The sequence below is a fragment of the Streptomyces sp. Y20 genome (assembly GCF_043195475.1).
Taxonomy (GTDB): domain Bacteria; phylum Actinomycetota; class Actinomycetes; order Streptomycetales; family Streptomycetaceae; genus Streptomyces.
The window spans coordinates 1-57,671 of the sequence record NZ_JBIDDP010000019.1; the positions used below are offsets into that span (position 1 = coordinate 1).

The 57,671-nt window shown below is 71.5% G+C and carries 44 protein-coding genes, 3 pseudogenes and 1 riboswitch (1 of these 48 running past the window's edge); of the genes and pseudogenes, 30 read left to right on the top strand and 17 right to left on the bottom strand.

Annotation, left to right across the window (positions count from 1 at the left end):
- Positions 1-30: 30 nt before the first annotated feature.
- Positions 31-618 carry a peptidoglycan DD-metalloendopeptidase family protein gene (locus tag ACGFT1_RS32955; RefSeq protein ID WP_373912654.1) on the bottom strand — a complete coding sequence of 196 codons (588 nt, stop codon included), beginning with the start codon at positions 616-618 and terminating at the stop codon, positions 31-33.
- Between the two features lie 273 nt (positions 619-891).
- On the opposite strand from ACGFT1_RS32955, the gene rpsB reads away from it, so the two are divergent.
- The 6 genes from rpsB to ACGFT1_RS32985 all read left to right on the top strand — a co-directional run bounded on the left by rpsB (position 892) and on the right by ACGFT1_RS32985 (position 7,351).
- Positions 892-1,815, top strand: a complete 924-nt coding sequence (gene rpsB / locus ACGFT1_RS32960; RefSeq protein ID WP_373912655.1) for a 30S ribosomal protein S2 — start codon at positions 892-894, stop codon at positions 1,813-1,815.
- Between the two features lie 204 nt (positions 1,816-2,019).
- Positions 2,020-2,856: a translation elongation factor Ts gene (gene tsf / locus ACGFT1_RS32965; protein WP_361993975.1), complete on the top strand. Its 837-nt coding sequence runs from the start codon at positions 2,020-2,022 to the stop codon at positions 2,854-2,856.
- A gap of 229 nt (positions 2,857-3,085) precedes the next feature.
- Complete coding sequence (pyrH, locus tag ACGFT1_RS32970; protein ID WP_373912656.1) at positions 3,086-3,844, top strand: UMP kinase; 759 nt, start codon at positions 3,086-3,088, stop codon at positions 3,842-3,844.
- Between the two features lie 184 nt (positions 3,845-4,028).
- Positions 4,029-4,586 carry a ribosome recycling factor gene (gene frr, locus ACGFT1_RS32975; RefSeq protein WP_361993979.1) on the top strand — a complete coding sequence of 186 codons (558 nt, stop codon included), beginning with the start codon at positions 4,029-4,031 and terminating at the stop codon, positions 4,584-4,586.
- Positions 4,586-5,836 carry a phosphatidate cytidylyltransferase gene (locus ACGFT1_RS32980; protein ID WP_373912658.1) on the top strand — a complete coding sequence of 417 codons (1,251 nt, stop codon included), beginning with the start codon at positions 4,586-4,588 and terminating at the stop codon, positions 5,834-5,836. The genes frr and ACGFT1_RS32980 overlap by 1 nt, the downstream gene beginning before the upstream one ends.
- A 276-nt stretch (positions 5,837-6,112) precedes the next feature.
- A complete protein-coding gene (locus tag ACGFT1_RS32985) occupies positions 6,113-7,351 on the top strand; it encodes a cytochrome P450 (RefSeq protein ID WP_373912659.1) in 1,239 nt (412 codons plus the stop codon).
- Positions 7,352-7,807: 456 nt separating this feature from the next.
- Here the strand turns inward: ACGFT1_RS32985 and ACGFT1_RS32990 are convergent, their stop codons facing one another.
- Both ACGFT1_RS32990 and ACGFT1_RS32995 read right to left on the bottom strand, forming a co-directional pair.
- A complete protein-coding gene (locus ACGFT1_RS32990; RefSeq protein ID WP_373912660.1) occupies positions 7,808-8,128 on the bottom strand; it encodes a hypothetical protein in 321 nt (106 codons plus the stop codon).
- A gap of 3 nt (positions 8,129-8,131) precedes the next feature.
- Positions 8,132-8,434, bottom strand: a complete 303-nt coding sequence (locus ACGFT1_RS32995; RefSeq protein ID WP_373912661.1) for a hypothetical protein — start codon at positions 8,432-8,434, stop codon at positions 8,132-8,134.
- A 1,788-nt stretch (positions 8,435-10,222) separates the two neighbouring features.
- On the opposite strand from ACGFT1_RS32995, the gene rlmN reads away from it, so the two are divergent.
- From rlmN to ACGFT1_RS33015, 4 genes are all read left to right on the top strand, one after another.
- Positions 10,223-11,329: a 23S rRNA (adenine(2503)-C(2))-methyltransferase RlmN gene (rlmN, locus tag ACGFT1_RS33000; protein WP_373912662.1), complete on the top strand. Its 1,107-nt coding sequence runs from the start codon at positions 10,223-10,225 to the stop codon at positions 11,327-11,329.
- Between the two features lie 23 nt (positions 11,330-11,352).
- Positions 11,353-11,460: riboswitch (TPP riboswitch) on the top strand.
- Between the two features lie 80 nt (positions 11,461-11,540).
- Positions 11,541-12,623 carry a thiamine ABC transporter substrate binding subunit gene (locus ACGFT1_RS33005; protein WP_373912663.1) on the top strand — a complete coding sequence of 361 codons (1,083 nt, stop codon included), beginning with the start codon at positions 11,541-11,543 and terminating at the stop codon, positions 12,621-12,623.
- 38 nt (positions 12,624-12,661) lie between these two features.
- Complete coding sequence (locus ACGFT1_RS33010; protein ID WP_373912664.1) at positions 12,662-14,263, top strand: ABC transporter permease; 1,602 nt, start codon at positions 12,662-12,664, stop codon at positions 14,261-14,263.
- The gene (locus ACGFT1_RS33015) at positions 14,263-15,282 is read left to right on the top strand and encodes an ABC transporter ATP-binding protein (RefSeq protein WP_373912665.1); all 1,020 of its coding nucleotides are present in this window, start codon (positions 14,263-14,265) and stop codon (positions 15,280-15,282) included. The genes ACGFT1_RS33010 and ACGFT1_RS33015 overlap by 1 nt, the downstream gene beginning before the upstream one ends.
- Before the next feature lie 243 nt (positions 15,283-15,525).
- On the opposite strand, the gene ACGFT1_RS33020 is transcribed toward ACGFT1_RS33015, so the two are convergent.
- The 7 genes from ACGFT1_RS33020 to ACGFT1_RS33050 all read right to left on the bottom strand — a co-directional run bounded on the left by ACGFT1_RS33020 (position 15,526) and on the right by ACGFT1_RS33050 (position 22,285).
- A complete protein-coding gene (locus ACGFT1_RS33020; protein WP_373912666.1) occupies positions 15,526-16,251 on the bottom strand; it encodes an LAETG motif-containing sortase-dependent surface protein in 726 nt (241 codons plus the stop codon).
- Positions 16,252-16,416: 165 nt separating this feature from the next.
- Entirely contained in the window at positions 16,417-17,541 is a 1,125-nt protein-coding gene (locus ACGFT1_RS33025; protein ID WP_373912667.1) for an LOG family protein, read from the bottom strand.
- A 37-nt stretch (positions 17,542-17,578) separates the two neighbouring features.
- The gene (locus tag ACGFT1_RS33030; RefSeq protein ID WP_373912668.1) at positions 17,579-17,986 is read right to left on the bottom strand and encodes a VOC family protein; all 408 of its coding nucleotides are present in this window, start codon (positions 17,984-17,986) and stop codon (positions 17,579-17,581) included.
- Positions 17,987-18,093: 107 nt separating this feature from the next.
- On the bottom strand, positions 18,094-19,482 hold the full coding sequence (locus ACGFT1_RS33035) for a hypothetical protein (RefSeq protein ID WP_373912669.1): 1,389 nt from the start codon (positions 19,480-19,482) through the stop codon (positions 18,094-18,096).
- Complete coding sequence (locus ACGFT1_RS33040; protein ID WP_373912670.1) at positions 19,464-20,204, bottom strand: ABC transporter ATP-binding protein; 741 nt, start codon at positions 20,202-20,204, stop codon at positions 19,464-19,466. The genes ACGFT1_RS33035 and ACGFT1_RS33040 overlap by 19 nt, the downstream gene beginning before the upstream one ends.
- A 195-nt stretch (positions 20,205-20,399) precedes the next feature.
- Positions 20,400-21,764, bottom strand: a complete 1,365-nt coding sequence (locus ACGFT1_RS33045) for an aspartate aminotransferase family protein (protein ID WP_373912671.1) — start codon at positions 21,762-21,764, stop codon at positions 20,400-20,402.
- A gap of 2 nt (positions 21,765-21,766) precedes the next feature.
- On the bottom strand, positions 21,767-22,285 hold the full coding sequence (locus ACGFT1_RS33050) for an Lrp/AsnC family transcriptional regulator (RefSeq protein ID WP_356822417.1): 519 nt from the start codon (positions 22,283-22,285) through the stop codon (positions 21,767-21,769).
- A gap of 170 nt (positions 22,286-22,455) precedes the next feature.
- Here ACGFT1_RS33050 and ACGFT1_RS33055 point away from each other — a divergent pair, with 170 nt between their 5' ends.
- From ACGFT1_RS33055 to ACGFT1_RS33065, 3 genes are all read left to right on the top strand, one after another.
- Positions 22,456-23,892, top strand: coding sequence for a gamma-aminobutyraldehyde dehydrogenase (locus tag ACGFT1_RS33055; protein ID WP_373912672.1), 1,437 nt, complete (start codon positions 22,456-22,458; stop codon positions 23,890-23,892).
- Between the two features lie 190 nt (positions 23,893-24,082).
- Positions 24,083-25,276, top strand: coding sequence for a spermidine/putrescine ABC transporter substrate-binding protein (locus ACGFT1_RS33060; RefSeq protein WP_373912673.1), 1,194 nt, complete (start codon positions 24,083-24,085; stop codon positions 25,274-25,276).
- Positions 25,277-25,362: 86 nt separating this feature from the next.
- Positions 25,363-25,893, top strand: coding sequence for a hypothetical protein (locus ACGFT1_RS33065; RefSeq protein ID WP_373912674.1), 531 nt, complete (start codon positions 25,363-25,365; stop codon positions 25,891-25,893).
- 15 nt (positions 25,894-25,908) lie between these two features.
- Here the strand turns inward: ACGFT1_RS33065 and ACGFT1_RS33070 are convergent, their stop codons facing one another.
- The 3 genes and pseudogenes from ACGFT1_RS33070 to ACGFT1_RS33080 all read right to left on the bottom strand — a co-directional run bounded on the left by ACGFT1_RS33070 (position 25,909) and on the right by ACGFT1_RS33080 (position 29,138).
- Positions 25,909-27,045 (bottom strand): serine hydrolase domain-containing protein, encoded by a 1,137-nt coding sequence (locus ACGFT1_RS33070; protein WP_373912675.1) that lies wholly within the window; start codon positions 27,043-27,045, stop codon positions 25,909-25,911.
- A 150-nt stretch (positions 27,046-27,195) separates the two neighbouring features.
- The gene (locus ACGFT1_RS33075) at positions 27,196-27,915 is read right to left on the bottom strand and encodes a glycerophosphodiester phosphodiesterase (protein WP_373912676.1); all 720 of its coding nucleotides are present in this window, start codon (positions 27,913-27,915) and stop codon (positions 27,196-27,198) included.
- Between the two features lie 19 nt (positions 27,916-27,934).
- Positions 27,935-29,138 (bottom strand): annotated as a pseudogene (locus tag ACGFT1_RS33080) (adenosine deaminase).
- Between the two features lie 18 nt (positions 29,139-29,156).
- Between ACGFT1_RS33080 and ACGFT1_RS33085 the strand changes: the two are divergent.
- The gene (locus tag ACGFT1_RS33085; protein WP_373912677.1) at positions 29,157-30,071 is read left to right on the top strand and encodes a DUF4190 domain-containing protein; all 915 of its coding nucleotides are present in this window, start codon (positions 29,157-29,159) and stop codon (positions 30,069-30,071) included.
- Between the two features lie 601 nt (positions 30,072-30,672).
- Here ACGFT1_RS33085 and ACGFT1_RS33090 read toward each other — a convergent pair.
- Positions 30,673-31,236 carry an NADAR family protein gene (locus ACGFT1_RS33090; RefSeq protein ID WP_373912678.1) on the bottom strand — a complete coding sequence of 188 codons (564 nt, stop codon included), beginning with the start codon at positions 31,234-31,236 and terminating at the stop codon, positions 30,673-30,675.
- Between the two features lie 209 nt (positions 31,237-31,445).
- Here ACGFT1_RS33090 and ACGFT1_RS33095 point away from each other — a divergent pair, with 209 nt between their 5' ends.
- From ACGFT1_RS33095 to ACGFT1_RS33130, 8 genes are all read left to right on the top strand, one after another.
- Entirely contained in the window at positions 31,446-32,999 is a 1,554-nt protein-coding gene (locus ACGFT1_RS33095; RefSeq protein WP_373912679.1) for a gamma-aminobutyraldehyde dehydrogenase, read from the top strand.
- Between the two features lie 51 nt (positions 33,000-33,050).
- Complete coding sequence (locus tag ACGFT1_RS33100) at positions 33,051-34,298, top strand: spermidine/putrescine ABC transporter substrate-binding protein (protein ID WP_373912680.1); 1,248 nt, start codon at positions 33,051-33,053, stop codon at positions 34,296-34,298.
- Between the two features lie 8 nt (positions 34,299-34,306).
- Positions 34,307-35,458: an ABC transporter ATP-binding protein gene (locus ACGFT1_RS33105; RefSeq protein ID WP_362224108.1), complete on the top strand. Its 1,152-nt coding sequence runs from the start codon at positions 34,307-34,309 to the stop codon at positions 35,456-35,458.
- Positions 35,458-36,387, top strand: coding sequence for an ABC transporter permease (locus ACGFT1_RS33110; protein WP_373912681.1), 930 nt, complete (start codon positions 35,458-35,460; stop codon positions 36,385-36,387). Before ACGFT1_RS33105 ends, ACGFT1_RS33110 begins: the two co-directional genes overlap by 1 nt.
- Positions 36,388-37,188 carry an ABC transporter permease gene (locus ACGFT1_RS33115; protein WP_373912682.1) on the top strand — a complete coding sequence of 267 codons (801 nt, stop codon included), beginning with the start codon at positions 36,388-36,390 and terminating at the stop codon, positions 37,186-37,188.
- Positions 37,189-37,210: 22 nt separating this feature from the next.
- Positions 37,211-38,641, top strand: a complete 1,431-nt coding sequence (locus tag ACGFT1_RS33120; protein ID WP_373912683.1) for an NAD(P)/FAD-dependent oxidoreductase — start codon at positions 37,211-37,213, stop codon at positions 38,639-38,641.
- Between the two features lie 143 nt (positions 38,642-38,784).
- A complete protein-coding gene (locus tag ACGFT1_RS33125; RefSeq protein WP_373912684.1) occupies positions 38,785-39,243 on the top strand; it encodes a hypothetical protein in 459 nt (152 codons plus the stop codon).
- Between the two features lie 85 nt (positions 39,244-39,328).
- Positions 39,329-41,155: a chitinase gene (locus ACGFT1_RS33130; RefSeq protein ID WP_373912685.1), complete on the top strand. Its 1,827-nt coding sequence runs from the start codon at positions 39,329-39,331 to the stop codon at positions 41,153-41,155.
- A gap of 61 nt (positions 41,156-41,216) precedes the next feature.
- On the opposite strand, the pseudogene ACGFT1_RS33135 reads toward ACGFT1_RS33130, so the two are convergent.
- A pseudogene (locus ACGFT1_RS33135) lies at positions 41,217-42,074 on the bottom strand (phosphatase PAP2 family protein); the annotation flags it as partial.
- Positions 42,075-42,151: 77 nt separating this feature from the next.
- Positions 42,152-43,486, bottom strand: a complete 1,335-nt coding sequence (gene gabT / locus ACGFT1_RS33140; protein ID WP_373912686.1) for a 4-aminobutyrate--2-oxoglutarate transaminase — start codon at positions 43,484-43,486, stop codon at positions 42,152-42,154.
- A gap of 278 nt (positions 43,487-43,764) precedes the next feature.
- Here gabT and ACGFT1_RS33145 point away from each other — a divergent pair, with 278 nt between their 5' ends.
- From ACGFT1_RS33145 to ACGFT1_RS33155, 3 genes are all read left to right on the top strand, one after another.
- Positions 43,765-45,921 carry an ATP-binding protein gene (locus tag ACGFT1_RS33145; protein WP_373912687.1) on the top strand — a complete coding sequence of 719 codons (2,157 nt, stop codon included), beginning with the start codon at positions 43,765-43,767 and terminating at the stop codon, positions 45,919-45,921.
- Positions 45,922-46,015: 94 nt separating this feature from the next.
- Entirely contained in the window at positions 46,016-47,593 is a 1,578-nt protein-coding gene (locus tag ACGFT1_RS33150; protein WP_373912688.1) for a PucR family transcriptional regulator, read from the top strand.
- 184 nt (positions 47,594-47,777) lie between these two features.
- Positions 47,778-49,223, top strand: a complete 1,446-nt coding sequence (locus tag ACGFT1_RS33155) for an aldehyde dehydrogenase family protein (RefSeq protein WP_373912689.1) — start codon at positions 47,778-47,780, stop codon at positions 49,221-49,223.
- Positions 49,224-49,311: 88 nt separating this feature from the next.
- Here the strand turns inward: ACGFT1_RS33155 and ACGFT1_RS33160 are convergent, their stop codons facing one another.
- Positions 49,312-52,242 carry a glycoside hydrolase family 3 C-terminal domain-containing protein gene (locus tag ACGFT1_RS33160; RefSeq protein ID WP_373912690.1) on the bottom strand — a complete coding sequence of 977 codons (2,931 nt, stop codon included), beginning with the start codon at positions 52,240-52,242 and terminating at the stop codon, positions 49,312-49,314.
- A gap of 239 nt (positions 52,243-52,481) precedes the next feature.
- Here ACGFT1_RS33160 and ACGFT1_RS33165 point away from each other — a divergent pair, with 239 nt between their 5' ends.
- The 5 genes and pseudogenes from ACGFT1_RS33165 to ACGFT1_RS33185 form a co-directional block, all read left to right on the top strand.
- Positions 52,482-54,170: an extracellular solute-binding protein gene (locus ACGFT1_RS33165; protein WP_373912691.1), complete on the top strand. Its 1,689-nt coding sequence runs from the start codon at positions 52,482-52,484 to the stop codon at positions 54,168-54,170.
- A 27-nt stretch (positions 54,171-54,197) separates the two neighbouring features.
- Positions 54,198-55,232, top strand: a complete 1,035-nt coding sequence (locus ACGFT1_RS33170) for an ABC transporter permease (protein WP_373912692.1) — start codon at positions 54,198-54,200, stop codon at positions 55,230-55,232.
- A 44-nt stretch (positions 55,233-55,276) separates the two neighbouring features.
- Positions 55,277-56,188: a carbohydrate ABC transporter permease gene (locus ACGFT1_RS33175; RefSeq protein WP_373912740.1), complete on the top strand. Its 912-nt coding sequence runs from the start codon at positions 55,277-55,279 to the stop codon at positions 56,186-56,188.
- 303 nt (positions 56,189-56,491) lie between these two features.
- Positions 56,492-56,947: pseudogene (locus ACGFT1_RS33180) on the top strand (1,4-beta-glucanase); the annotation flags it as partial.
- A gap of 89 nt (positions 56,948-57,036) precedes the next feature.
- Positions 57,037-57,671, top strand: partial view of a glycoside hydrolase N-terminal domain-containing protein gene (locus ACGFT1_RS33185; RefSeq protein WP_373912693.1) — the beginning only. 1,645 nt of this gene lie beyond the right edge of the window; only the first 635 of its 2,280 coding nucleotides appear in the window; its start codon is at positions 57,037-57,039; its stop codon lies beyond the right edge, outside the window.

Consider the following 57,671-nt stretch of genomic DNA (forward strand, 5'->3'; position numbering starts at 1 on the left):
CCCCGCCCCTGGACGATGACCTGTCACCGGTCACGGCATGGGCACGCCCAGTACCGGCAGGAGCCTCGACGGGCCTCCGCGCAGCAGCCACGGGGGCAGCAGGGCCAGGGGGTCCACGTAGGTCCCGCCTCGCAGCGCGCCCCAGTGCACGCACGTCGTCCTGGCGCAGTGCGAGCCCGTCGGCTCCACCCCCCCCACCACCCCGCCCGCCTCCACCTCGTCCCCCTTCCTCACCGAAGGGCTCACCGGCTCGTACGTGGTCCGCAGATCCGTTCCCGTCAGCTCCACCGACACCACCCCCCGCCCGGCCACCCTGCCCGCGAAGGACACCCGCCCCGGGGCCACCGCGCGTACCGGGGTGCCGGCCGCCGCGGCGAGGTCCACTCCCCGGTGCCCGGGGCCGTACACCGTGGCCGGCGGTTTCCAGCCGCGTACCACCGTCGGCCGGACACCCACCGGCCAGGCGCGGCCCACGGCCGGGACCGGAGACCCGGGCGGCAAAGGCGCGGGCGGTGGCCCCGGGGGGTCGTCCGCCCAGGCCGGCGCGGACAGTGCGGCCGTCACCGATCCGCACAGCAGAACCACCCACAACGCCACGTACCGCATCACTCGTCGCATGCGAGAACCGTCCCGCATCCGCCGCGGTCCCCGCCGGACCCTGTGGACCACTCCCCGGTTGTGGACAGCGGCGTCACCCGGTACCCCGCCGGTCCCGTACACTTCTCATGGCGATCCGGGTCACCGGGTCGACTTCGCACGCCCCGGTACGGCACCCGTCAAGGGTTCGTACCAAGCGCCCCTCGGTCCTTCGCGGCACGGCGCATCGCGGGCGTCAGGCGCGACCGCCATCCGGCGGACGCGGCACAACCGAGAAAACCAAGGAGAACGGCCATGGCCGTCGTCACGATGCGGGAGCTGCTGGAAAGCGGCGTCCACTTCGGTCACCAGACCCGTCGCTGGAACCCGAAGATGAAGCGCTTCATCTTCACCGAGCGCAACGGCATCTACATCATCGACCTGCTCCAGTCGCTGTCGTACATCGACCGCGCCTACGAGTTCGTCAAGGAGACCGTCGCCCACGGCGGCACGGTCATGTTCGTCGGCACGAAGAAGCAGGCGCAGGAGGCCATCGCCGAGCAGGCGACCCGCGTCGGCATGCCCTACGTGAACCAGCGCTGGCTGGGCGGCATGCTCACCAACTTCTCGACCGTCTACAAGCGTCTTCAGCGCCTGAAGGAACTCGAGCAGATCGACTTCGAGGACGTCGCGGCCTCCGGTCTGACCAAGAAGGAACTGCTGGTCCTCTCGCGCGAGAAGGCCAAGCTGGAGAAGACCCTCGGCGGTATCCGCGAGATGTCCAAGGTGCCCAGCGCCGTCTGGATCGTGGACACCAAGAAGGAGCACATCGCCGTCGGTGAGGCCCGGAAGCTGAACATTCCGGTCGTCGCGATCCTCGACACCAACTGCGACCCCGACGAGGTCGACTACAAGATCCCGGGCAACGACGACGCGATCCGCTCCGTCACCCTGCTCACCCGCGTGATCGCCGACGCCGTCGCCGAGGGCCTCATCTCCCGTTCCGGCGTCGCCACCGGTGACAAGGGCGAGAAGGCCGCGGGCGAGCCGCTCGCCGAGTGGGAGCGCGACCTGCTCGAGGGTGAGAAGAAGGACGAGGCTCCGGCCGCGGAGGCCGCCCCGGCCGCCGAGGACGAGGCTCCGGCCGCCGAGGCCGCCGAGTCCGCCGAAGCGGCTCCGGCCGCCGAGGTCGAGGCTCCGGCCGAGGCCGCCCCGGCCGCCGAGGGCGAGCAGGCCTGACGCCGGTCCGTCAGTGTTCGACAGCGGGGCGGTACCGCATCCCATGCGCCCCAGGCGCGATGAAGTCCGCCCCCGCTGTTCACCCGTAGGTCGGCAGGCACGACGTACGCGGTCCGCGTCCACCTGTGGACGCGGACCACGGACCGGACCGCGGACCGTGCGGATCTGAAGATCTTCCAGACTTCGAGAAAGACTCACAGACTCATGGCGAACTACACCGCCGCCGACGTCAAGAAGCTCCGTGAGCTCACCGGCGCCGGCATGATGGACTGCAAGAAGGCGCTGGACGAGGCCGAGGGCAGTGTCGACAAGGCCGTCGAGGCGCTGCGCATCAAGGGCCAGAAGGGCGTCGCCAAGCGCGAGGGCCGCTCCGCCGAGAACGGCGCCGTGGTCTCCATCATCGCCGGCGACAACTCCTCCGGCGTCCTGGTCGAGCTGAAGTGCGAGACGGACTTCGTCGCCAAGAGCGAGAAGTTCCAGGCCGTGGCCAACACCATCGCCGAGCACGTCGTCAAGACGAACCCGGCCGACCTCGAGGCCCTGCTCGCCTCCGAGATCGAGGCCGGCAAGACCGTACAGGCGTACGTCGACGAGGCCAACGCCAACCTCGGCGAGAAGATCGTCCTGGACCGCTTCGCGCAGTTCACCGACGGCTACGTCAGCGCCTACATGCACCGCACCATGCCCGACCTGCCCCCGCAGATCGGTGTCCTGGTCGAGTTCGACAAGCCGAACGCCGAGGTCGCCAAGGGCGTCGCCCAGCACATCGCCGCGTTCGCGCCGAAGTACCTCTCCAAGGACGAGATCCCGGCCGAGGTCGTCGAGTCCGAGCGCCGCATCGCCGAGGAGACCACCCGCGCCGAGGGCAAGCCCGAGGCCGCGATCGCGAAGATCGTCGAGGGTCGTCTGAACGGCTTCTTCAAGGACGCGACGCTGCTCGGTCAGCCGTACGCGCTCGACAACAAGAAGTCGGTCCAGAAGGTGCTGGACGAGGCCGGTGTCACCCTGAAGCGCTTCTCGCGCATCAAGGTCGGCATCTGAGTCCGGACCGCGATCGACACCCGGCCCGCGGGGTGAACCCCGGGGAGATTCCCGGAGAAATCCCGATAGGGTCGACCGCAGCCGTCCGCGCACACCGCCACACCCCGGCGTGAGGGCGGACGGCAGCAGATCTGACGAGGAGGCCATTGCCGCGCATGGGAGCGAAAAGCACCCCCATCGGCAATGGCCTTCTTCGTATGTGCACCACGTGAAAGAGGCGGGATCCCCCATGACCACCAAGGCCCAGAAGAGCGACGACGGCAAAGTACACGGCCGGTTTCTGCTGAAGCTGTCCGGAGAGGCCTTCTCCGGTGGCGGGGGCCTGGGCGTCGACCCCGACGTGGTGCACAAGATCGCCCGCGAGATCGCCGCCGTCGTACGCGACGGCGCGCAGGTCGCGGTCGTCATCGGTGGCGGCAACTTCTTCCGCGGCGCCGAACTCCAGCAGCGCGGCATGGACCGTGCCCGCTCCGACTACATGGGCATGCTCGGCACCGTGATGAACTGCCTCGCCCTCCAGGACTTCCTGGAGAAGGAGGGGATCCAGTCCCGCGTGCAGACCGCCATCACCATGGGCCAGGTCGCCGAGCCGTACATCCCGCTGCGCGCCGTGCGCCACCTGGAGAAGGGCCGCGTGGTCATCTTCGGGGCCGGCATGGGGATGCCGTACTTCTCCACCGACACCACCGCCGCCCAGCGCGCCCTGGAGATCGACGCCGAGGCGCTGCTCATGGGCAAGAACGGCGTGGACGGGGTCTACGACTCCGACCCCAAGACCAACCCCGACGCCGTCAAGTTCGACGCGCTCGGCTACGGCGAGGTCATCACCCGGGACCTCAAGGTCGCCGACGCCACCGCCATCACCCTGTGCCGCGACAACAAGCTGCCGATCCTCGTCTTCGAGCTTCTCGCCGAGGGCAATATCGCCCGCGCCGTCAAGGGTGAGAAGATCGGCACGCTGGTGGGCGAGCAGGGCAACCGGGGCTGACCGGCACACCCCCGCCGCCCGGGGCGTGCCACCTGTCCGGGGGACGGACGGGACGCACCCCGGCCGGGGGATGGACAATGTCCTGACGGTCGGGAACCGTGCAGGAAGAAGACGCGACGCAGCCGGCCGCCGCCTCGACGAGGAACCGCAGCCGGGCCTTACTCAAGACACGCAGGAGCAAGTGGTGATCGAAGAGACCCTCCTCGAGGCCGAGGAGAAGATGGAGAAGGCCGTCGTGGTCGCCAAGGAGGACTTCGCCGCGATCCGTACCGGCCGAGCGCACCCGGCGATGTTCAACAAGATCGTGGCCGACTACTACGGGGCCCCGACGCCGATCAACCAGCTGGCCTCGTTCTCCGTGCCGGAGCCGCGCATGGCGGTCGTGACGCCGTTCGACAAGACCGCGCTGCGCAACATCGAGCAGGCCATCCGCGACTCGGACCTGGGCGTCAACCCCAGCAACGACGGCAACATCATCCGGGTGGTGTTCCCCGAGCTGACCGAGGAACGGCGCCGCGAGTACATCAAGGTCGCCAAGAGCAAGGGCGAGGACGCGAAGGTGTCCATCCGCTCCGTGCGCCGCAAGTCCAAGGACGCCATCGACAAGTTCGTCAAGGACGGCGAGATCGGTGAGGACGAGGGCCGCCGTGCGGAGAAGGAACTCGACGACCTGACGGCCAAGTACGTCGCCCAGGTGGACGAGCTCCTCAAGCACAAGGAAGCGGAGCTGCTCGAAGTCTGATGAACGACTCTTCCTGGGGGGCGCCGCCGTCGGCGGGGCAGGCCGGGTACTGGGGGCCCGTCGAGTGCGGACCCGTCCAGCCTGCCCCGGGGGCCGTCCCGGCGGGTCCCGCGTACGATGCGCCTGAGGCGCAGCAGACCCGCCCCATGCCCATCGTGCCCGACGTGCCCGCGTACGGCGGGGACCAGGACGACGACCGGGGGGCCGCTCGGCTGAGCGGCCCCTTGTTCCCGAGTGAGTCGTTCCCGAACGAGGCCCTCCAGAGCGGCACGTTCCGGAATGACACCTTCCGGAACGAGTCGTTCCCGAACGAGCCTTCCCAGAACGAGCCGTATCCGAACAAGGCGTTCCAGACCGGGGGACTCCCGGCCGAGACCCAGAACCCGGAGCCCATGCCCGACGCCCCGCAGCCCCCGCCGCCGGCGCCGCAGAAGAAGAACGCGGGCCGTGACCTGAGCGCGGCCATAGGGGTCGGTGTCGGGCTCGGTGTGGTGATCATTGCCTCGCTGTTCATCGTCAAGGCCGTCTTCATCGGCGTCATAGCGGTCGCCGTCGTCGTCGGTCTGTGGGAACTGACGAGCAGGCTCCAGGAACGCAAGAGCATCAAGGCGCCGCTCGTGCCGCTGGCGGTCGGCGGCGCGGCGATGGTCGTCGCGGGGTATGTGCGCGGCGCCGAGGGCGCTTGGGTCGCCATGGCCCTGACCGCCCTGGCCGTGCTGGTCTGGCGCATGACGGAACCACCGGAGGGCTATCTGAAGGACGTCACGGCCGGCGTCTTCGCGGCGTTCTACGTGCCCTTCCTGGCCACCTTCGTCGCGATGATGCTCACCGCCGACGACGGGCCCTGGCGTGTCCTGACCTTCCTGCTGCTGACGGTCGTCAGCGACACCGGCGCGTACGCGGTCGGCTGGCGCTTCGGCAAGAACCGGCTCGCCCCGCGCATCAGCCCCGGCAAGACCCGCGAGGGCCTGCTGGGCGCGGTGCTGTTCGCGATGGTCGCGGGCGCGCTGTGCATGCATTTCCTGATCGACGACGGCGCCTGGTGGCAGGGCCTGCTGCTGGGCCTCGCGGTCGCGGCCAGCGCCACGCTGGGCGACCTGGGCGAGTCGATGATCAAGCGCGACCTGGGCATCAAGGACATGGGCACCCTGCTCCCCGGTCACGGCGGCATCATGGACCGGCTGGACTCCCTGCTGCCCACGGCTCCGGTGGTGTGGCTGCTGATGGTCGTCTTCGTCGGCGGCGGCTGAGACCGCCCAGCCGGGCACCGTACGACTTCCGGGCCCCCGTCCGCACACAGGACGGGGGCCCGTCGTCATGTCCAGGACGTGACCGTGTCCCGGCATCAGCCCCGCTGGACAGCCGTCGTGCGTCCCGAAGCCCCTCTGCTCCGCAGGTGGCCGGTCCGGGGGAAGGCGGCACCCGGATGCCGCAGCACGAGTCGGCGGGTCAGCTCCGCGCGCGGCAGACTCCTTCGCAGGGCGGCGTTCCCCCGCCGCCCGGCCACGCAGCAGGGAGTGTGTCCGATGCCCCTCGACCCAGCCCCCGTACCGCCCTCCGCCCCGTCTCCGCCGCACGTGAGGTTCTGGCCCGTCGACGACCTGCCCGCACTCGACCCCGACCCGTTCCTGGACGAGGTGCTGCGCGAGGAGCCGGTCACCCGGATCAGGCTGCCGTACGGGGAGGGCCACGCCTGGCTGGTCACCCGGTACGAGGACATCCGCTTCGTCACCTCCGACCCGCGCTTCTCCCGGGAACAGGTCGTCGGCCGCGACGTCACCAGCATGCGCCCGGCGCCGGTGGCCTCGCAGACGGCGGGCCTGCAGTACATCGACCCGCCCCGGCACACCCGGCTGCGCCGGGTCGTCGCCCGCGCGTTCACCGGCCGGAGCATGCAGCGGCTGCGCCCGCTGGCCGAGCGCCGCGCCGCCGAGCTGCTCGACGGGATGGAACGTGCCGGCGCGCCGGCCGACCTCATGGAACACCTGCACGGCCCCTTCCCGATCGCCGTGATCCGCGACTTCCTCGGCGTGGAGGAGAAGGACTGGCACCGCTGGGCGGAGACGGGCGAGGCCCTGCTGTCCGCGGGCGCCGAGTCCAAGGAACGCGCGGCACAGGTGGCCCGCGCCAACCGCGCCCGCATCGCCGAACTGCTCCGGCACCGCCGTGCGGAACCCCGCGAGGACCTGGCCGGGGTGCTGGCCCAGGCCGTCACCGCGGGCGAGATCACCGACGACGAGGCGATCTCCCTGGCCACCGCCGTCCAGGTCAGCGGCGGCCACGCCGTCCGCAACAACACCGGCTCGATGATGTACGCGCTGCTCACCCACCCCGGGCACCTGGACCGGCTGCGCCGCGAGCCCGAACTGCTGGCCCGGGCCGTGGACGAGCTGTTCCGCTACGTCCCGCACCGCAACGGCGTCGGCATCCCCCGGGTCGCCGTCGAGGACGTCACCGTAGGCGGCCAGCTGATCCGTGCCGGTGACGTCGTCTACAACGCGTACGTCGCCGCCAACCGCGACCCCGAGGTGTTTCCCGACCCGGACGCTTTGGACTTCGACCGCGAAAACCGGGCCCACCTGGCGTTCGGGCACGGTCCGCACCACTGCCTGGCCGCCGTCATGGCCCGTATGGAGGCCGAGGTGGTGATCGGCGCGGTCCTCACCCGCTTCCCCGGCATTCGGCTGGCGGTGCCCCCGCAGGAGGTCGAATTCCAGCGCCAGGGCCTGATCCGCGGCCCGAGGACCCTGCCCGTGACCTGGTAGATCCGCGAGATCCGCGAGATCCGCGAGATCTCGGTCTTTCCCGGGCATGTCCGTGAGGCGACCACGAACACGCCCCGCCCCGTTCTCGGCCGGCTCGCCACCGGGTGTCGACGGAGCAGTCGGGCCCGGGGGACACCAGGATGTCGTGACCGTCGTCGAGCCGCACCAGCACCGGCAGGGCGGCCCACCGTCCGCCCCCACCGGCATGCCGACCCGCCCGCCGGCGCCCCCGGGACACGGCCGGCACTCACCCGGGCGGGCGGCGGCGCCCGCCCGCCCGCCGTTGACGTTGCCCCCGCCGCACGGACGGGAACACTTGGCCGGCATCCGCGAGCGACGGCCCCGGGCCACCCGGTGGGATCAGCGGCACGGGGCCGGAAGGGCTCGTACACCGGACGGCACGGCTGGGGTCTTTCGTTCGGAACATGCCGGCTCGCCTGATCCGAACGAAAGACCCTAGAGGTGCGGACCGATCAGCAGCACGGTGATGACGGACATCTCGTTGCCCTGCTCGTCCTTCTCGTTCGGGCCGTACATCCAGTAGACGCGCCAGGCTGACGCCGTCTGGTTCTCCACATAGGAGTCCCAGACCTTCTCGCTCGGCAGGTTCGGGAAGTGCTCGTACTGATGGGAACGCAAGCCCGGATATCGCGGGTCGATCTGGAGGCGTCCGAGGGTGCGGTGAACCTTCTTCAGCTTCGAGGCAGTGGCGTTGCCGCCCGCCGCCAACCGGTCGAGCGTGGCTTCAGCGTCGTCGGAAAAGCGAAGGGTGAACAAAGGTCAGTCCTCGGTTTCGTCCTCCGCGAGGTACTGGCTGAAGTCGCCGAGGTCCTTGGTCTTCCCTTCCCTCGCCTGCTGCACTCCGCGCCGAACGCGATCGGCCACCTCGTGGTCTGTCCAGACCAGTAGTTCGCGCTCGGGGATGGAGACGACAGGGGTCAGCAAGAGCACACCGTCGGGGTCGGCCTCCACCCGGTAGCGCCGGCCAGGCTTGGCTCCGGCGCGTCCGAGCGAGACGCGTCCTCGGGCGTCGACTTCGGTCTCTGCTATGGCTTCGAACTCCTCGCGCGCATTGGTCCTCATGGCTGCACTCCTCGGTGGTCCGACGTCTCGGCGTTGGTCGGTCAACACCGCGGGAGGACGCCGAGTCCAGGCGGGATCGCGGTACCTCCAGCCTAGCCGAGGCGGGGCAAGTGGGCAATGCCCACTTGCCCCACCGACAGGCACTCCGACCGCTGACCACCGCCCGCGCTGTCCGTGCCGCCCGCGGGCCGTCCGGCCGCTGAGTGACGACCGGCGACCGGTACGAAGGGCAGTCGTGGCGAGCGACGGCCCCTGGGCCACCCGATTGGACCTGCGACATTGGTGGAGCCATGCCTAGGCCGGAGCACTGGCAGCAGTTGGGCAGCAACAAGCCCCCTACCGGCGCTTTCGACGTGGATAGGGGGCCGGTGTGGGTCACTGGGCCGTCTCTGGGTCGTCAGACTCCCACAGCAGTAGTGAGAGGTCATTCCTCGCGCGTGCCCGGCTGTACGGGCAAGAACACGCGGTCGACAGCCTTCCGCGTACGCTCCTGACTCGACGGCATCAGGTGCGCGTACACCCGCAGGGTCAGCCCAGGGTCTGAGTGGCTCATAAGCTCTCTTCGCTAGTTATCTTCAAGCTTTGAGTTTGACTCGATTTCAGGCGTCGATTTAGATTGGATTTTCACCCTATTCTCCAGAATCCACTCGAATTGCCCTGGTCGACCCGCTGCGGACCAACCTGATCGACCGTGAAACTGGATGACAAGTAGGGCTGAAGGCACTTCTGGTACGAACGGACTTAGACGGTCGATCCAGTCTCCCGAACTCTGTGTCGAATTGACGATCCAAGTATCTTTGAATTCATGCCACCAACCGGCAGAGTGCTTTTTAATTGCCGCATGGATTAGTTTCCGTTGCGTGTCATCAATGTTCTCACAAATGACGATGTGGGTACGCAGCTGATCTCCAGTCATAGAGCGTCCCCTTCTTGGGGCGTTGCCTGAGTGGGCGTCGCGGCTATAGCTCGGGCGCCTACCTGTTCGGTACCGCCCTCGACAACGATAACTGACCTCTCGCCGCTGGAACTGTCGCCCAGTGTGACCCTGTGGATCTCTGCATATTCAGACCCAGTGACCTGGCCGAGCATGAGTCTTGAGGGATCCTTCAATGTAATAAAAAAAACGGCCGCCAAGAGGGAAATGAAAACCAAACCGCAAAACCCGAGAATCCAAGGGACGTATTGCAGGCCGCGACCCTGCGCGACAATGAAAGCAACTACGGCTACGGCGCTGGTTAGGAGAATGCCAAGCATGGTTGCGTAGAATCCCAGAACCGTTTTTGGGTTATGTGTCTTTTGGCTCTTTACCGCACGTGTCACTTGCTCGATCAACCTGCCCCCACCCCGGCGAGTGACCCACACCACCCGAGGGTGGCGACTCTGCGCCAGATGGTACTGGTTGCGGCACAGGCTGTGTTGTGAATGCATGAGTGATTGCTCTTGCGGCATGCGGCAGGCGTGCCTCGGCCTCTGCTGAAGGATGCGCTGGTCGACAAGCGGGAGAGCGTGCTTCGTGTCACTGAGGATGTGCTTACAGGGCGTTGCCGCGGGAGGCAGTGACGGCAACGCTTTCGGAAACGACGGCGGACGGCAGCAGCGCTCGGTGTCCCGGCACGGGGCGACCGGACCGTCCCACCATGGCCTGCCCGCATCATCCAAGCGCCGGGTGTGGGCCGCCCCTGGGCCGTCCGAGGTCGACCCAACGCTGACAGCCGACGCCCACGGGTGACCACCCCCACCCCGCTCTGGCCTGGGCTACCCGAGTCGATCTGCGACACTGGATGTGTTATGCCTGCACCCGGAGAACTCACCTTTGTCGCGCCGCGCGGAGCCAAGAAGCCGCCGCGGCATCTCGCCGACCTCACGCCCGCCGAGCGCAAGGACGCGGTGGCCGAGATCGGTGAGAAGCCGTTCCGTGCCAAGCAGCTCGCGCAGCACTACTTCGCGCGGTACGCGCACGACCCCGAGCAGTGGACCGACATCCCCGCCGGGTCGCGCGGCAAGCTGCAGGAAGCGCTGCTGCCGGAGCTGATGACGGTCGTCCGGCATCTGTCGACCGACCAGGGGACCACGCGCAAGACGCTGTGGCGGCTGTTCGACGGCACGCTGGTCGAGTCCGTGCTGATGCGGTACCCGGACCGGGTCACCATGTGCATCAGCTCGCAGGCCGGATGCGGGATGAACTGCCCGTTCTGCGCCACCGGGCAGGCCGGCCTGGACCGGAACCTGTCCACCGCCGAGATCGTGCACCAGATCGTGGACGGGATGCGGGCGCTGCGGGACGGGGAGGTGCCGGGCGGGCCGGCGCGGTTGTCCAACATCGTCTTCATGGGCATGGGCGAGCCCCTCGCCAATTACAAGCGCGTCGTCGGCGCCATCCGGGCGCTCACCGACCCGGCCCCGGACGGGCTGGGCCTGTCCCAGCGCGGGATCACCGTCTCGACCGTCGGGCTGGTGCCGGCCATCCACCGGTTCTCCGACGAGGGCTTCAAATGCCGGCTCGCGATCTCGCTGCACGCCCCCGACGACGAGCTGCGCGACACCCTCGTCCCCGTGAACACGCGGTGGAAGGTACGCGAGGTGCTGGACGCGGGTTTCGAGTACACCGAGAGGTCGGGGCGCCGGCTGTCGATCGAGTACGCGCTGATCCGGGACATCAACGACCAGGCCTGGCGCGGTGACCGGCTCGGCCGGCTGCTCAGGGGCAAGCCCGTCCACGTCAACCTCATCCCGCTCAACCCGACCCCGGGCTCGAAGTGGACGGCCTCCCGGCCGGAGGACGAGAAGGCGTTCGTGGAGGCCATCGCCGCGCACGGCGTGCCGGTGACCGTCCGGGACACCCGTGGACAGGAGATCGACGGGGCCTGCGGTCAGCTCGCGGCCACCGAGCGGTAATCTGACCACGTCCACATATCTTCATATTCCGACAGGGGAGCGCCACAGCGCTGAGAGTGCGGCAACCGGGCCGCAGACCCTCTGAACCTCGCCCAGGTCATTCTGGGTAGGAAGTTCGGTCACCACTCAAGCTGTTGCGCCCTGCCCGGCCTCCTCGCGGAAGCCCGGGCAGGGCCGCGTCTCTTCCTGGCCCACCCCAGGAGGACATCCAGTGCACAACAAGACCCTCGTGGCCGTGGCGGCGGGGCTAGGCCTCCTCGCCCTGCCCGCCCTGACCGGGTGCGGGTCGTCGGACACCGGGAAGTCCACGGACCCCAGGACCGTCACCCTTGTCAGCCACGACTCGTGGAGCGTCTCGAAGAACGTCCTGAAGGACTTCGAGAAGCGGTCCGGGTACCAGGTCAAGGTCCTCGAGGACGGCGACGCCGGCCAGGCCGTCAACAAGGCGATCCTCACCAAGGACAACCCACAGGGCGACGTCCTCTTCGGCGCCGACAACACCCTGCTGTCCCGCGCCCTGGACAACGGGCTGTTCCAGCCGTACCAGGCCAAGGGATCCGACACGGTCGCGCCGCAGTACCGGGTCGACCGGACGAGGCACCGCGTCACGCCCGTCGACACCGGCGACATCTGCGTCAACTACGACAAGGCCTACTTCAGCGCGCACCGGCTGACCCCGCCGCGGTCCTTCGCCGATCTCGCCGAACCCCGGTACAAGAACCTGCTCGTCACCGAGAACGCGGCCACCTCCTCACCGGGCCTCGGCTTCCTCCTCGGCAGCGCCGCACAGTTCGGTGACGCGGGCTGGCAGGACTACTGGAAGAAGCTCAAGGCCAACGGCGTCAAGGTCGTCGACGGCTGGGAGCAGGCCTACGACCAGGAGTTCTCCGGCTCCACCCGGGGCCGCAAGGCCGGCGGCGACCGCCCGCTCGTGGTGTCGTACGCCTCCTCCCCGCCCGCCGAGGTGATCTACGCCAAGAAGCGGCCCGCCACCGCCCCGACCGGGGTGGCGAGCGGCACCTGCTTCCGGCAGACCGAGTACGCGGGGCTCCTGAGCAACGCCCGCAACCCCAAGGGCGGCAAGGCGTTCCTCGACTTCCTGCTCAGCAAGCAGTTCCAGGAGGACATGCCGCTGAACATGTTCGTCTACCCGGTGCGCGAAGGTGCCCAGGTGCCGCCGGACTTCCTGAAGTACGGCCCCCAGGCCAAGGACCCGCAGACCATGGCCCCGGACCGGATCGCCGCCAACCGCGACCAGTGGGTCAAGACGTGGACGTCACTCGTACTGAGGTAGCCCGGACCCGGCGGGGGAACGCGGCGCGGTTCGGGCTGATGGCCCTGCCCGTCGCGTTCTTCGCGCTGTTCTTCGCCTGGCCCGTGGCCGCGATCGTCGCGCGCGGCCTGAAGGCGGACGGCGGCTGGCGCCTCGGACGGATCGCGGACGTCGTCACGCAGCCCGACATCCGGCACGTACTGTGGTTCACCACCTGGCAGGCGCTGGCCTCCACCGTGCTCACCCTGCTGTTCGCGCTGCCCGCCGCCTACGTCTTCGCCCGCCTGCGCTTCCCGGGCAAGCAGCTGCTGCGGGCCGTGGTCACCGTCCCGTTCGTGCTCCCGACCGTCGTCGCCGGCAGCGCCTTCCTGGCCCTGCTCGGGCACAACGGGCTGCTCGACCAGGTGTGGGGAGTACGGCTGGACACCACCGTGTGGGCGATCCTGCTGGCCCACGTCTTCTTCAACTACGCGGTCGTCGTCCGCACCGTCGGCGGCCTGTGGGCCCAGCTCGACCCACGCCAGGAAGAGGCCGCCCGGATGCTGGGCGCCTCCCCGGGGAAGGCCTGGCGGCAGGTCACCCTGCCCGCGCTCGCGCCCGCCGTGGCCGCCGCCGCGCTGATGGTGTTCCTGTTCACCTTCACCTCCTTCGGCGTGGTGCAGATCCTCGGCGGCCCCACCTTCTCCACCCTGGAGGTGGAGATCTACCGGCAGACCTCCGAGGTCTTCGACCTTTCCACGGCCGCTGTCCTCACCCTCGTGCAGTTCGTCGCCGTCGGCGCGATCCTCGCCGTGCACGCCCGGACCGTACGGCGGCGGGAGACCGCCCTGCGCCTGGTCGACCCGAAGGTGACCGCCCGCCGGCCGCGCGGCGGCGGCCAGTGGGCGCTGCTCACCGGGGTCCTCCTGACGATCGCCCTGCTCCTGGTGCTGCCGCTCGCCGTCCTCGTCCGGCGCTCCCTCGACGCCCCCGGTCTCGGCTACTACCGGGCCCTGACCGACTCCGACGGCGGCACGTTCCTGGTGGCGCCCGTGCACGCCGTGTGGACCTCGCTGGAGTACGCCGCCACCGCCACCGCCATCGCCATCCTGGTCGGCGGCCTCGCCGCCGCCGCGCTGGCCAGGCGGGACGCGGGACGGCTGGTGCGGGGCTTCGACGCGCTGCTGATGCTGCCGCTCGGCGTCTCCGCCGTGACCGTCGGCTTCGGTTTCCTGATCGCGCTGGACAGGCCGCCGCTGGATCTGCGCCAGTCGTGGATCCTGGTGCCGCTCGCCCAGGCCCTGGTGGGCGCCCCCTTCGTCGTACGGACCATGCTGCCCGTGCTGCGCGCGGTGGACGGACGACTGCGGGAGGCGGCGGCCGTGCTCGGGGCCTCGCCGTGGCGGGTGTGGCGGGAGGTGGACCTGCCGTTGGTGCGGCGGGCGCTGCTGGTCTCGGCCGGGTTCGCGTTCGCCGTGTCGCTCGGGGAGTTCGGGGCGACCGTGTTCATCGCCCGCCCCGACAACCCCACGCTCCCGGTCGCCGTGGCCCGCCTGCTGAGCCGCCCCGGAGACCTCAACTACGGTCAGGCGATGGCCCTTTCGACCATTCTCATGGTGGTGTGCGCCGCCGCGCTGCTGATTTTGGAGCGGCTGCGCACCGACCGGACGGGGGAGTTCTGATGCTGCTGAGCCTCGACGCCGCGACCGTGCGCCTCGGCGGGCGGCCCGTGCTCGACGCCGTCGGCCTCGACGTCGCCGAGCACGAGGTGGTGTGCGTGCTCGGGCCCAGCGGCAGCGGCAAGTCGACCCTGCTCAGGGCGGTGGCGGGACTGCAACCCCTGGACTCGGGCCGGGTGCTGCTGGACGGCCGCGAGCAGACCCATGTCCCCGCGCACAAGCGGGGGATGGGGCTCATGTTCCAGGACCACCAGCTCTTCCCCCAGCGGGACGTCGGCGCGAACGTGGCGTTCGGGCTGCGTATGCACGGCATCGGCAAGGAGGAACGGGACGCTCGGGTCGGACAGTTGCTGGAGCTGGTCGGGCTGCCCGGTGCCGCCCGGCGGGCCGTGGCCTCCCTGTCCGGCGGCGAGCAGCAGCGCGTCGCGCTGGCCCGCGCCCTCGCGCCCCGGCCCCGGCTGCTGATGCTGGACGAGCCGCTCGGTCAGCTCGACCGCTCGCTGCGGGAGCGGCTGGTGGTGGAACTGCGGGAGCTGTTCGGGCGGTTGGGCACCACCGTGCTCGCGGTGACCCACGACCAGGGGGAGGCCTTCGTGCTGGCCGACCGGGTGGTGGTGATGCGCGACGGGCGGATCGCGCAATCGGGCACGCCGCTGGAGGTGTGGCAGCGGCCCGCCGACGCGTTCGTGGCCCGGTTCCTCGGTTTCGACAACGTGGTGGGGGCGACCGTCGCCGGAGCGGTCGCCGACAGCCCGTGGGGCAAGGTGCCGGTGCCCGACGGCTCGGCGCAGGGCGCCCGCACGATTCTCGTCCGGCCCGCCGGGATCCGGCTGGTGCCCGTCGACCAGGGCCTGCCCTGCACGGTGACCGCCCGCACGTTCCGGGGCACTCATGTGGCCGTGCGCCTCCAGCCGGCGGGGGCCCCGTGGCTGGAGGCGGCCTGCGCGCTGCGGGACGCGCCGGAGCCGGGTGACGTGGTCGGGGTGGAGTTCGACGTGTCCGAGACCGTCGTGCTGGACTGAGCGTCTCGCGCTTGGCCACCACCGCGAGGCGACCGTCGGCCGGATGGACCCTCGGCAGGTGAGCGGGCCGGGTCCGCCGGCCGGGGGAGTCGACCAGGTGAGCCGGCCGGGTGAGTCGGCCGAGGCCGGTGGCGACCCGTCGTCCGGCCCGTGCTCACCGGTCCCCGTCGGTCCGGCCCGTGCTCACCGGCCCGCTCTCCCCTGGACGGGGAGGACGGGCCGGATGGGCTGTGGCGGGGCGGGTCAGCCGTTGTGCTTCGCCCCGCGCCGGCGCGCGCCGGCGTAGACCGCACCGCCGCCGACGACGACCAGGGCCGCCGCGAGGCCGGCGATGAGGCCGGTGTGGGAGTCGGCGCCGGTCTCGGCGAGGTTGGAGTCACCGACCGCCGGGGACGGCGCGTTGCCCGGCGCGCCCGCCGGGGCGGAGCTGGATGCGGAGGCCGCCGGCGACGGGGTCGCCGAGCTCGCCGGGACCGACGCGGACGCGGAGGCCGGCACGGACGCGGATGCCGATGCCGACGCGGAGGGGGACGGCGGCGGTGTGGTGGAGGCCGTCGGCTTCGGGTGCTCGCTCTCGGTCTTGCAGGCGGTGGACGGGGTCACCAGGTCGGGCTTGATGTCCAGGTCGACGTTGGGGGCCTTGACGTGGACCCGGTAGGTGGCGCTCGGCTTCCACTGTTCGGGGAACGTGATCCGGGCGCCCCCCTTCGAACCCTTGACCGGCTGCTCGCCGACCTTCGTCTCGACGCCGCCGTCGCCCTCGAGGAAGACACTGACGGTGGCGTCGGCGGCGGAGGCGTCCGTGTCGGTGACGACTATGACGCCCTTGGCGCCGTCGCACCTGGCTTCGGCGGAGAAGTCTTTGATGTCGCAGGCGAGCGCGGAGCCGGCCAGGCCCAGCACCAGCGCCGCCGACCCGGAGGCGACACCCAGAACGTGCACGGAACGGCGTACGCTACGGCGAGTCATGGACAACGTTTGTCCTTTACAGAGTGCAATCGCGGGGGGTAGCGGGGGAGTTGGGGCGGAAGACGAGGTGAGGCCCCAGCACCCCCGGGAGCTCACAGGTTTATAAGCGCTTCGTAAGCAGTGTCAACGTCGTGGCCGTCAACAGCCGTTGACTTTGCCCGCTTATTAACCATCCAGACGTTTGATGGCCTCCGGCGCCTGCTCGATACGGTCAACGAGGGTGATACGGGACTCCATCGCCCGCCCCCGCGCCAGCGACTCCAGCAACGGCCAGGCCGGCAGGTCCCGCGTCCAGTGCGCGCGGTCCACGAGCACCATCGGGGCCGGCTCCCCGCGAGACTCGTAGTAGTTGGGCGTCGCGTTGTCGAAGATCTCCTGTACGGTCCCGGCCGCGCCCGGCAGGAACACCACCCCGGCGGTGGAGCGGGCCAGCAGGCCGTCCTCGCGGGTGGCGTTCGCGAAGTACTTGGCGAGGTGCGCGGCGAAGGCGTTCGGCGGTTCGTGACCGTAGAACCAGGTGGGGATGCCCACCGACGTCCCGCCCCCCGGCCAGCGGTCGCGCACCTCGAAGGCGGCCCGCGCCCAGTCCGTGACCGAAGGCCGGAACGAGGGCGCCTTGGCCAGCAGCCGGAGCGCGTCGTCCAGCATGCCGTCGTCGAAGGGCGCGGCGTAGGCGCCGAGGTTGGCGGCCTCCATCGCGCCCGGCCCGCCGCCGGTGGCGACCGTGTACCCGGCGCGGGTCAGCGCCCGGCCCAGCCGGGCGGCACCCGCGTACTCGGCCGTGCCGCGGGCCATCGCGTGGCCGCCCATGACCCCCACCACCCGGGCGCCCACGAGGAGTTCGTCCAGGGCGTCGGAGACGGCGTCGTCGTGGATCGCCCGCAGCATCGAGGAGTAGATGTCACCGTCGGCCTTGGTCCGCTGGAACCAGGCGTACGCGCGCGCGTCCGGTGTCGCCTCGTACCCTGCCGCCAGTGAGTCGAACAGTTCGTCCGGGGTGTAGACGAAGCCCCGGTACGGGTCGAAGGGCAGCCCCGGGACCGGTGGGAACACCAGGGCGCCGGCCGACCGGACCCGGGCGGTGGCCTCGGGCTCCATCGGGCAGCCGAGGAAGACGGCGCCGGTGCTGTCGAGACGGAGCAGGACGTCCGTACGGCCGGTCAGGTCCACGGCCTGGACGCGGAACCGGGCGAGTGTGCCGTGCTCGGCGACCACCTCGTCGAACTCGGCGAGGGACTCGATCTCGTGGTCGTGGGCGGCACGGTGCGGCTGGGCGGGTATCGGATGCACCCGCCCATGCTGGCACGGTCGTTCGGCCGCGAGGCGGTCAGCCCTGGATCGCGGCCGGATCCATCCACATCACTTCCCAGATGTGGCCGTCGAGGTCCTCGAAGGCGCGGCCGTACATGAAACCGTGGTCCTGGTTCTCGCCGGTCGCCGCGCCGCCGGCCGCGATCGCCCGGTCGACCAGCTCGTCGACCTGCTCACGGCTCTCGGCACTCAGGCAGAGCATCACCTCGTTGGTGGTCGTCGCGTCGGCGATCTCCTTCTTGGTGAAGGTCGCGTAGAACGGCCGCGTCAGCAGCATCGCCACGATCGTGTCGCTGATCACCACGGAGGCTGCCTTCTCGTCGGTGAACTGCGGGTTGATCGTGTAGCCGAGCTCTGTGAAGAACCTCTTCGAGGCGTCGAGGTCGCTCACGGGCAGGTTCACGAAGATCATCTGCTGGTACATGGGGCTCTCCAGTCGGTGCTGCGCGGTGTGTCGCGGTTCGGTGGGGTAGACCGGCGGCCGGGGCCGGACTCATCGCCGGCCGAGGACCTTTTTTCCTGCCGGAGCGCTCAGCGGGGCGCCGGCAGCGACGACAGCGTGGCGACGGCCAGGGTGAGCGGGCCGAACAGCGCCAGCAGGGCGGCGGTCCGCAGGGCGGCGGCACCGCGCAGCAGCAGGGCGGGCGCGCCGAGCCGCAGCAGCGCGGCGACGGTGTCGGCGCGGCACTGGCGGGCCTCCACGGCCGCGGTGAGCAGCGTGGCGACCGTGCAGCCGGCGACGACCAGCGCGCCGAGCTTGGTCAGCGGGCCGGAGAAGGGGACCGCGCCGCCGCCGTACAGGGCGGTCAGGGCGTAGCCGGCGGATCCCACCGCGCAGACCACGCCCAGCGGACGGCCGATCCGGGCGGCCTCCGCCATGAGGACCCGGCCGGCGAGCAGCCGGAGCGCCCCCGGATGTACGGACTGCAGGAGCCGGCCGCACAGGTGGGTGAGGCCGGGGGAGGCCAGGACGAGGCCGGTCGCGGTGAGCACCCAGCCGGGGAGCGCCGAGGGGGAGAGGCCGGGCGTGACGCGGCCGGCGTAGGCGTGGACGGCGAGACCGGCGGCGAGGAGGGCCACGCCCCAGGGGAGGCCGGCGGGGGTGGCGGGTGCGCCGCCGAGGGACGCGGGCTCCGCGTCGACGCGGCCGGCGTCCGGCGCGGGCGGTGCGGGACGGGCCGCCGTGTCCGGTGCCGCCTGGCCACGGCCCTCGCCCGCGGGTGCCCTCCCGGCGGTGCGGCCGGCCGCGGCCTCGCCGCCGGGGTGCCCGCCGTCCCCGGTGCCGCCCGCGGGCCGCCGGCCGAACCGTGCACCGAACCTGCCGTACGCCCCGAAGGTCTCCCGTGCCGCCGCGTCGCCGTACGCGCCGAAACGGCCGTACCTGCGGGCGGCCGGTGCCACCGGGCGGGGATCCCGCGGGCGGAGGGCAAGGGCCACCGTGGCGCTGGTGGCGGCGGGGACCAGGGCGAGCAGGGTCAGGGCCGCCGGCACCGGGAGGGGCTGGTCGGCGGCCAGGAAGTCGGCCGTCGCGCCGCGGAACGGCACGCCCGTCAGGTCGCCCCGCAGATGGAGGAAGGACAGCATGGCGAGCACGGAGCCCAGGGCACAGGCCAGGGCCGTCGACAGGGCGGAGACGGCCATGAGGCGGGCCGGACCGAGACCCACGGCGGACAGGCCGGGGCGCGGCCGGGTCGCCGGGTCGGTGCGGGCGACGGCGACCGCGAAGTACACCGTGGCGGCGAGTGGCGCCGCGCACCAGGCGAGGCGCAGTGCGGCGGGGCCCGCGGCCTCGGGGTGTCCGAGGGCGTAACCGAGGCAGGCGAGGAGCAGGAACGCGGTGCCCGCCGCGGCCGCGGCCACGAGCAGGCGGCGCAGCTGGACGGCGGGCCGGGCGGCGCGGGTCAGACGGAGAGCGAGCACGCGGCCCGGCCTTCCGCGTCGGGGGTGTCCGGCAGGTGCACGGTGTGCACGCGCCGCCCGTCCAGCAGGGTCACCGTGCTGTCGGCGAGGGCGGCGGTGTCCGCGTCGTGCGTGGCGAGGACGACCGTGATGCCGTGCGAGCGGGCGGCCGTGGTCAGGGTGCGCAGGACGTGGGTGCGGTCGGCGCGGTGCAGGGGGGCCGTGGGCTCGTCGGCGAAGAGGATCGTCGGGGCGGGGGCGAGCGCGCGGGCGACGGCGACGCGCTGGCGTTCGGCCTGTCGCAGCTCCCGCGGGCGGCAGCGGGCCCGGTCGCCGACGTCCAGCCGTTCCAGCCACTCCAGCGCGGCGGCCTTGGCGCGGCGGCGGCCGGTGCCGCGCAGCATCAGCGGGAGGGCCGCGTTCTCCCAGACGTTCAGCTCGGGGATCAGGACCGGCTCGGGGTCGATCCAGCCGAAGCGGCTCCGGCGCAGCCGCTCGCGGGCCGCCGGGCCGAGGGTGTGTACGGGGGCGCTGTTGAACCAGACCTCGCCGGTGTCCACCGGTACCTGGCCGGACAGACAGCGCAGCAGGGTCGTCTTGCCGCTGCCGCGCGGGCCGCTGACGGCGAGGATCTCGCCTTCCCGCACGCCGAGCGACACCCCGGCGAGGCCGGGGGAGCCGTCACGGTGCGTGAAGTGCAGGGAGCGTGCCCAGAGCACGTCGTTGTCCGGCGGGGACTCCATGGGCGTCACCTCGGTTCTGATCCGTATTCCCGTGCCTGATCCCCCATGTGGGCGAACGAAGCCTGGGCCGATCGGTCACTGCACGCTAGGCAGCTCACCGGGGCGGGGACGGACGGCACACGGCCCCGGGCCGCCGTTCTCACTCGAACGGGCGGCACCGGGGCCGGTGTGATCAGCTGATCGGACGCGTGGGGCTCAGAGCTTGGTCCACGCCTCGGTCAGCGTCGCGCGCAGGATCTGCTCGATCTCGTCGAAGGTCCCCTGGTCGGAGATCAGCGGCGGGGCGAGCTGGACGACCGGGTCGCCGCGGTCGTCGGCACGGCAGTACAGGCCGTTGTCGAACAGCGCCTTGGAGAGGAAGCCGTACAGGACGCGCTCGGTCTCCTCGTCGTTGAAGGACTCCTTGGTGTTCTTGTCCTTCACCAGCTCGATGCCGTAGAAGAAGCCGTTGCCGCGGACGTCGCCGACGATCGGCAGGTCGTGCAGCTTCTGGAGGGTCGACAGGAACGCGCCCTCGTTGTCGAGCACGTGCTGGTTGAGGCCCTCGCGCTCGAACAGGTCGAGGTTGGCGCAGCCGACCGCGGCCGACACCGGGTGGCCGCCGAAGGTGTAGCCGTGCAGGAAGGTGTTGTCGCCCTTGTAGAACGGCTCGGCGATCCGGTCGGAGACGACGCAGGCACCGATCGGGGAGTAGCCCGAGGTCATGCCCTTGGCGCAGGTGATCATGTCCGGGACGTAGCCGAACTTGTCGCAGGCGAACATCGTGCCCAGGCGGCCGAAGGCGCAGATGACCTCGTCGGAGACGAGCAGCACGTCGTACTGGTCGCAGATCTCGCGGACCCGCTGGAAGTACCCGGGCGGCGGCGGGAAGCAGCCGCCGGCGTTCTGCACCGGCTCCAGGAACACCGCGGCGACGGTCTCCGGGCCCTCGAAGAGGATCTCCTGCTCGATCTGGTCGGCGGCCCAGCGGCCGAAGGCCTCGGGGTCGTCACCGTGGATCGGGGCGCGGTAGATGTTGGTGTTCGGCACCTTGTGGGCGCCCGGGACCAGCGGCTCGAAGGGGGCCTTCAGGGCCGGCAGGCCGGTGATGGACAGGGCGCCCTGCGGGGTGCCGTGGTAGGCGACCGCGCGCGAGATGACCTTGTACTTGGTCGGCTTGCCCTGGAGCTTGAAGTACTGCTTGGCCAGCTTCCAGGCGGTCTCCACGGCCTCGCCGCCACCGGTGGTGAAGAACACCTTGTTCAGGTCGCCCGGGGCGTAGTCGGCCAGCCGCTCGGCCAGCTCGACGGCCTTCGGGTGGGCGTAGGACCACACCGGGAAGAAGGCCAGCTCCTGGGCCTGCTTGAACGCGGTCTCGGCGAGTTCCGTACGGCCGTGACCGGCCTGGACCACGAACAGACCCGCGAGACCGTCGAGGTAGCGCTTGCCCTTGTCGTCGTAGATGTAGGTGCCCTCGCCCCGGACGATGGTCGGGACGGGGGAGTTCTCGTACGAGGACATGCGGGTGAAGTGCATCCACAGGTGGTCGTACGCGGTGCGGCTGAGGTCCTTGGTGCTCACGGTTATCGGGTTCCCCACATGTAGGTCTGCTTCTTCAGCTTCAGGTAGACGAAGCTCTCGGTGGAGCGCACGCCGGGCAGGGCACGGATGCGTTTGTTGATGACGCCCAGCAGGTGGTCGTCGTCCTCGCAGACGATCTCGGCGAGGATGTCGAACGAGCCCGCGGTCATCACCACGTACTCGACCTCCGACATGTCCGTCAGCGCGTCCGCGATCGACTCGACATCGCCCTCGACGTTGATTCCGACCATCGCCTGACGGCGGAAGCCCACGGTGAGCGGGTCCGTGACGGCGACGATCTGCATCACGCCCTGGTCCAGCAGCTTCTGCACGCGCTGGCGCACGGCCGCCTCCGACAGGCCCACGGCCTTGCCGATCGCGGCGTACGGCCGGCGGCCGTCCTCCTGGAGCTGCTGAATGATGGCGAGGGAGACGGCATCCAGCTGGGGAGTGCCGTTCCTGGACTCGCGGGACGAGTCCCTCTGGTCTGCGCTTCGACTGGCCACGACCTCACTGTGCACGACGTCTCGACAGTTTCGCAAGGTGCGAGCGATGAAATCCGTTGTTTACGAGACCTGACCGTGCGGATTTCGCAGAAGCGGCGGCGGTGGGGGTGTTGAAAACGTGGGTACGGCGACTAGGGTGGGTGTCTCAGCGTTTGGACAGCCAGAACCAGATCAGGAGGCCGGCAGTGAGCACCGAGCTGCGTCGTCTGCGCAACTACATCGACGGTGAGTTCCGGGACGCCGCCGACGGACGGACCACCGAGGTGGTCAACCCCGCGACGGGCGAGGCCTACGCCACCGCGCCGCTGTCGGGGCAGGCGGACGTCGACGCCGCCATGGAGGCCGCCGCCCGCGCCTTCCCCGCCTGGCGCGACACCACGCCCGCCGAGCGGCAGAAGGCCCTGCTGAAGATCGCGGACGCGTTCGAGGAGCGGGCCGAGGAGCTGATCGCGGCCGAGGTCGAGAACACCGGCAAGCCGGTCGGGCTCACCCGCTCCGAGGAGATCCCGCCGATGGTCGACCAGATCCGCTTCTTCGCGGGCGCGGCGCGGATGCTGGAGGGCCGTTCGGCGGGCGAGTACATGGACGGCATGACCTCGATCGTCCGCCGCGAGCCGGTCGGCGTCTGCGCGCAGGTCGCGCCGTGGAACTACCCGATGATGATGGCCGTGTGGAAGTTCGCCCCGGCCGTCGCCGCCGGCAACACGGTCGTCCTGAAGCCCTCGGACACCACCCCGGCCTCCACCGTCCTGATCGCCGACATCATCGGCTCGATCCTGCCCAAGGGTGTCTTCAACGTCATCTGCGGCGACCGCGACACCGGCCGCCTGATGGTCGAGCACGAGACCCCGGCGATGGCCTCCATCACCGGCTCCGTGCGCGCCGGCATGTCCGTCGCCGAGTCCGCCTCCAAGGACCTCAAGCGGGTCCACCTGGAGCTGGGCGGCAAGGCCCCGGTCGTCGTCTTCGAGGACACCGACATCGCCAAGGCCGTCGAGGACATCTCCGTGGCGGGCTTCTTCAACGCCGGCCAGGACTGTACGGCCGCGACCCGCGTCCTCGTCCAGGAGTCCATCCACGACGAGTTCGTGGCCGCGCTCGCCAAGGCCGCGTCCGAGACGAAGACCGGGCAGCCCGACGACGAGGACGTCCTCTTCGGCCCGCTGAACAACCCCAACCAGCTCAAGCAGGTCGCCGGCTTCATCGACCGCCTCCCGGCGCACGCCAAGGTCGAGGCGGGCGGCGAGCGGGTCGGCGACAAGGGCTACTTCTTCGCCCCGACCGTCGTCTCCGGCCTGAAGCAGGACGACGAGATCGTGCAGAACGAGGTCTTCGGCCCGGTCATCACCGTCCAGTCCTTCACGGACGAGGAGCAGGCCCTCGCGTACGCCAACGGCGTCGAGTACGCCCTCGCGTCCTCGGTGTGGACCAAGGACCACGGCCGCGCGATGCGCATGTCGAAGAAGCTCGACTTCGGCTGCGTGTGGATCAACACGCACATCCCGCTGGTCGCGGAGATGCCGCACGGCGGCTTCAAGAAGTCCGGCTACGGCAAGGACCTGTCGGGGTACGGGTTCGAGGACTACACGCGGATCAAGCACGTGATGACGTCGCTGGACTGAGTCCTGACCGGCGCCGGCAGCGCGGCCCGCGGACGGGTCACCTCCCCGTCCGCGGGCCGCGCTGCGTCATGTCGCCGGGCGGCTGGCAAGCGGCCGGAACCACCTTGCTCGACAAGGTGTCGGCCCGGCGCCGTCCCGCTCGACGCGGCGTCGATTGTCCGGCCGCGGACCGGGACGGCATGCTTCCGGGGTGCCCCAGACTTCTTCCCGTACGTTTGCGCCGTCCCGCCGTTCCCTCCTCGCCGCCCTCGGCGGCACCGCCGCGCTCGGCGCCCTGGCCGGCTGCGGGGTGCCCGCCGCCTATGTCCGGCCCGGCGACCGGTCCGTGACCGACGAGTCGGCGGCCGACCGGAAGCTGACCTGGGCGAACTGGCCCCTCTACATCGACACCGACGACGACAACCCCAGCCGCCGGCCCACGCTGGAGGCGTTCGCGAGGCGCACCGGGATCTCCGTCGAGTACGTGGAGGAGATCAACGACAACGACGAGTTCTTCGGCAAGATCAGCCCCGCGCTGATGAACCACCAGGCCACCGGCCGGGACCTGATCGTCATCAGCGACTGGATGTGCGCCCGGTACGTCCGGCTGGGCTGGGTACAGGAGATGGACCGCGCCCGCCAGCCGCACGTGGCGAAGAACCTGGACCCGCTGCTCCGCTCGCCCGCCTTCGACCCGGGCCGCCGGTTCACCGTGCCCTGGCAGTCGGGCATCACCGGCATCGCCTACAACCACCGCCGGCTCGGCCGCGAGATCCGCCGTGTCTCCGACCTGTGGGCGACGGACCTCAAGCGCCGCGTCACGCTCCTGTCCGGCCTGGACGAGGCGTTCGCGCTGCTCATGCAGGGCAACGGCGTGGACATCACGCGGTGGACCGCCGACGACTTCCACCGGATGTGCGACCAGGTGGAGCGGGAGGTCCAGCGGGGCCAGATCCGCCGCTTCACCGGCAACGACTACACCAAGGACCTGGTCAGCGGCGACGTCCTCGCCTGCCAGGCGTACTCCGGCGACGTGATCCAGCTCCAGGCCGACAACCCCGACATCCGCTTCGTCGTCCCCGAGGAGGGCGCCGAGCTGTGGTCGGACTCCCTGATGATCCCCGACCGGTCCCGCCACAAGGCCGACGCGGAGCGCCTGATCGACTACTACTACGAACCCGGGCCCGCCGCGCGGCTCGCCACCTGGGTCAACTACGTGTGCCCGGTCCCCGCCGCCCGCGAGGTCCTGGCCGCGTCCCGGGACAAGGGCACCGCCGCCCTCGCCGACAACCCGCTGATCTTCCCGGACCCCGGCATGCGCGAGCGCCTCGCCGTGGCCCGCGACATCACGTCCACGGAACGCGGGGAGTTCGCCCGGCGGTGGAACCGGATCGCGGGTCTGTGACGGCGCGGCCGGCAGTCCGCAGGGTGCGGGCCGGGAACCGCCGGGCTGCTTTTGAACGTGTTCAATTATGGGCGTAGGCTTCGGGCATGAGCGACAGAGCCGCCCTGCTCAAGGGCATCCGCGCCTGGTTGGTCCTCTTCGTCGTGTGCCTCGTGCTGAGCGGGGCCACCGCCTTCCCGCTGGTGCATGAACTGCGCTGGACCGAGAGCGCCTTGGACGCGCTGTCCGTGCCCGAGTACCTGCCGGGGCTGACGGGGTGGATCTCCCGGGTGCGGGACGGACTGGACGCGGTCGACGCCGACCAGCCCTTCGTCCTCTACGGCACCGACTGGCTGGCCTTCGCGCACCTCGTCATCGCCGTCGCCTTCTACGGCGTGTACCGCGACCCCGTGCGCAACATCTGGGTCGTCGAGTTCGCGATGATCGCCTGCGCCGGGATCGTCCCGCTCGCCCTCGTCTGCGGTCCGATCCGCGGGATCCCCTTCTGGTGGACCCTGATCGACATGTCGTTCGGCGTGTTCGGGGTGATCCCGCTGCACGTCGTACGGAAGAAGATCAGACGGCTGGAGGCGCTCGGTGCGCCGCTCGCGCCCCCGGCCGTCACCGCGGCGGGCTGAACCCGGCCCGGTTCGTCAGCGGTTGAACGCGGGGAACGCGAAACGCTGGGCGACGGTGAGGCCGTCGCCCTTGGCGTCCGTGGAGTTGACCGAATAGACCAGGGTGCGGGACAGGTCCCGGGTCGCCGCGATCACCGTCGCGTAGCCCGGGCGCGAGCCGGTCTTGCCCCAGATCACCCGGCCGTTCAGTTCGAACCGCTCCAGTCCCGCCCCGTACCGCGCCCCGGGCACGTCGGGCAGCGTGAACATCTCCGTCAGCTGCGGCTCGGGCACCACCCGGCCGCGGAACAGCCCCACCAGCAGCCGCTCCAGATCGGCGCCGGTCGAGATCAGGTCGCCGGCGGCGAAACGGTCCGTCATGTTCCAGTCGGTCACGTCGACCAGCTTGCCGTCGATCCAGTCGTAACCGCGGTTGTGCGGCCCGTGGATGCGGGGATCCGGGCCGGCCGGGAACGAGCTGTGCCGCATGCCGAGCGGCCGGAAGATCCGCACCTCGGCCTGGTGCGCGTACGTGTCACCGGTCACCTTCTCGATGAGCATGCCGAGCACGGTGTAGTGGATGTTGCCGTAGTCCTGCCGCGTGCCCGGCGCGTGCGCGGGGCCCTGCGCGACGGACGCCGCCACGACCTGCCGGGGCGTCAGCGTCTCGAAGCGGTGCGGGTAGCCGTCCTCGACCGTGTCGCCGAGTGACGCCCCCGGGCGCAGGCCGCTGGTGTAGTCGAGCAGCTGCCGTACGGTGACGGGGGCGAACTCGTCGGTGAGCAGGCCCGGAAGGTACCGCTGCACGGTGCCGTCCAGGTCGATCCGGCCCTCCGCGGCGAGCTGCAGCACGATCGACGCGGTGACCACCTTCGTCACGGACCCGGCCCGGAACCGCCCGTTCTCCAGCGCCGGGGCCCCGGTCCTGACGTCCCGTACGCCGGCCGTCCCGCGCCAGGTCCCGTCGCCGCCGACGCGCAGCAGCGCGGCGGTGGCGTCCTGGTCGGGGAGGCCGGCGATCGCGGCGGAGAGTGCCTCGCCGTCCGGGCCGGCCGTGGCACCGGCGGAGGCCGGTGCCATCGGGGCGGCGGACGCGGGTGCGGCCAGCGGGCCGGCGGCCAGCGCGGCGACGAGACCGGCGGCCAGGAGGAGGGATCGGCTGTTCCGGCGCATACGGGGGCTCCTTGAGGAGATCGGGAAGAGGGCGCGAGATCATCCTCCGGCGCCGGGGCGGAGGGCGGATCCTCACCGAGGACGGCACGCGACCCCTGTTCGTCCCCGATCGACTCCCCCTCTCCTCAAGGGGATTGCCAGGGATCACCCCTACGGGGACAGCTGGTCCACCGGGGCCGGCGGGAACACCGGGGCGCGCAGGCTGTGCAGGACGTCGATGCGGTTCGTCGTGATGGAGTCGACGCCGAGGTCCAGCAGCCGGCGCATGGCGCGGCGGGTGTCCGGGGTCCACACCGACAGCAGGCAGCCGTCGCGGTGGACCCGGACGGCCAGCTCCCGGTCGACCAGCGGGAACCGGTAGTTGAGCCAGCGGGGGCGCACCGCCGCCAGCAGCGCGGGCCGGGGCGGAGCCAGGGACGTCCAGGTCAGGGCGATCTCGGCGGCCGGGTCGGCGGCCCGGACGGCGAGCATCGCCTCGGCGCCCGCGCAGTAGTAGGCGCGGTCCCGGGCCCCGCTCTGCCGTACGGCGTCCAGGACCCGCTCGACCGTCCGGCGGTCGACCCTTCCGCACAGGTCCACCATCACCCGGGCCTCACCGGTCGCGGACAACGCCTCCGCCAGCGTCGGCACACCGCCCGCCGTGAGGCCGCGCACCTCCTCGGCGGACAGCGCGCGCAGCGGCCGCCGCACTCCCCACAACCGCTGGAGCGTGTCGTCGTGCAGCAGCACGGGGACGCCGTCACGGGTGAGCCGTACGTCGATCTCGACGGCGTCCGCACCCCGGTCGAGCGCGGAACGCAGCGAGTCGGTCGTGTTCTCACGGGAACGGTAGGGGTCGCCGCGGTGGGCCACGGCGGTCACGGTCTGCATGACCCCATTGTGGTGGGCGTCAGGAAGCGAGCCGCCCGGCGGTGTACGTGTCGATCTCCGCGATGATCCGTGCCTTGCCCTCCGCGTCCAGGAACGAGGCCCCGACGGCGTTCTTCGCGAGGTCGGCGAGACCGTGCTCGTCCAGGCCGAGGAGGCGGGCGGCCACCGCGTACTCGTTGTTGAGGTCGGTGCCGAACATGGGCGGGTCGTCCGAGTTGATCGTGACCAGCACCCCGGCGCGCGCGAACTCCGCGAGCGGGTGCTCGTCCAGGGTGCGGACCGCGCGGGTGGCGAGGTTGGAGGTCGGGCACACCTCCAGCGGGATGCGGTCCTCGGCGAGGTGGGCGAGCAGCCGGGGATCGCGCGCGGAGCTGGTGCCGTGCCCGATCCGCTCGGCGCGCAACTCGGTCAGCGCGTCCCACACCGTCTGCGGGCCGGTCGTCTCACCGGCGTGCGGAACGGAGTGCAGGCCGGCGGCGAGGGCCCGGTCGAAGTACGGCTTGAACTGCGGCCGGGGTACGCCGATCTCGGGGCCGCCGAGTCCGAACGACACCAGGCCCTCCGGGCGGATCCGGTCGTCGGTGGCCAGCCGCGTGGTCTCCTCGGCCGCCTCTAGACCGGCCTCGCCGGGTATGTCGAAGCACCAGCGCAGTACGGTCCCGAACTCGGCCTCGGCCGCCTTGCGGGCGTCCTCGATCGCGGCCATGAAGGACCGCTCCTCGATCCCGCGGCGGGTGGAGGAGAAGGGGGTGATGGTCAGCTCGGCGTACCGCACCTGCTGCCGGGCCAGGTCCCGGGCCACCTCGTAGGTGAGCAGCCGGACGTCCTCCGGGGTGCGGACGAGGTCCACGACCGACAGGTACACCTCGATGAAGTGCGCGAAGTCCGTGAAGGTGAAGTAGTCGGCCAGGGCCTCGGGGTCGGTGGGGACCTTGGAGTCGGGGTGGCGGGCGGCCAGTTCCGAGACGATCCGGGGGGAGGCGGAGCCGACGTGGTGCACGTGCAGCTCGGCCTTGGGCAGCCCGGCGATGAAGGCGCGCAGATCGCGGCCGGCGGTGCCGGCGGCGGGTACGGAGCTGTCGGTCAAGGGGTCCTCCGGGACGGGCGCCCGCCGGACGGCGTCGGTCGTGCGGGCGCGGTGATCGGCTGATCGGTGACGCCGGATCATCGTAGGCCCCGGGCCGTGCTGTCCCGGCCTGCCCGTAGCATGACGGGACGTCCAGCAGAGGGGTCCTTCCACCATGTCCGACGAGGTGCCGCAGTCCACGCCGGAGGAGCAGGCCGCCGGGCACGGGTCCGGGGCGCCCCGGGTCTCCCTGGACAAGGACGCGGCCCGGGCCGCGCGGGAGGCACCGGTGCGGGACGCGGTCCCGGCCCCCGTTTCCGGCCCCGGTTCCGTCCACGACCAGCGGACGCTGACCTCGTTCCCAGCGGCCCCGGACGCGCCCGCCGCCGCGGCGCCATGGGCGAGCCCGGCCGCCGGCTCCACCCCCACGACCCCGGCCCAGCACGCGGACCCGTACGCGCCGCCGACTCCGGCCACGCAGGGCAACCCGTACGCGCCGCCGTCGTCACCCTCGGTCCAGCACGCGGACCCGTACGCGCCGCCGACTCCGGCCCCGCGGGGCAACCCGTACGCGCCCCCGGCCTCCGCCGCGACCCCGGCCCCGCAGCCGAACCCGTTCGCGCCGTCGGCCGGCATCCCGCAGCCGAACCCCTACGCCCCGCCGGTGCCTCCCATCGCACGCCAGGGGGCGCCGGACCCGGTGCCGCCGCCCATCGCGCCCGGCGGCCCCGGTCAGGTGCCGTACGGCTACCCGGGAACGGCCCCGGCGTACGGCTACCCGGGCTCCTCGCCCGCCCCGTACGGCGGCGTTCCCGGCCACGCCTGGCCCGGAACGCAGCCGGTTCCGAGCAACGGCATGGGGACGGCCTCGCTGGTGCTGGGCATCATCGCGGCGGCCGGCTTCCTGCTGTGGCCGGTGGCACTGGTGCTCGGCGTCCTGGCCGTGATCTTCGGCGCGGTGGGCAGGTCCAAGGTCCGCCGCGGCGAGGCGACCAACCCGGGCGTGGCCCTGGCCGGCATCATCTGCGGGGCCGCGGGGATCGTCCTGGTGGCGGCCCTGCTCGCCTTCGCCGTCGCGGTGTACACCTGAGGATCCCCACCTCCGGACGACGTCCCGACCCGGCTCGGGCTCGCGCCCCGGTTCCCGCCCCGGCTCGGGCCGCGTCCCCGCCTGGACAACCGGCCTCCGGCTCCGGGCCCCCGTAACCGCTCCCCGTTCCGGCGCCTTGCCTCCGGTCGGGCTCCCGTCCCCGCGTCGCGGCCCACCTCACCGCTCGGGCACCCACTTCCGGTTCGGGGCCCGCCGCGTCCCGGCGCCTGCCGCCGGTCCGGCCCCCGCCCCGGTTCCGGCGCCTGCCTCCGGTCTGGCTCCCGCCCCCGTTCCAGCCTCCGCTGCGTCCCCGCCCCGGTTCCGGCGCCTGCCTCCGTTGCGGCTCGGGCCTTCGCCCGGCCCTTCCCATGCGGCTCGGGCCTTTCCCCGCCCCCCTGCGTCGGCGCCTGCTTTCTTTCGGGTTCCCGTCCCTGCGGGTGCCCCCGCCCCGTTCGGGTCCCACCCCCGCTTCAGGCTCGCGCCCCGGGCGGGCCACCCCCACTCGGTCCCGCTCCCGCTCAGGTTCGCCTCCGCCTGGACGCCGGCCCCCGCTCAGCCTCTCGCCCCGCTCAGGTCCGCCTCCCCCAGGTGCCGGCCCCCCTCAGGCCCCCGCCCCCGCCAATCTCTCCCGCGCTTCCATCAGTGCGAAGCCGAGCAGGTTCTGGCCCTGCCAGCGTTGCGGGTCGCCGGCCGCGTCGTCGTCCGCCGCCAGGCCGATGCCCCACACGGGGTCGACCGGACTGGCCTCCACCAGGACCCGGTCACCGGTGCCGAGCAGGTACTGGAGCAGGTTCTCGTCGGCCGCGAACTTGTGCACGCTGCCCTCGACCACGATCCGGAACCGCTCCCGCTCCCAGGTCGCGCCGTCGAAGCCCCGGACCAGGCGGCCCGCCTTCTTCGCCTCGGCGGGATGCTTCGCGGCCAGCACCCGCCGCTCCGCCTCCTCGTCGCCGAACAGCCGGGCCTTGCCGGCCATCATCCAGTGCTCGGCCGTCGCGTACGGCACACCGTCCACCACGAAGGGTGACGGCCACCACTGGCTGAGACAGCTCGCGCCGATCCGGCCGTCTGCCCGCGGCCGGTGCCCCCAGAAGTGGAGGTACTTGATCCGGGACCCGGCCCGGACCTCCCTGATCAGGGCTTCCAGCCCGTCGATCTTCCCCATGCACGCGAGTGTGGCAGGCACCACTGACACTCCGTCCGCCCTTTTCCCTCCCGACTCGACACCTGGTCGACAGATTCCGTCGCGTAACCAAAAGGCAACAACGGAATCACTTGTTGACGACCACTCCCTCTGTCAGGATCGGCACTCAAATCGAGCTGGAGCTACGCCACCCGCCCACCGGGACGGGGCGAACGGCGGAGGAGAGCGACATGCACAACCCGGGCACCGCCACCCCGGAACGATTCCCCGCAGAGGGACGGTTCGCCGCGCAGGACCGCCTCGCGGACGGCGCGCAGTTCATCGCGGGCCGGCTGACCAGGGGCACCTCGGGTCACACCCACACCGTGGTCGATCCCGCGAGCGGCGAGGGGGTGTACACGTACGAACTGGCCGGTGCCGACGACGTCGACGCGGCCGTCGCGGCCGCACGCGCGGCCTTCCCGGGCTGGGCCGCCGCGACCCCGGGCGAGCGCTCGGACGCCCTGCACCGGTTCGCGGCCGTGCTCGCCGACCGCGCCGAGGAGCTCGCCCGCGCCGAGTCCCTGCAGTGCGGCAAGCCGCTGAAGCTCACCCGCGAGTTCGACGTGCCGGGCACCATCGACAACACCGCGTTCTTCGCGGGCGCCGCCCGGCATCTGCAGGGGCAGTCCGCCGGTGAGTACTCCGGCGACCACACCTCGTACGTCCGGCGCGAGCCCATCGGGGTGGTGGGGTCGATCGCGCCCTGGAACTACCCGCTCCAGATGGCCGCCTGGAAGATCCTCCCGGCGATCGCCGCGGGCAACACGATCGTGCTGAAGCCCGCCGAGCTGACCCCGTTGACCTCGCTGCTGTTCGCCCGGGCCGCCACCGACGCCGGCATCCCGGACGGGGTGGTCAACATCGTCACCGGGACCGGGCGGGAGGCCGGGGAGCACCTGGTCGGCCATCCGGACGTGGCCATGACCTCCTTCACCGGCTCCACCGGTGTCGGCAAGCGGGTCGCCGAGGTCGCCACCGCGACCGTCAAGCGGCTGCATCTGGAACTGGGCGGCAAGGCCCCCTTCGTCGTCTTCGACGACGCCGACCTGGAGGCCGCGGTCCACGGCGCGGTCGCCGGCGCGCTCATCAACACCGGCCAGGACTGCACGGCCGCCACGCGCGCGTACGTGCAGCGACCGCTGTACGAGGCGTTCGTCGAGCGGACGGCCGCGCTGATGGAGACCGTGCGGCTCGGGGACCCGTTCGCACCCGGTACCGACCTCGGGCCGCTGATCTCGCACGCGCAGCGCGACCGGGTCGCCGGCTTCGTGGACCGGGCGCGTGCCTACGCGCGCGTGGTGACCGGCGGCGAGGCCCCCGGGGGAGACCTCGGGAAGGGCGCCTACTACCGGCCCACCCTGATCGCCGGCGCCCCGCAGGACAGCGAGGTCGTCCGGTCGGAGATTTTCGGTCCCGTACTGGTCGTACTGCCGTTCGACGGTGATGATGAGGGCATCCGGCTGGCCAACGACACACCGTACGGCCTCGCCGCCTCCGCGTGGAGCCGCGACGTCTACCGCGCCAACCGTGCCACCCGCGAGATCAAGGCGGGCTGCGTGTGGATCAACGACCACATCCCGATCATCAGCGAGATGCCGCACGGCGGCTACAAGGCCTCCGGCTTCGGCAAGGACATGTCGGCGTACTCGTTCGAGGAGTACACACAGGTCAAACACGTAATGTTCGACAACACGGCGGTGGCGCGGAAGGACTGGCACCGCACGATTTTCGGGGACCGCTAGCGACGACAGGCCAGTGACCAGGCCGATCCCTCCCGAAAGGGCACCACGCGCATGGAGCAGTACGAGCCCGACCGCCTGACCCCGCCGCAACTCGCGGCCATGCGGCGCAGCCTCCGCAACGGCAGGGCCGGCCTGACCCGCCGGTCGCTGCTGAGGGCGTCCGCCGGCGGTGCGCTCGCGGCCGGCGGCCTCGGGGCGCTGAGCGCCTGCGGGATCCCCGCGGCCGGCAAGAGCCAGGGCGGCACCTCCGCCGAGGACCACTCGGCCAAGGAGAAGGTGGTGAACTTCTCCAACTGGACCGAGTACATCGATGTCGACGACAAGGGGAAGCGCCACCCGACGCTCGACACGTTCCGCAGGCGGACCGGGATCACGGTCAGGTACAGCGAGGACATCAACGACAACAACGAGTTCTTCGGCAAGCTCAAGCCGCAGCTCGCCGCAGGCCAGGACACCGGCCGCGACATCATCGTCCTGACCGACTGGCTGGCCGCCCGGCTCATCCGGCTCGGCTGGGTCCAGAAACTGGACCCGTCCAACCTGCCGCACGCCTACAGCAACCTCTCGGCCCAGTTCCGCGACCCGGACTGGGACCCGGGGCGGGCGTACTCCTACCCCTGGCAGGGCATCTCCACCGTCATCGCCTACAACAAGAAGGCACTCGACGGCGTCCAGGTCACCTCGATCTCCGACCTGCTGGACAACCCCCGGCTCAAGGGGCGCGTCGGCTTCCTGTCGGAGATGCGCGACTCCGTCGGCATGACCCTCCTCGACATGGGCAAAGACCCGGGGAACTTCACCGACGACGACTTCGACGCGGCCATCGCCCGTCTCCAGAAGGCCGTCGACAAGGGCCAGATCCGCCGCTTCACCGGCAACGACTACACGTCCGACCTCACCAAGGGCGACTTCGCGGCCTGCGTGGCCTGGGCGGGCGACGTCGTCCAGCTCAAGGCGGACAGCCCGGACGTCGACTTCGTCGTACCGGACAGCGGCTACATGACGTCGACCGACAACATGTGCGTACCGAACAGGGCGCGCCACAAGACGAACGCCGAGCGGCTCATCGACTTCTACTACGAGCCCCGGCAGGCCGCGGAACTCGCCGCGTACATCAACTACGTGACGCCGGTCGACGGGGTGAAGCCGTACCTTGCGAAGATCGACAAAGACGCGGCGGACAACCCGCTGATCGTTCCCGACAAGGCCATGCAGGCGAAGTCCCATGCCTTCCGCTCCCTGAGCCAGAAGGAAGAGACGGCCTACGAAGAGAAGTTCGCGAAGCTCACAGGGGCGTGACGACGACGATGAAGACGACACCAGACAACAGCGGCGACGTCCGCCTCTCCGGTATCTCCAAGACCTACGGCTCCTTCACCGCCGTACACCCGCTGGACCTGACCGTGCCCCAGGGCTCCTTCTTCGCCCTGCTCGGCGCCTCCGGCTGCGGCAAGACCACGACCCTGCGCATGATCGCCGGCCTGGAGGAGCCCACGTCGGGCACCGTCCGCCTCGGTGAGGAGGACGTCACGCACCTGCCGCCGTACAAGCGGCCCGTGAACACGGTCTTCCAGTCCTACGCCCTCTTCCCGCACCTGGACATCTTCGAGAACGTCGCCTTCGGCCTGCGCCGGCGCGGTGTGAAGAGCGTGAAGAAGCAGGTCGAGGAGATGCTGGACCTGGTCCAGCTGGGCGAGCAGGCGCGCAAGAAGCCGCATCAGCTCTCCGGTGGCCAGCAGCAGCGCGTGGCCGTCGCCCGCGCCCTCATCAACCACCCGAAGGTGCTTCTCCTCGACGAGCCCCTCGGCGCCCTCGACCTCAAGCTGCGCCGCCAGATGCAGCTGGAGCTGAAACGGATCCAGACCGAGGTCGGCATCACCTTCGTCCATGTCACGCACGACCAGGAGGAGGCCATGACCATGGCCGACACGGTCGCCGTGATGAACGGCGGCCGGGTCGAGCAGCTCGGTTCGCCGGCCGACCTGTACGAGAACCCGCGGACCACCTTCGTCGCGAACTTCCTCGGCACCTCCAACCTCATCCGCGCCGAGGTCGACACCCGCAGCGGCGACGACCTCGTGCTCACGGCGGGCGGCGGCAAGCTGGTGCTGCCCGAGGCGCGGTGTTCGGCCCCGACGACGGCCGGCGGCACGGTGCTGGTCGGCATCCGCCCGGAGAAGATCTCCCTCACGCACGCCGACGACGCCGGCTCCGTCCCCGCGGGCCGCAACCGCATCACCGGCCGAATCGCCGACGCGAGCTTCATCGGTGTCTCCACGCAGTACGTCATCGACAGTCCCGTCTGCGAGGAGCTGTCGGTGTACGTGCAGAACGTCGAGCGCGACGGCCGGCTCGTCCCCGGCGCCGAGGTGGTCCTGCACTGGAGCCCGGCGCACACCTTCGGCCTCGACGCGGCGCAGGACATCGACGCGGGCACCGAGGAAGAGGTCGCCGCCTGATGTCGACGCTCACCGAGGCGCCCCCGCCGCTCAGTCCGACCGCGCCGCAGAAGAGGCCCCCGCGCAGACGCGGCCGGTTCACGCCGTACTGGCTGCTGCTGCCCGGCCTGCTGTGGCTGGTCGTCTTCTTCGCGCTGCCGATGCTCTACCAGGCCTCCACGTCCGTGCAGACCGGCTCCCTGGAACAGGGCTACAAGGTCACCTGGCACCTGGCGACGTACTGGGACGCCCTGTCCGAGTACTGGCCGCAGTTCCTGCGGTCCGTCCTCTACGCCGCCGCCGCGACCGCGCTCTGCCTGCTCCTCGGCTACCCGCTCGCCTATCTGATCGCCTTCCGCGCGGGCCGCTGGCGGAACCTGATCATGATCCTGGTGATCGCGCCGTTCTTCACCAGCTTCCTGATCCGCACCCTGGCCTGGAAGACGATCCTCGCCGACAACGGCCCGGTCGTGCACACGCTCAACTCGCTGCACATCCTGGACCTGACCGACTGGCTCGGCTGGACGGCCGGCGACCGGGTGCTGGCCACCCCGCTGGCGGTCGTCTGCGGACTGACGTACAACTTCCTGCCGTTCATGATCCTGCCGCTGTACAGCTCGCTGGAGCGGATCGACGGGCGGCTGCACGAGGCGGCCGGCGATCTGTACGCCAAGCCCTGGACCACCTTCCGCAAGGTGACCTTCCCGCTGTCGATGCCGGGCGTGGTCTCCGGGACCCTGCTGACGTTCATCCCGGCGGCCGGCGACTACGTCAACGCCGAACTCCTCGGCTCCACCGACACCCGCATGATCGGCAACGTCATCCAGACCCAGTTCCTGCGCATCCTGGACTACCCGACGGCGGCGGCGCTCTCCTTCATCCTCATGGCCGCGATCCTGGCCATGGTCACGCTCTACATCCGCCGGTCGGGGACGGAGGACCTGGTCTAAATGCTCCTCGTCAACTGGCTCAAGCGCCGTCTCGTCGTCATCGCGGGACTGCTGACGCTCGCCTATCTGCTGCTGCCGAACGTCATCGTCACGGTGTTCTCCTTCAACCGGCCGAAGGGCCGCTTCAACTACGAGTGGCAGCAGTTCTCCACGGACGCCTGGCGGGACCCGTGCGGGGTCGCCGGCATGTGCGGCTCGCTGTCCCTCAGCCTCCAGATCGCCGTGTGGGCGACGGTCGGCGCCACCGTCCTCGGCACGATGATCTCCTTCGCGCTGGTCCGCTACCGCTTCCGCGCCCGCGGCGCCGTCAACTCGCTGATCTTCCTGCCGATGGCCATGCCCGAGGTCGTCATGGCCGCCTCGCTGCTCACCCTGTTCCTCAACATGGGCGCGCAGCTGGGCTTCTGGACGATCCTCATCGCGCACATCATGTTCTGCCTGAGCTTCGTCGTCACCGCCGTCAAGGCGCGCGTGATGTCGATGGACCCGCGTCTGGAGGAGGCCGCCCGGGACCTGTACGCCGGTCCCGGGCAGACCTTCGTGCGGGTCACCCTGCCCATCGCGGCACCCGGGATCGCCGCGGGCGCGCTGCTCTCCTTCGCGCTCTCCTTCGACGATTTCATCATCACCAACTTCAACGCCGGTTCGACCGTCACCTTCCCCATGTTCGTGTGGGGATCGGCGCAGCGCGGCACACCCGTGCAGATCAACGTGATCGGCACGGCCATGTTCCTGGTCGCCGTGCTGTTCGTGCTGACGTCGATGGTCGTCACCGGTCGCCGTAGCAAACACAAGGCATAAGCCCCCGTAGGGAGTTGAAATCATGGCCCCGAGCGCCATGAGCCGTGGCAGAGACAACTGGACCGCCTCACTCTCCGAGGCACGACCGGTGCCGTACTGGCTGGAGGACCCCGGCAAGCCGCCCGCCGAACCCGCCCTCACCGGCACCGAGACCTGCGACCTGCTGGTCGTCGGCGGCGGCTACAGCGGACTGTGGACCGCGCTCAACGCCAAGGAGCGCGACCCGCAGCGCGACGTGGTGCTGCTGGAGGGCCGCGAGGTGGGCTGGGCCGCCTCCGGCCGCAACGGCGGCTTCTGCGCCGCCTCCCTCACCCACGGCCTGCCCAACGGGCTCGCCCGCTGGCCCGGCGAGATACAGCGGCTCCAGGAGCTGGGCCTGCGCAACCTCGACGAGATCGAGGCCGCCGTCGCCCGGCACGGCATCGACTGCGACTTCGAACGCACCGGCGAGATCGACGTCGCCACCGAGACCTACCAGGCCTGGGAACTGCGCGACTGGCACCGGGAACTGGAGGAGAAGGGGCTCGCCGACGGCATCGAGTTCCTGGACGCCGACGCGGTGCGCGAGCAGGTGAACTCGCCGACCTTCGAGGCCGGCCTGTGGGACCGCAGGGGCGTGGCCATGCTGCACCCGGCGAAACTGGCGTGGGGCCTGAAGCAGGCGTGCGTCAGGCTCGGCGTCCGGGTCTACGAACACACGCCCGCGCTGACGCTGAAGCAGTACGGCGGCGGCATGGCCGTACGCACCCCCTATGGCGCGGTCCGCGCCCGCAGGGTGGCGCTCGGCACGAACATCTTCCCGAGCCTGCTGCGCCGCGTGCGGTCGTACACCGTCCCCGTCTACGACTACGCGCTGATGACCGAACCGCTCACGCCCGACCAGCTGGCGGAAATCGGCTGGAAGAACCGGCAGGGGCTGGGGGACAGCGCCAACCAGTTCCACTACTTCCGGCTGTCCGCCGACAACCGCGTCCTGTGGGGCGGCTACGACGCGATCTACCCGTACGGCGGTCGGGTCCGCGCCGAGTACGACGACCGGCCCGAGACGTACGCCAAGCTCGCCGGCCACTTCTTCACCTGCTTCCCGCAGTTGGAGGGCGTCCGCTTCACCCACGCCTGGGGCGGCGCGATCGACACCTGCTCCCGCTTCTCGGCGTTCTTCGGCACCGCCCATCAGGGCCGCGTGGCCTACGCGGCCGGCTACACGGGCCTCGGTGTCGGCGCGACCCGCTTCGGCGCGGACGTCATGCTGGACCTGCTGGACGGGGAGCGCACCGAGCGGACCGAGCTGGAGATGGTCCGCAAGAAGCCGCTGCCGTTCCCGCCGGAACCCTTCGCCTGGACCGGGATCGCCCTCACCAAGTGGTCCCTGGCCCGGGCGGACGCCCACGGCGGCCGCCGGAACCTGTGGCTGCGGACGATGGACCGGCTCGGTCTGGGCTTCGACAGCTGACCGCGGCCGGGCCGAGGTGGCCCTGATGGCCGTCCGGTTTCCCGGACCACGCGAGAAGGACGCCGAACCCGCGTAATGCTCCGCCCGGACCTCCCTCTCTCCCCGTGACGCGACCGCGTCGGACGAGAGAGGGAGGTTCTTCGATGACCGGGCAGAAGACGGCGGTCGAATGGCTGGCATCCGTCGCACCCGACCCCGGAGTCTGCCGCCGGGAGTGGGAGCGCAACCCGCTCGGGGTCGCCCTGCTGCCCGCGGGCAGGGCATGGGACGTCCTCATCCTGCCGGGCGACCTCGGCTGTCCGACCCTGGACGTGCTCACCCGCATGCTCGACCGGCCCGGGCCGGTGCTCACCGACTCCGGCGACAGGCGGGTCGGGTTCCTCGTGCCGCCGGGCACCGCGGCACGCTGGCTCGGCACCGGCATCCGTACCGCCGGGTCCGGCACCTGGATCGTCGTGCCGTATCCGGGGCGGGCGACCCGGGGGGTGCGCTGGCTGGTGCCGCCGGACGGCTCGGGCACGCTGACCGACCCGGCGCTGCTGGAGATGGCGATGCACGAGGCGGTGGCGGGGCCGGCGCGCCGGAGGAACGCGGACGGGTGACTCCCGGACACCTTGACAACAGGATTGGTCTGGACCAAGTTGTGTCCGCTCGGCCCCGTCAACTCCCCTGACCCCGGGATCCCTTGTGGATCGCCCCAGACGTCCCGGCACCGTCCTCACCGTGCTCACGACCGCACTGCTGGCCGTGCCCGGCATCACCGCGCTCTCCTCGGCCGCCGACGCGGCCGACGTGGCCGACGGGGCCGACGTGGACATCGCCGTCAACGGCGGCTTCGAGTCCGGCCTGACCGGCTGGACCTGCACGGCCGGCACGACCGTCGACTCGCCCGTGCACAGCGGGAAGGCCGCCCTCCAGGCGACCCCCGCGGGCGGCGACAACGCCCAGTGCGGCCAGACCGTGGCCGTCCAGCCCGACGCGCAGTACACCCTGTCCGCCTACGTCCGCGGCTCCTACGTCTACCTCGGCGCGGCCGGCACCGGCACCACCGACGTCTCCACCTGGACCCAGTCCGCCCCCGACTGGCAGAAGCTGAGCACCACCTTCCGTACCGGGCCCACGACCACCAAGGTGACGATCAGCACCCACGGCTGGTACGGCACCGGTGCCTACAACGCCGACGACATCACCCTCGTCGGCCCCGGCGGCAGCGGCACCGGGCAGCCGCCCGCCGCGCCCGCCGGCCTGCGGACCACCTCCGTGACCCAGTCCTCCGTCGGCCTGTCCTGGTCGGCCGTGACCGGCGCCACCGGCTACGCCGTCTACCGTGACGGCGCCCGGGTCCAGACCGTGACCGGCACGTCGGCGACCGTCTCCGGACTCGCGGCCTCCACCGCCTACAGCTTCCAGGTCGCCGCGGTCAACGACGCCGGCGAGTCCGCGAAGTCCACGGCCGTGACCGCCACGACCGGCGCGGGCACCGGCGGCGGCCCGGCCGACCTGCCCGCCCACGCCCTCGTCGGCTACCTCCACGCCAGCTTCGCCAACGGCGCCGGCTACACCCGCCTCGCGGACGTCCCCGACAGCTGGGACGTCATCGACCTCTCCTTCGGTGAGCCCACCTCGGCCACCTCCGGCGACATCCGCTTCGACCGCTGCCCGGTCACCGAGTGCCCGAACGTGGAGAGCGACGCCGACTTCAAGGCCGCTGTCAGGGCCAAGCAGGCGGCCGGCAAGAAGGTGCTGATCTCGATCGGCGGCCAGAACGGCCAGGTCCAGCTGACCACGACGGCCGCCCGCGACACCTTCGTCTCCTCCGTCTCGAAGATCATCGACACCTACGGCCTGGACGGACTCGACGTCGACTTCGAGGGCCATTCGCTGTCCCTGAACACCGGCGACACCGACTTCCGGAACCCGACCACCCCCGTGATCGTCAACCTGATCTCGGCACTGAAGACCCTCAAGGCCAAGTACGGCGCCAAGTTCGTCCTGACCATGGCCCCCGAGACCTTCTTCGTGCAGAACGGCTACCAGTACTACGGCAGCGGCAAGTGGGGCGGCCAGGACCCGCGCTGCGGCGCCTACCTCCCGGTGATCCACGCCCTGCGCGACGACCTGACCCTGCTCCACGTCCAGGACTACAACTCGGGCCCGATCATGGGCCTGGACAACCAGTACCACTCCATGGGCGGCGCCGACTTCCACATCGCCATGACCGACATGCTCCTCACCGGCTTCCCGGTCGCCGGCGACACCGGCAACGTCTTCCCGCCGCTGCGCCCCGACCAGGTCGCCATCGGCATGCCGGCGTCGACGAACGCGGGCAACGGCTACGTCTCCCCGTCCGAGGTCACCAAGGCCCTGGACTGCCTCACGAAGAAGACGAACTGCGGCTCGTACGCGCCCCACGGGACCTGGCCCGCCCTGCGCGGTCTGATGACGTGGTCGGTGAACTGGGACCGCTACGGGAACTGGGAGTTCCAGAAGAACTTCGACTCCTACTTCGGCTGACCGCCAGGACGGGGGCGGTCAGCAGCACCGTGCCCAGGCACCAGCCGGCCACCACGTCCAGCGGCCAGTGCCAGCCCCGGCGGACCAGGCCGTACGAGACCCCGAGGACGAGCGCAGCACAGCCGGCCACCAGCAGGCGGCGGGCGGCGGGCGAACGCAGCCCGGGCAGCAGGAGCAGGGTCGCGGAACCGTACGCGACCACCGCCGTCACCGTGTGACCCGACGGGAAGTAGCCGGTCGCCGGGGGCACCACAGGGGTCCCCGGCCGGCCGGCGAAGTCCTTGAGCGGCACGACGACCGCCGGCACCAGCGCCATCAGCACGGCCGCGGCGAGCGGCGGCAGCCACCACCGGTCCACGCCGGTGGCACGGCCCCGCCGGGCCGCGTGAGCGAGGGCGGCGGCCAGCGCGGGGACGGCGACCTGGACGTTGCCGAGGTCGGAGAGGAGCTCGGAGAACCGGTCCGGGCGCACCAGGGCCCGGCTCAGCCGGGCGTCCGGTCCCAGCAGCGGGCCGTGCGCCACGACCTGCCAGGTGATCAGGAGGAACAGGACGGCCGCGACGGCCGGGACGCCGGCGAGCAGGGCGCGGCGGACTGAGGTCGACACGGCGACCAGCTTGGCAGACATCGCGGAGAAGGAGGCCGGCCGCCCCGGAACAAGGGGGGGTCGTTCCGGGGCGGCCGCCCGGACCGGAACGTCGCGCGCCCCGGGGGGTTTGGGGCGGCGACCGTCCGATCGGTGAGGAGATCCCGGAGCCGTCAGGCGCCGGATCTGTGCGCGAGGGCACGACCAGGTCGAAGCTGGGGAGGCCTCGGCCCGGAGCCGCCCACAGTCCCCTGTGGGCGGGGTGTATCTCTCATCTGGAGGAAACCTACGGCAGGCCGGGGCGCTTGGGCAGACGGAATCGGCTCCCGTCATCCACCCCGCACACCTTCTTCACACGGCCTGCCGCAGGTGTCCTGCAGAGGTGCGAACCAGTCGCTCGGATGTGCGGCTCAGACGCCCGCGAATGCCTGCTCGATGATGTCGAGGCCCTCGTTCAGCAGGTCCTCGCCGATGACGAGCGGGGGCAGGAAGCGCAGCACGTTGCCGTAGGTGCCGCAGGTCAGGACCAGCAGCCCCTCGGCGTGGCAGGCCTTGGCCAGCGCGGCGGTGGCCTCCGGGTTCGGCTCCTTGGTGGCGCGGTCCTTGACCAGCTCGACGGCGATCATCGCGCCACGGCCGCGGACGTCGCCGATGACGTCGAACTTCTCCGCCATGGCGGTGAGGCGACCCTTCATGATCTCCTCGATGCGCTTGGCCTTGCCGTTGAGGTCCAGCTCGCGCATGGTCTCGATGGCGCCGAGCGCACCCGCGCAGGCGACGGGGTTACCGCCGTACGTACCACCGAGGCCGCCCGCGTGCGCGGCGTCCATGATCTCCGCGCGGCCGGTGACGGCGGCCAGCGGCAGACCGCCGGCGATGCCCTTGGCGGTGGTGATCAGGTCCGGGACGATGCCCTCGTCCTCGCACGCGAACCACTGGCCGGTACGGCAGAAACCGGACTGGATCTCGTCGGCGACGAACACGATGCCGTTGTCGTTGGCGAACTTCACGATCGCCGGCAGGAAGCCCTTGGCCGGCTCGATGAAGCCGCCCTCACCGAGCACCGGCTCGATGATGATCGCGGCGACGTTGTCCGGGCCGACCTGCTTGGTGATCTGGTCGATGGCCTGCGCGGCGGCCTCCGGGCCGGCGTTCTCCGCGCCGGTCGGCCAGCGGTAGCCGTACGCCACCGGCACGCGGTACACCTCGGGCGCGAACGGCCCGAAGCCGTGCTTGTACGGCATGTTCTTCGCCGTCAGCGCCATCGTGAGGTTGGTCCGGCCGTGGTAACCGTGGTCGAACACGACCACGGCCTGCCGCTTGGTGTACGCGCGAGCGATCTTGACGGCGTTCTCGACGGCCTCGGCGCCGGAGTTGAACAGCGCGGACTTCTTGGCGTGGTCGCCCGGGGTCAGCTCGGCCAGCGCCTCGGCGACCTCCACGTAGCCCTCGTAGGGGGTGACCATGAAACAGGTGTGGGTGAAGTCGGCGAGCTGGGCCGAGGCCCGGCGTACGACGGCCTCGGCGGACGCGCCGACGCTCGTGACCGCGATACCGGAACCGAAGTCGATGAGCCGGTTGCCGTCGACGTCCTCGATGATGCCTCCGCCCGCGCGGGTGGTGAACACGGGCAGCACGGAGCCCACGCCCTGCGCGACCGCGGCGGTACGGCGGGCCTGAAGCTCCTGCGACTTCGGGCCGGGAATGGCGGTGACGACGCGGCGCTCCTGCGGAAGTGCGGTCATGGGGGCTCCCTGATGATCTTGCGTACCGGGCGGTCCCGGGCGGTTCCGGGCGGTGCGTTTTCGGACGCATACCTTCTTTTCTCGCAGGCTAAGACCGCTCCCGCGGGGTGGGCATGCTCCATGTGGGCGTTGTCGGCGGGACCCGTTGTCCGCGGTGGACATAGCCCACCCGGGCGGGTACAGCGCCTTACGGCCACGTAAGCGGTGAACTCCCCAGGCAGGGGCGTTAGATTGACTCGCTGATGGCGGACGGAACGGCTGGTCAGGGGGCAGGGCGGATGGACAGCGACGGCGCACGCGACACACGCGGCACCCACACCACACCGGTACCGCATCCGGGGGGGCCGCCGGATGCCTACGGGGTGCCGGCCATGCCCTCGATGCCGCCGATGCCCGACGGGTCCGGTTTCCTGGCGTGGCTTCGTGCTCCGCGGCCACAGGCTGCACCCGGAATCTGGCGGTTGCAGTACAGACCTCGACCGGAGGTGGAGCCCAAGCGGACCCCGACCCGGCAATTGCTGGGGGGAGCCGTGATTGCATTCCTGTGCGGTTGGCTGCTCTGTTCTCTCTTGTGGAACGGGTACTTGGGCGATTTCTGGCAGTGGCCCTGGTACGTACTTGCACCGGACGCCTGGGTCAAGGGTGAGGGCGGAAGGGTGGGCGGGATCGCTTCGTGGCTTTACGAGTGGCTGGTGTTCGGCGCGATCTTCGCCGTGTTCGCAAAGATCGGGCACTGGGGGGAACTTTGGCGGCGATACCTGACCCCCTTCTTGCAGGCCGCCATTCCTGTGCTACGCGTGGCCGTACACGCCGACCGCGACACCACCCCCGCCGCCGACTCGCCGCCCACCCCCGACCACGACCCCGCCGCATGGCCCCAGCTGCGGCAGGCCGGGGCGTACGAGGCTGCTGAGCGGCTGGCCGGTGAGGCGCGGGCCGGGCTGATGCGGGACGTGGACCACGCGCGCATCAGCAGGGCCTGGCAGAGCGTACGGTCCGGACGGCACGCCCTGGCCGCGTTCACCGGGGCCGTGCTCAAGGACGGCGCCGCCGCCTGCCCGCACCCGTCCGGCGACCGGGACCTGCCCGTCCGGCAGGCCCGGCACGACCTGCTCACCGGGCAGGTCCGGCTCGGCACCACCGCCGACGACCCCCGCAACCCCTACCAGTACCGAGGCGCCGGCCTGGCCCTCGGCCCCGACCTGCTCGGCACCTCGCTGCTCGCCGTCGGCCCGGCCGGATCCGGCAAGACCGGCGCCGTCGTGCGGCCGCTCGCCGAGTCCTTGTGTCTGCACGCCCTCGCCGGCCGGGCGGCGGTCGTGGTGGCCGGCGCGGCGGGCGCCGGACTCGGCCCGGCCGAGGCCTACGACGTCGTCGTACGCGTCGGTCACCCCGAATCGGCCTACGACCTCGACCTCTACGGGGGCACCACCGATCCCGACGAGGCCGCCGCCATACTCGCCGAGGCCCTCGTCGGCGACCTCGCCGACCCGCACCCGGGCAGTGACACCCGCCGCTCCACCACCGTCCTCGCCCAGCTGCTCGGCCCCTTCCGGGCCGTGCACGGCCGCTTCCCCTCGGTGCCGGAACTGCGGCAGCTCCTCGACGGCGCGCCCGGCCCGCTGGCCGCGCTGCGCAAGGCGCTGACCGATACCGGGCACTCCTCGCTGCTGCGGGAACTGGACGCGCGTGAACGGCAGATGGCCCACCCGGGCGATGTCGGCACGGTTCTCGCCGACCGGATCGCGCTGCTCGACCGGCCCGCCTTCGCCGCGTTCTTCGACACCTCCGGGCAGAGCCGGCCGTTCTCGCTGCGGGCCCTCGACCACCCGGTCCGGGTCCGCATCGACCTGCCCCAGCGCGGCCACGCCGACGCCTCCCGGATCCTGGCCCGGCTGGTGCTCGCCCAGTTCACGGCCGCCGTGACGGTACGCGAGGACCGCTCCCTCTTCGCCTGCCTGCTGCTCGACGACGCCACCGGCGTCGTCACCCCGGAGGCCGTGCGCGGCATCCAGCGGCTGCGCAGCGTCAACGCCGGGACCGTGCTCACGCTGCGCACGCTGGACGACGCACCCCGGCCGCTGCGCGGCCCGCTGCTCGGTGCCACCGGCTGCCGGATGGCGCTGTCCGGGCTCACGCCCTGGGACGGGCAGGACTTCGCCGAGGTGTGGGGCAAGGAGTGGACCGAGACCCGGGACGTCACCGACCGGCAGATCATCGCCGAGACCCCGGCCGGTAAGGCCGTGCACATGCTGCGCCGGGTCATCACGGGTCAGGCGCCGACGGCGCGGGCCGTCACCGTTCGGCAGGTGGAGCGGGAGCGGTGGTCGGCTTCCGAGTTGGCTCATGCGGTGCCGGCGGGGCACGCGGTGCTGTCGTTGACCACCGTGCAGGGGGAGCACGCGCCGCCGTTGCTGGTGGATCTGCGGGGGTGACGGCCAGCGGGTGATCGTACGGTGAGGCAGAATCGGCGTAGGCCGTTCATACACCGTGGCCAAAAGATCACCCCTCCCTCACCGTGAAGGCGCCATGCCCCCGACTCTCGCCTCGCTCGTCCACCACTCCGCGCTCAAGCTGACCGTGCGCGCGGGCGAGGACCGTCTTGACGTGCCCGTCCGCTGGGCGCACGTCAGCGAGCTGGCCGACCCCGTGCCCTACATGGAGGGCGGCGAGCTGTTGCTGATCACCGCGCTGAAACTGGACGCCGAGAACCCGGAGGCCATGCGGCGCTATGTGCGGCGGCTGTCCGGCGCGGGCGTGGTCGGCCTGGGGTTCGCCGTGGGCGTCAACTACGAGCAGGTGCCCGAACCGCTCGTCGACGCCTGCGCGCAGGAGGGGCTGCCGCTGCTGGAGGTGCCCCGCCGCACCCCTTTCCTCGCCATCAGCAAGGCGGTGTCCGCGGCGATCGCCGCCGACCAGTACCGCGCGGTCACGGCAGGCTTCGCCGCCCAGCGCGAGTTGACCCGGCAGGCGCTGAACTCCGGCCCCGAGGGCGTGCTCGGCGTGCTCGCCACGCAGGTCGACGGCTGGGCCGCGCTGTACGACGCCTCGGGTGCCGTCGTCGCCGCCGCCCCGGACTGGGCCGGCCGGCGGGCCGCCCGGATCACCGCCGAGGTCGAACGGCTGCGGGAGCGGCCCGCCCCCGCGTCCTCCGTCGTCGGTGGCCCGGACCACGAGGACCGGGTGGAACTGCACAGCCTCGGCACCGGCCGCCGCCCGCGGGCCGCGCTCGCCGTCGGCACGGCCGCGCCCCTCGGCACCGCCGAGCGGTACGCCGTGCACTCGGCCATCGCCCTGCTCACCCTCACCACCGAACGCTCCCGCTCCCTGCACGCGGCCGAGCAGCGGATCGGTACGGCGGTGCTGCGCATGCTGCTCGCCGGCGAGCCCGATCACGCCCGGGCCGTCGCCGGGGACCTGTACGGCGGGCTGCTCGACGCGCCGTTCCGGATGATCGTGGCCGAGTCCCCGGCCGGCACGGCGGGCGAGTCGCTGGGTGAGCTCGCGGAGGCCGTGGAGTCCGCCGCGGCGCGTTCCGGGGAGGCCGTGCTGGTGGTGCCCGAGGGGGAGCGGCTGGTGGTGCTGGCCGCCGACGAGGGTACGGCGGTGGCCGCGTGTGCCACGTACGCGGCGGCGCGCGAGAGCGCGCGAACCGTGCCCGAGCAGGGTCGTGCGGACGACAACGACCTGGTCGTCGGCCTGTCGGCGCCCGCCGGGCCGACCGCGGCGGCAGCGGCGTACAAGCAGGCCGGGCAGGCGCTGTCGGTGGCGCGGCGGCGGGGGCGGGTGTTCGTGGAGCACGAGCAGCTGGCCGCGGGCTCCGTGCTGCCGCTGCTGGCCGACGACGCGGTGAAGGCGTTCGCCGACGGGCTGCTGCGGGCGTTGCACGACCACGACGCGACGGGCCGGGGCGATCTGGTGGCCTCGCTGCGGGCGTGGCTGTCCCGGCACGGGCAGTGGGACGCGGCCGCGGCCGACCTCGGCGTCCACCGGCACACGCTGCGGTACCGGATGCGCCGGGTCGAGGAGATCCTGGGGCGCAGCCTGGACGACCCGGACGTACGCATGGAGCTGTGGCTGGCCCTGAAGGCGACGTCGACCGAGTGATCGCTCCGGGGGAGAGCGTCTCCGCGGGCATCGCCGGCCCACCGGGCGCGGTCCACCCCGCCAAACCGGCGCACCCCCCGCCCCGAGTGGTACGGCACGGACAAGCGACCCTTCGGCGGCGCCGTCCTACCGTGGAGCACGCAAGCCAAGTACACCCCCAACGCGGAAGGGCCGGGACTCGTACATGACTTCCACCCATGCCTTCTGGCTCGCCGGCCGCCAGGTCACCGGCGAGGACACCTTCGACGTCACCTCGCCGTGGGACGGCCGGCTCGTGGGGAAGGTCGGCGTGCCGACCGACGCCCAGGTCGAGGAGGCCGTGGCCGCCGCGTACGCCGTGCGGGACGAGTTCGCCGCCACCCCGGCGCACGTGCGCGCCGCCGCGCTCGACCACGTCAGCAGGCGGCTGGCCGAGCGCACCGAGGAGATCGCCCGGCTGATCTCCGCCGAGAACGGCAAGCCGATCAAGTGGGCCCGGGGTGAGGTCGGCCGCGCGGTCTCCGTCTTCCGGTTCGCCGCCGAGGAGGCCCGCCGGTTCAACGGCGGCGAGGCCCAGCGGCTCGACACCGACGCCGGCGGCCAGGGCCGGCTGGCGCTCACCCGCCGCTTCCCGAAGGGTGTCGTGCTCGGCATCGCGCCGTTCAACTTCCCGCTGAACCTGTGCGCTCACAAGGTCGCCCCGGCGATCGCCGCCGGCGCGCCGATCATCCTGAAGCCGGCCCCGGCCACGCCCCTGTCCGGGCTGATCCTGGGTGACCTGCTGGCCGAGACCGACCTGCCCGCCGGTTCCTGGTCGATCCTCCCGGTCGCCAACGACCGCATGCCCGCCCTCGTCCAGGACGAGCGCCTGCCGGTGATCTCCTTCACCGGTTCCGAGAAGGTCGGCTACGCGATCATGGACTCGGTGCCGCGCAAGCACTGCACGCTGGAGCTGGGCGGCAACGGAGCGGCGGTCGTCCTCGGCGACTACGCCTCCGACGCCGACCTGGACTGGGCCGCGACGCGCATCGCGACCTTCTCCAACTACCAGGGCGGCCAGTCCTGCATCTCGGTGCAGCGGGTGATCGCCGACGCGTCCGTGTACGACCGGCTGCTGCCGCGCATCGTCGCCGCCGTCGAGGCGCAGGTCACCGGTGACCCCACCGACGACACGACGGACGTCGGCCCGCTGGTCAGCGAGGACGCCGCCAAGCGCGTGGAGTCGTGGGTGGACGAGGCCGTCTCGGCGGGGGCGCAGCTCCTCACCGGCGGCAAGCGCGACGGCGCCTCCTACGCGCCGACCGTCCTCACCGACGTACCGGCCGACACCACGATCGCCTGCGAGGAGGTCTTCGGGCCCGTCCTCACCGTGCGGAAGGTGGACGGCGAGGCCGAGGCGTTCGCCGCGGTCAACGACTCCAAGTACGGCCTTCAGGCGGGTGTGTTCACCCACGACCTCCAGGTCGCCTTCCGTGCCCACCGCGCCCTCGAGGTAGGCGGTGTGGTGATCGGCGACGTCCCGTCCTACCGTGCCGACCAGATGCCGTACGGCGGCGCCAAGCAGTCCGGTGTGGGCCGCGAGGGCGTCCGGTTCGCGATGGAGGACTACACCTACGAGCGCGTGCTGGTTCTCACCGGTCTCGCGCTCTGACCTGCCACTGACAGGTCGGAACAGGACGGCCGCAGCCCACTGTGCGGGGGCTGCGGCCGTTCGCGTGTCCGCCGCTCGCCCGCCCCCCTCAGCCGGTGAAACCGACGTGCGCGAGCCGCAGGGGGCCGCGCAGCGCGAGGCGGACGTCGTGGACGCCCGCGGCGACGAGCCCGGCGGTACGGGTGGTGTAGGCGTACGGGCCGGCCGTGGGGGTGTCCAGGGTGACGGCGGCCAGCACCGGGCCGCCGTCCAGGGACAGTTCCAGGGTGCCCTCGCCCGCCAGCTCTGCGGTCACCTCGGTCACCCCCGCGCCGAAGTCGCAGGCGCGGTAGTGGAGTTCGGCGCTCTGTCCGGGGGCCGGGGTCACCGCGTCGCCCGCCGTCCTCGTCCGGTCCACGATCGCGGCACCGGACTGCTCGTCGAAGTCGGCGGCCGGAAGGCCCCGCTCCAGCACCGGCCGCGGAGGGGCGGGCCGGCCGCCGGGGCAGAGGGTCGCGCGCAGCCGTACGTCCTCGCTGGACGCCCCCACCAGCAGCTCGTAGGGACCGTCCTCCAGCCGCCGGACGCCGTGGGCCACGTCCCAGAACTCCAGTGCCGACAGCGGGACTTCGAAGGTGACCTCGGTCGTCTCGCCGGGGGCGAGCGCAAGCCGGCGGTGGGCCAGCAGTTCGCGGCGCGGGCGGGGCACCGACGGGTCCACGGCCCGGCCGTAGAGCTGGACCACCTCGTCCGCCGGCCGGTCGCCGGTGTTGCCGACCGTGCAGCTCACGAGGACCGAGCCCGCCCGCACGCGGGCCGTCAGGCCGTCGTACGCGAACGACGCGTACGACAGACCGTGGCCGAAGGGGAAGAGCGGGCTGCCGTCGAAGTAGAGGTAGGTCTGCCGGCCGCCGATCACGTCGTAGTCGAGGAGGCCGGGCAGGTCGGCGTCGTCGGCGTACCAGGTCTGGGGGAGGCGGCCGGCCGGGGAGACGTCGCCGGCCAGTACCCGGGCCAGCGCCGTGCCCGCCGCCTGGCCGCCGTGCGCCGTCCACAGAACGGCCGGCAGTGAGGCCGCGTCCACCGCGTACGGGTACGCCGACACGAGCACCAGCACGGTACGCGGGTTGGCCGCCCGGGCCGCGCGCAGCAGCCGCTGCTGGTGCTCCGGCAGCAGCAGCGTCGTACGGTCCTCGGTCTCGCGGCCGTTGATGTGCGGATCGTTGCCCGCCACCACCACGACGGCGTCGGCCTCGCCCGCCACCCGCGCCACCGCGTCCTCGCCCCGTTCGACCGTGACCACCTGAAAGACCTCACCCGTGTCGGCAACCCGCACGCCGTCGGCGGCGACACGGAGATGACGACCCGTGCCCAGGTGCTTGAGGAGGTGACCGCCGGCGTGCGGTTCCAGACGGAACGTCTCCTGGACGACCCAGCCGCCGGGCTGGTCGGCGGAGGCCCGGACGCAGCCGTCCTCGGCGACCGAGAGGTAGCGGCCGTCGGGGGCGCGCAGGGTCACCACGCCCTCGCCCCAGTCGGCCAGTGCGAACTCGGTGCCGGTGGCGTCGGTGGTCAGCGGCGGCAGGTCGGTGCGCCCGGACAGCAGCGCGGGGTCCAGGGCTCCCTCGGCGCCGCGCGCCTCGTCGGGGGCGTCCGCCACGGGCACGGCGAGGAACGCGCCGTCCGCCGTCCGCAGCCGGATCCGGTCCACGCCCTCCGCGAACCGCACCCGCTGCGCGCCGAACCGCTCGTACAGGCCCTCCAGCGGGGTGGAGCGGTGCAGGAGGCTGCCGCTGTACCAGTCCAGCTTGCACTCGTCGGCGAGCAGGCCGACGACCGCGAGCCGGGTGTCCGGGGCGAGCGGCAGCAGGCCGGTGTCGTTCTTCAGCAGCACGACCGCCTGCTCGGCGGCCTCCTGCGCGAGCGCCCGGTGCGCCTGGGTGTCGAACGCGCCGGTGCCCGCGTGCGGGTCGAGGAGCGGGTCGAACTCGCCGAGCCGGAACCGGACGGAGAGCTGGCGGCGCACTGCGGTGTCGATGTCCGCCTCCGTCAGCAGGCCCTGCGCGAGGGCCCCTTCGATCCGCGCGGTGATCAGCGTGCCGTCCGTGCCGTGGTCGGTGAAGCTGTCCACGCCGGCCAGCAGGGCCGCCGCGGTGGCCTCCTCGTGGGTGTCGAAGTAGTGCTCGGAGTCCACCAGGTTGGAGGGCGCGCCCGCGTCCGAGCAGACCAGCAGCTCCTCGTCGGTCCAGGTGCGCAGGTGCTCGCGCAGGTACGGGGAGACGTGGTTGGGGCGGCCGTTGACCAGGTTGTAGGCCGGCATCACCCCGGCCACCGCGCCCGCCCCGACCGTGTCACGGAAGGCGCGCAGGTCGTACTCGTGCAGCACGCGGGGACGCACGGAGGACGACGAGGTGTCCCGGTCCTGCTCGTTGTTGTGTGCCAGCCAGTGCTTCAGCACCGGCGCGGTGCGCCAGTACAAGGGGTGGTCGCCGCGCAGGCCGCGGGTGTATGCCGTGGCGATGGCCGAGGTCAGCTGCGGGTCCTCCGCGTAGCCCTCCTCGTTGCGGCCCCACAGCGGGTGGCGCAGCAGGTTGACGGTCGGGGCCCACACGTTCAGGCCGACCCGCTCGTCGCGGGCGCGCATCGCCCGGATCTCCCGGGACACCGCCTCGCCGACCCGCCGTACGAGGTCCGGGTTCCAGGTCGCGCCGAGCCCGACGGCCTGCGGGAACACCGTCGCCGGGCCCATCCAGGCCACGCCGTGCAGTGCCTCCTGGCCGGTCCGCCAGGGGGCGATGCCCAGACGCTCCACGGCCGGCGGGAACTGGTGCAGGAAGGAGATCTTCTCCGCACGGGTGAGCCGGGCCAGCAGGTCCTCGACGCGCTTCGCGAACGGCAGACGCGGATCGCGGAAGGGCGGGGTGGACGGCGAGTCGACGGTCACGAACGGTTCCCCTTGCGAATGGAGCGGCACGGGCTTTCGAAGCGCTTCGATGCTCAGTCTCGCAGGGTCTGGTGTCAAGGTGCATGGGCGAAACATCGCCGACTTCTCCATGGTGCCCCCTGCGCGACCAACATCGCACTGTGTAGACGGAGATCGCAGGAATCTTGGCGACGACTCTTGTGCGCCTCCAGGCGTTCACTTAACCTCGCAGCAACATCGAAGCGCTTCGACTGCCGTGCCCGCCGAAGAACGCTTCCGCTCAGCCAGTTCCACTCGAGACACCACAGCCGACGGCCACCGCCGGGTGTCCTGGTGCGCCACGAAGGGTTGACGCAATGACGCCGAACGCCGCCTCCTCCGCTCCCAGCAGGAGAGGCTTCCTCGCCTCCACCGCGGTCGCCGCCGCCGCGGTGGCCGGGGGGATGCCGCTGCTCACCGCCTGCGGAAGCGCGGACAGCGGGGCCCGAGGGGGCACCTCGGCCGGCAAGAACGCCAGGAAACTGCTCCCGGCGTACGTGGCCGGGAACGTGGTGACGCCGGACATCCCGGCCAAGAACGGCTCGGCCGCCGGGTTCACCCGCAAGCTCGACCTCGCTGCCCTGAAGACGTCCGTGCCCAGGAAGCTCGGCAAGGGCAACAAGGTCACCGTCATGTCGCCGTTCTGGGGCTCACCGCCCGAGCAGGACAACGCCTACTACCGGGCGATGAACGACCTCGCCGGCGTAGACGTCCGGTGGCAGAACCAGGACGGCAACACCTACGAGCAGAAGCTCGGCGCGGTCCTCGCCTCCAGCCAGGTGCCCGACGTGGTGGTCATCCCCGGCTGGAACATGAACGGCAAGATCCCCGGCGCCGTCATCTCCAAGTTCGCCGACCTCGGCCCCTACCTCTCCGGCGACGCCGTCAAGGACTACCCGAACCTGGCCGCGATCCCGACGGACGCCTGGCAGCGCTCCATCTTCGGCGGCAAGCTGCGCGGCCTGCCCCAGCCCGCCCCGTACGTCACCGGCATCGTGCCCCTGTACCGCAAGGACGTCTTCGACAAGGAGGGCTACCGGGTACCGCGCTCGGCGGACGAGTTCATGGCCCTCGCCAAGGACATCACCAACGCCAAGGCCAAGCGTTGGGCGTGCCTCGACATGAAGTGGACCGCCTTCCAGATGTTCGGCGTGCTCTCCGGCAGCGAGAAGCCGCTCGGCTGGAACCTGACCGGCGGCAAGCTCGTCAACCGCATCGAGACCGACGAGTACCTCGAGGCGCTGGAGTGGACCCGGAAACTCTTCGCCGCAGGCGTCGTGCACCCCGACGCCGAGCTCGGCAAGAGCCAGGCCACCGACCCGGGCCCCAAGTTCGCGGCCGGCGAGTTCCTCATCTACGCCAACAACATCTCGCAGTGGTGGAGCCGTACCGCCGAACAGGCCACCCACAAGCCCGGGTTCAAGGTCTGGGGCATGGACGTCTTCGGCCACGACGGCGGTGACCCCCGGCTCTACGCCGAACAGCCCGCCGGAATCTTCGCCTTCGTCAACAAGAAGGCCTCCGAATCGGTGATCCGGGACGTGCTCGCCGTCGCCGACGCCACCGCCGCGCCGTACGGCACCAAGGAGTACATGCTCACCAACTACGGCGTCGAGGGCACCCACTACACCGTCAAGAAGGGCGTCCCCACCAAGACCGACCAGGGCAACATCGACGTACTCAACGCCTATGTCATGATCGCCAGCCCCGCCCCGACCATCGCCCACCCCGACTTCCCCGAGGTCGCCAAGGGCCAGGTCGAGTGGCAGCAGCGGATGGGTGCCTTCACCACCAAGTCCTCCTTCTACGGCATGCAGATCACCGAGCCCAGCCGCTACACCGACCTCGGCAACGACTTCGAGCAGCTGGAGGACGACATCGTGCGCGGCCGCAAGAAGATCGGCGACATGCAGCAGGCCGTCTCCGACTGGCGCAGCAGGGGCGGCGACAAGCTGCGCGACTGGTACAAGAAGATCCTCGACGAGAACGGCCCGGCGGCCGGCTGACCCGAGGCACGAGGCAAGGAGAAGTCCGTGTCCCACAGCACGGTGCCTCGGAGCAGGGCCGAGGCCGACACGACGGCGGCCACCCCGGCGGCGCCCGGCGGCACCACAGGTTCCCGCGACGGACGGCGCGCGGCGGGGCCCGGCCTGCGCCTGAGGTTCGCACGCGACCGCGTCCTGCTCCTCATGACGCTCCCGGCCGTCGTCCTGCTCCTGCTCTTCAACTACCTGCCGATCCTCGGCAACATCGTCGCCTTCGAGGACTACGACCCGTACATCAGCGACAACGGCGCCGTCTCCATCCTGCACAGTCCCTGGGTCGGCCTGGCCAACTTCCAGCAGATCTTCCAGGACTCCGCGTTCTGGAACGCGATGTCGAACACGCTGGTGCTGTTCGTCCTCCAGCTGGTCCTCTACTTCCCGATCCCGATCCTCCTCGCGCTGCTCATCAACAGCGTCGTCAGGCCCCGGGTCCGGGCCGTCGCACAGGCCGTCCTCTACCTGCCGCACTTCTTCTCCTGGGTGCTGGTCATCGCGGTGTTCCAGCAACTCCTGGGCGGCGCGGGACTGTTCTCCCAGCTGATGCGGCAGCACGGCTACGACGGCCTCCAGGTCATGACCGACCCCGACACCTTCAAGTTCCTCGTCACCGCGCAGAGCGTGTGGAAGGACGCCGGCTGGGGGATCATCGTCTTCCTCGCCGCGCTGGCCTCCGTCAGCCCCGACCTGTACGAGGCCGCCGCGATGGACGGCGCCGGCCGTTGGCGCCGCATGTGGCACGTCACGCTGCCCGCGCTGCGCCCGGTGATCGCGCTGCTGCTGGTGCTGCGCGTGGGTGACGCGCTGACCGTCGGCTTCGAACAGATCCTGCTCCAGCGCGACGCCGTCGGACCGGGAGCCTCGGAGGTCCTGGACACCTTCGTGTGGTGGAACGGCGTCCGCAACCAGGACTTCGGCTACGCGGCCGCCGCCGGTCTCGTCAAGGGCGTGGTCAGCATCGGCCTGGTCCTCGCCGCCAACAAGGTGGCCCATCTCATGGGCGAGCAGGGGGTGTACCAGAAGTGACAACCAGCCTGGGCCGACCGGCGGACCCGGCGGCGGACCCGGTGATGGACAGGCCGCGCCGGTGGGCCGCCCCGCCCCGCCCGGTGTGGGAGGAGGAGCCGGGCCGGGCGGGCCTCGCGGCCAAGAGCCTCGTACTCAGCTTCGCCTGCCTGGGCGTCCTCTTCCCGCTGTGGATCGTCCTCGTCACCAGCCTGTCCTCGCGGCGGACCATCGACGAGGCCGGCGGCCTGGTCATGATCCCCAAGGGCATCACCCTCGTCGCCTACCGGGAACTGCTCAGCGGCGGCCAGGTCACCCGGGCCGCGCTCGTCAGCGTCCTCGTCACGCTGGCCGGCACGGCCTTCTCGATGACCGTGTCCGTCCTGTGCGCCTACGGCCTCTCGCGCAGCGGGTCGCTGGGGCACCGGTGGATCCTGATGGTGCTCATGGCCACCATGTTCTTCAGCGCCGGGCTCATCCCGACGTACCTGCTGGTGCAGTCCCTCGGGCTGACCGACACCTACCTCGCGCTGATCCTGCCCAGCGCGATCAGCGTCTTCAACATCCTCGTCCTGCGCGGTTTCTTCATGGGCATCTCACCGGAACTGACCGACAGCGCGCGCATCGACGGGGCGGGGGACATCCGCGTCCTGTTCCAGATCGTGATGCCGCTCTCCCGGGCGGTCCTCGCGGTGATCACACTGTTCTACGCGGTCGGGTACTGGAGCGCCTGGTTCAACGCCTCGCTGTACCTCAACGACCAGGACATGATGCCGCTCCAGAACGTCATGATCCAGCTCGTGCAGAAGCAGGAGGCTCCCGTGGGGCTGGGGCAGGCCATCAAGACGGGCGAGCTGTCCGGGCTGGCCGTGCAGATGGCGGTCATGGTGATGGCCCTGCTGCCGGTGGCCGTGCTGTCGCCGTTCGTCCAGAAGCACTTCAGGAAGGGGATGCTGACGGGGGCGGTGAAGGGCTGACCGGCGTCCCCCGCAGGGCGGGTGGTACGGCTCGCCGGTGACCGGGGGCGCGCCGCGCGGGCCCCCGCGAGCCGCACCCCACCGCTCCGCGCCCCCGTACCCCCGACGTTTTGTGCCCCCGCGGCTCCTGCCCCCGCGGCTCCTGCGTCCCCGGAGCCCCGCGGTCCCCCTCGCCTACGCTGCCCGCGCCCTCCCGGCACCACGGCTCCGTCACCCGACGAACCGCCCCGCCTCCGCCCCGTACGCGCCCCGGACCCCCACCCGGCCCACGGGTCCCACCCGCCACCGTCCAGTGAGGTACCCATGCCCGACCCGAGCCGCAGAACCGTACTCGCCGGAACCGCCGCGGCCGCCGCGCTCGCCGGCCTGCCCACGCAGGGACACGCGGCCGAGGCCCGGCACCGGGCGTACCGCTGGCGCACGGCGGTGATCGGCGGCACCGGATTCGTCACCGGCATCCTCTTCCACCCCGCCGTCCCCGGCCTCGCCCACGCCCGCACGGACGTCGGCGGCGCCTACCGGTGGGACCGGGAGACCGCTCGCTGGACCCCGCTCACCGACCACCTCGGCTGGGACGACCGTAACCTCCTCGGGGTGGAGGCCCTGGCCGTCGATCCCGCCCACCCGGACCGGCTGTACCTCGCCCTCGGCACGTACGCCCGGCCCTGGGCCGGCGACGGCGCGTTCCTGCGCTCCGCGCAGGCCGCGGCGAGACCGGCGCACGTCGTGCGGCCCGGGCGGGGCGGCCACGGCAACGGCGCCTTCTCCGAGGACGGCGGACGCACCTGTGCCCCCTTCCCGGCCCAGCCCGCCCACGCCGCCACCCTCCGCGTGGCGGTGCCGCGGTCATGAGCCACACCCCGGTCCACGGCACCTGGGAACCGGCTCCGGCCGCCCGCTGGGAGGACGCCTTCCTGAGCGGCAACGGCCACCACGGCGTCCTCGTGTCCGGTGACCCCGACGACGAGCGGGTCGTCGTCACCCACCACACCCTGGTGCGGCCCAACGGCGCCGAGCACGCCCGGCCGCCGCGGCTCGCCGCCGAACTCCGGACCGTCCAGGACCGGTTGCTCGCCGGCGACCTGACCGCGGCCGACGGCTTCACCGACGGCCGGCCGTTGCAGTGGGTGCAGCCCTTCCACCCGGCCTTCCGGATACGGCTGCGCAGACCGGCGGGCAGCGGATCCGACGGCCACCACCGTGCCGTCGACTTCTCCACCGGCGAGGCCACCGCGGCCCGCGCCGGCACCGGCAGCCGCGTCTTCGTCTCCCGCGCCGACGACGTCGTCGTGCACGAGGTCACCGCCGGCGATCTCGAGATCTGCCTCGACCACCGGCTGCCGGGCGCCCCCACCGGACTGCGGGCCGGCCAGGGCACCCTGCTCACCCCCGAGGGCGCCCTGCTCAGCCTGCGCGCCCGTTACCCGGACAGCGACCGCGCCTACACCGGGGTGACCCTCGTCGCCGCCCTCGGCGGCCGTAC

Coding starts and splice junctions, on each gene's coding strand:
- ACGFT1_RS32955 (WP_373912654.1), bottom strand. CDS start 618: ATGCGACGAGTGATGCGGTACGTGGCGTTGTGGGTGGTTCTGCTGTGC.
- rpsB (WP_373912655.1), top strand. CDS start 892: ATGGCCGTCGTCACGATGCGGGAGCTGCTGGAAAGCGGCGTCCACTTC.
- tsf (WP_361993975.1), top strand. CDS start 2,020: ATGGCGAACTACACCGCCGCCGACGTCAAGAAGCTCCGTGAGCTCACC.
- pyrH (WP_373912656.1), top strand. CDS start 3,086: ATGACCACCAAGGCCCAGAAGAGCGACGACGGCAAAGTACACGGCCGG.
- ACGFT1_RS32980 (WP_373912658.1), top strand. CDS start 4,586: ATGAACGACTCTTCCTGGGGGGCGCCGCCGTCGGCGGGGCAGGCCGGG.
- ACGFT1_RS32985 (WP_373912659.1), top strand. CDS start 6,113: ATGCCCCTCGACCCAGCCCCCGTACCGCCCTCCGCCCCGTCTCCGCCG.
- ACGFT1_RS32995 (WP_373912661.1), bottom strand. CDS start 8,434: ATGAGGACCAATGCGCGCGAGGAGTTCGAAGCCATAGCAGAGACCGAA.
- rlmN (WP_373912662.1), top strand. CDS start 10,223: ATGCCTGCACCCGGAGAACTCACCTTTGTCGCGCCGCGCGGAGCCAAG.
- ACGFT1_RS33010 (WP_373912664.1), top strand. CDS start 12,662: ATGGCCCTGCCCGTCGCGTTCTTCGCGCTGTTCTTCGCCTGGCCCGTG.
- ACGFT1_RS33015 (WP_373912665.1), top strand. CDS start 14,263: ATGCTGCTGAGCCTCGACGCCGCGACCGTGCGCCTCGGCGGGCGGCCC.
- ACGFT1_RS33020 (WP_373912666.1), bottom strand. CDS start 16,251: ATGACTCGCCGTAGCGTACGCCGTTCCGTGCACGTTCTGGGTGTCGCC.
- ACGFT1_RS33030 (WP_373912668.1), bottom strand. CDS start 17,986: ATGTACCAGCAGATGATCTTCGTGAACCTGCCCGTGAGCGACCTCGAC.
- ACGFT1_RS33040 (WP_373912670.1), bottom strand. CDS start 20,204: ATGGAGTCCCCGCCGGACAACGACGTGCTCTGGGCACGCTCCCTGCAC.
- ACGFT1_RS33065 (WP_373912674.1), top strand. CDS start 25,363: ATGAGCGACAGAGCCGCCCTGCTCAAGGGCATCCGCGCCTGGTTGGTC.
- ACGFT1_RS33070 (WP_373912675.1), bottom strand. CDS start 27,045: ATGCGCCGGAACAGCCGATCCCTCCTCCTGGCCGCCGGTCTCGTCGCC.
- ACGFT1_RS33075 (WP_373912676.1), bottom strand. CDS start 27,915: ATGCAGACCGTGACCGCCGTGGCCCACCGCGGCGACCCCTACCGTTCC.
- ACGFT1_RS33085 (WP_373912677.1), top strand. CDS start 29,157: ATGTCCGACGAGGTGCCGCAGTCCACGCCGGAGGAGCAGGCCGCCGGG.
- ACGFT1_RS33090 (WP_373912678.1), bottom strand. CDS start 31,236: ATGGGGAAGATCGACGGGCTGGAAGCCCTGATCAGGGAGGTCCGGGCC.
- ACGFT1_RS33095 (WP_373912679.1), top strand. CDS start 31,446: ATGCACAACCCGGGCACCGCCACCCCGGAACGATTCCCCGCAGAGGGA.
- ACGFT1_RS33100 (WP_373912680.1), top strand. CDS start 33,051: ATGGAGCAGTACGAGCCCGACCGCCTGACCCCGCCGCAACTCGCGGCC.
- ACGFT1_RS33105 (WP_362224108.1), top strand. CDS start 34,307: ATGAAGACGACACCAGACAACAGCGGCGACGTCCGCCTCTCCGGTATC.
- ACGFT1_RS33110 (WP_373912681.1), top strand. CDS start 35,458: ATGTCGACGCTCACCGAGGCGCCCCCGCCGCTCAGTCCGACCGCGCCG.
- ACGFT1_RS33115 (WP_373912682.1), top strand. CDS start 36,388: ATGCTCCTCGTCAACTGGCTCAAGCGCCGTCTCGTCGTCATCGCGGGA.
- ACGFT1_RS33120 (WP_373912683.1), top strand. CDS start 37,211: ATGGCCCCGAGCGCCATGAGCCGTGGCAGAGACAACTGGACCGCCTCA.
- ACGFT1_RS33125 (WP_373912684.1), top strand. CDS start 38,785: ATGACCGGGCAGAAGACGGCGGTCGAATGGCTGGCATCCGTCGCACCC.
- gabT (WP_373912686.1), bottom strand. CDS start 43,486: ATGACCGCACTTCCGCAGGAGCGCCGCGTCGTCACCGCCATTCCCGGC.
- ACGFT1_RS33145 (WP_373912687.1), top strand. CDS start 43,765: ATGGACAGCGACGGCGCACGCGACACACGCGGCACCCACACCACACCG.
- ACGFT1_RS33150 (WP_373912688.1), top strand. CDS start 46,016: ATGCCCCCGACTCTCGCCTCGCTCGTCCACCACTCCGCGCTCAAGCTG.
- ACGFT1_RS33155 (WP_373912689.1), top strand. CDS start 47,778: ATGACTTCCACCCATGCCTTCTGGCTCGCCGGCCGCCAGGTCACCGGC.
- ACGFT1_RS33160 (WP_373912690.1), bottom strand. CDS start 52,242: ATGTTTCGCCCATGCACCTTGACACCAGACCCTGCGAGACTGAGCATC.
- ACGFT1_RS33165 (WP_373912691.1), top strand. CDS start 52,482: ATGACGCCGAACGCCGCCTCCTCCGCTCCCAGCAGGAGAGGCTTCCTC.
- ACGFT1_RS33175 (WP_373912740.1), top strand. CDS start 55,277: ATGGACAGGCCGCGCCGGTGGGCCGCCCCGCCCCGCCCGGTGTGGGAG.